45 protein-coding genes, 2 pseudogenes and 1 riboswitch (2 of these 48 only partly in view) are annotated in these 57,671 nt (G+C 71.1%); of the genes and pseudogenes, 30 read left to right on the top strand and 17 right to left on the bottom strand.

The annotated features are described in order from the left end of the window. Positions 1 to 889, top strand: partial view of a LysR family transcriptional regulator gene (locus tag DWB77_RS27345; protein WP_120724032.1) — the 3' portion only. 2 nt of this gene lie to the left of the window's left edge; the window shows 889 of its 891 coding nt (coding positions 3-891); its start codon straddles the left edge of the window (only 1 of its three bases is visible, at position 1); its stop codon occupies positions 887 to 889. A 20-nt stretch (positions 890 to 909) separates the two neighbouring features. Here the strand turns inward: DWB77_RS27345 and DWB77_RS27340 are convergent, their stop codons facing one another. Beyond that, the gene (locus DWB77_RS27340; protein WP_120724030.1) at positions 910 to 2,016 is read right to left on the bottom strand and encodes a HoxN/HupN/NixA family nickel/cobalt transporter; all 1,107 of its coding nucleotides are present in this window, start codon (positions 2,014 to 2,016) and stop codon (positions 910 to 912) included. A gap of 29 nt (positions 2,017 to 2,045) precedes the next feature. Further along, a riboswitch (cobalamin riboswitch) is annotated at positions 2,046 to 2,243 on the bottom strand. A gap of 90 nt (positions 2,244 to 2,333) precedes the next feature. Between DWB77_RS27340 and DWB77_RS27335 the strand changes: the two genes are divergently transcribed. Continuing rightward, positions 2,334 to 2,696 (top strand): metalloregulator ArsR/SmtB family transcription factor, encoded by a 363-nt coding sequence (locus DWB77_RS27335; RefSeq protein ID WP_120724028.1) that lies wholly within the window; start codon positions 2,334 to 2,336, stop codon positions 2,694 to 2,696. 190 nt (positions 2,697 to 2,886) lie between these two features. Here the strand turns inward: DWB77_RS27335 and DWB77_RS27330 are convergent, their stop codons facing one another. After that, a complete protein-coding gene (locus DWB77_RS27330; RefSeq protein WP_120724027.1) occupies positions 2,887 to 3,168 on the bottom strand; it encodes a hypothetical protein in 282 nt (93 codons plus the stop codon). Between the two features lie 117 nt (positions 3,169 to 3,285). On the opposite strand from DWB77_RS27330, the gene DWB77_RS27325 reads away from it, so the two are divergent. Continuing rightward, entirely contained in the window at positions 3,286 to 3,645 is a 360-nt protein-coding gene (locus DWB77_RS27325) for an arsenate reductase family protein (protein ID WP_120724025.1), read from the top strand. Positions 3,646 to 3,802: 157 nt separating this feature from the next. Here DWB77_RS27325 and DWB77_RS39015 read toward each other — a convergent pair whose 3' ends face one another. Beyond that, entirely contained in the window at positions 3,803 to 4,792 is a 990-nt protein-coding gene (locus DWB77_RS39015) for a hypothetical protein (protein ID WP_246033658.1), read from the bottom strand. A 464-nt stretch (positions 4,793 to 5,256) separates the two neighbouring features. On the opposite strand from DWB77_RS39015, the gene DWB77_RS27315 reads away from it, so the two are divergent. Beyond that, the gene (locus DWB77_RS27315; RefSeq protein ID WP_162952631.1) at positions 5,257 to 6,162 is read left to right on the top strand and encodes a hypothetical protein; all 906 of its coding nucleotides are present in this window, start codon (positions 5,257 to 5,259) and stop codon (positions 6,160 to 6,162) included. On the opposite strand, the gene DWB77_RS27310 is transcribed toward DWB77_RS27315, so the two are convergent. After that, positions 6,146 to 6,622 carry a hypothetical protein gene (locus tag DWB77_RS27310; RefSeq protein ID WP_120728319.1) on the bottom strand — a complete coding sequence of 159 codons (477 nt, stop codon included), beginning with the start codon at positions 6,620 to 6,622 and terminating at the stop codon, positions 6,146 to 6,148. The genes DWB77_RS27315 and DWB77_RS27310 overlap by 17 nt on opposite strands. A 59-nt stretch (positions 6,623 to 6,681) precedes the next feature. Beyond that, positions 6,682 to 8,157 carry an NF041680 family putative transposase gene (locus DWB77_RS27305; RefSeq protein ID WP_162952630.1) on the bottom strand — a complete coding sequence of 492 codons (1,476 nt, stop codon included), beginning with the start codon at positions 8,155 to 8,157 and terminating at the stop codon, positions 6,682 to 6,684. A 123-nt stretch (positions 8,158 to 8,280) separates the two neighbouring features. Here DWB77_RS27305 and DWB77_RS27300 point away from each other — a divergent pair. Further along, positions 8,281 to 11,496: pseudogene (locus tag DWB77_RS27300) on the top strand (RICIN domain-containing protein); the annotation flags it as partial. A 188-nt stretch (positions 11,497 to 11,684) separates the two neighbouring features. After that, a complete protein-coding gene (locus tag DWB77_RS27295; protein WP_120724017.1) occupies positions 11,685 to 11,951 on the top strand; it encodes a hypothetical protein in 267 nt (88 codons plus the stop codon). Here DWB77_RS27295 and DWB77_RS38005 read toward each other — a convergent pair. Beyond that, complete coding sequence (locus DWB77_RS38005; protein ID WP_162952629.1) at positions 11,941 to 12,189, bottom strand: hypothetical protein; 249 nt, start codon at positions 12,187 to 12,189, stop codon at positions 11,941 to 11,943. The genes DWB77_RS27295 and DWB77_RS38005 overlap by 11 nt on opposite strands. Before the next feature lie 412 nt (positions 12,190 to 12,601). Between DWB77_RS38005 and DWB77_RS27285 the strand changes: the two are divergent. Further along, a pseudogene (locus DWB77_RS27285) lies at positions 12,602 to 13,434 on the top strand (IS5 family transposase). A 70-nt stretch (positions 13,435 to 13,504) separates the two neighbouring features. Here the strand turns inward: DWB77_RS27285 and DWB77_RS27280 are convergent. Beyond that, positions 13,505 to 14,410, bottom strand: a complete 906-nt coding sequence (locus DWB77_RS27280) for a Gfo/Idh/MocA family protein (RefSeq protein WP_120724013.1) — start codon at positions 14,408 to 14,410, stop codon at positions 13,505 to 13,507. A gap of 348 nt (positions 14,411 to 14,758) precedes the next feature. Between DWB77_RS27280 and glnII the strand changes: the two genes are divergently transcribed. From glnII to DWB77_RS27250, 6 genes are all read left to right on the top strand, one after another. After that, positions 14,759 to 15,790, top strand: coding sequence for a glutamine synthetase (gene glnII / locus DWB77_RS27275; protein WP_120724011.1), 1,032 nt, complete (start codon positions 14,759 to 14,761; stop codon positions 15,788 to 15,790). A gap of 376 nt (positions 15,791 to 16,166) precedes the next feature. After that, positions 16,167 to 16,748: a winged helix-turn-helix domain-containing protein gene (locus tag DWB77_RS27270; RefSeq protein WP_120724009.1), complete on the top strand. Its 582-nt coding sequence runs from the start codon at positions 16,167 to 16,169 to the stop codon at positions 16,746 to 16,748. Between the two features lie 151 nt (positions 16,749 to 16,899). Then, entirely contained in the window at positions 16,900 to 18,165 is a 1,266-nt protein-coding gene (locus DWB77_RS27265; RefSeq protein WP_120724007.1) for a sensor histidine kinase, read from the top strand. After that, positions 18,150 to 18,797 (top strand): LuxR C-terminal-related transcriptional regulator, encoded by a 648-nt coding sequence (locus tag DWB77_RS27260; protein WP_120724005.1) that lies wholly within the window; start codon positions 18,150 to 18,152, stop codon positions 18,795 to 18,797. Before DWB77_RS27265 ends, DWB77_RS27260 begins: the two co-directional genes overlap by 16 nt. A gap of 158 nt (positions 18,798 to 18,955) precedes the next feature. Beyond that, positions 18,956 to 20,101, top strand: a complete 1,146-nt coding sequence (locus DWB77_RS27255; protein WP_120724003.1) for a methyltransferase — start codon at positions 18,956 to 18,958, stop codon at positions 20,099 to 20,101. 101 nt (positions 20,102 to 20,202) lie between these two features. Continuing rightward, positions 20,203 to 21,717: a DUF1996 domain-containing protein gene (locus tag DWB77_RS27250; protein ID WP_120724001.1), complete on the top strand. Its 1,515-nt coding sequence runs from the start codon at positions 20,203 to 20,205 to the stop codon at positions 21,715 to 21,717. Between the two features lie 50 nt (positions 21,718 to 21,767). Here the strand turns inward: DWB77_RS27250 and DWB77_RS27245 are convergent, their stop codons facing one another. Beyond that, the gene (locus tag DWB77_RS27245; protein WP_120723999.1) at positions 21,768 to 22,154 is read right to left on the bottom strand and encodes a hypothetical protein; all 387 of its coding nucleotides are present in this window, start codon (positions 22,152 to 22,154) and stop codon (positions 21,768 to 21,770) included. 98 nt (positions 22,155 to 22,252) lie between these two features. On the opposite strand from DWB77_RS27245, the gene DWB77_RS27240 reads away from it, so the two are divergent. The 7 genes from DWB77_RS27240 (at position 22,253) to DWB77_RS27210 (ending at position 28,974) form a co-directional block, all read left to right on the top strand. Continuing rightward, a complete protein-coding gene (locus tag DWB77_RS27240; protein ID WP_120723997.1) occupies positions 22,253 to 22,834 on the top strand; it encodes a rhomboid-like protein in 582 nt (193 codons plus the stop codon). Between the two features lie 28 nt (positions 22,835 to 22,862). Next, a complete protein-coding gene (locus tag DWB77_RS27235) occupies positions 22,863 to 23,657 on the top strand; it encodes a tyrosine-protein phosphatase (protein ID WP_120723995.1) in 795 nt (264 codons plus the stop codon). A 77-nt stretch (positions 23,658 to 23,734) separates the two neighbouring features. After that, positions 23,735 to 25,678, top strand: coding sequence for a hypothetical protein (locus DWB77_RS27230; protein WP_120723993.1), 1,944 nt, complete (start codon positions 23,735 to 23,737; stop codon positions 25,676 to 25,678). Positions 25,679 to 25,744: 66 nt separating this feature from the next. Then, the gene (locus DWB77_RS27225) at positions 25,745 to 26,632 is read left to right on the top strand and encodes a metal-dependent hydrolase (RefSeq protein WP_120723990.1); all 888 of its coding nucleotides are present in this window, start codon (positions 25,745 to 25,747) and stop codon (positions 26,630 to 26,632) included. A 1-nt stretch (position 26,633) separates the two neighbouring features. Next, entirely contained in the window at positions 26,634 to 27,698 is a 1,065-nt protein-coding gene (locus DWB77_RS27220; RefSeq protein ID WP_120723988.1) for a PDR/VanB family oxidoreductase, read from the top strand. 13 nt (positions 27,699 to 27,711) lie between these two features. Then, positions 27,712 to 28,425: a TetR/AcrR family transcriptional regulator gene (locus tag DWB77_RS27215; RefSeq protein WP_120723987.1), complete on the top strand. Its 714-nt coding sequence runs from the start codon at positions 27,712 to 27,714 to the stop codon at positions 28,423 to 28,425. 21 nt (positions 28,426 to 28,446) lie between these two features. Continuing rightward, positions 28,447 to 28,974, top strand: coding sequence for a GNAT family N-acetyltransferase (locus DWB77_RS27210; RefSeq protein ID WP_120723985.1), 528 nt, complete (start codon positions 28,447 to 28,449; stop codon positions 28,972 to 28,974). On the opposite strand, the gene DWB77_RS27205 is transcribed toward DWB77_RS27210, so the two are convergent. Further along, positions 28,931 to 30,979 (bottom strand): ATP-binding protein, encoded by a 2,049-nt coding sequence (locus tag DWB77_RS27205; RefSeq protein WP_120728317.1) that lies wholly within the window; start codon positions 30,977 to 30,979, stop codon positions 28,931 to 28,933. The genes DWB77_RS27210 and DWB77_RS27205 overlap by 44 nt on opposite strands. Before the next feature lie 90 nt (positions 30,980 to 31,069). Continuing rightward, positions 31,070 to 36,373, bottom strand: coding sequence for a pullulanase-type alpha-1,6-glucosidase (gene pulA, locus DWB77_RS27200; RefSeq protein WP_246033655.1), 5,304 nt, complete (start codon positions 36,371 to 36,373; stop codon positions 31,070 to 31,072). A gap of 440 nt (positions 36,374 to 36,813) precedes the next feature. Here pulA and DWB77_RS27190 point away from each other — a divergent pair, with 440 nt between their 5' ends. From DWB77_RS27190 to DWB77_RS27175, 4 genes are all read left to right on the top strand, one after another. Beyond that, positions 36,814 to 37,077: a hypothetical protein gene (locus tag DWB77_RS27190; protein WP_120723983.1), complete on the top strand. Its 264-nt coding sequence runs from the start codon at positions 36,814 to 36,816 to the stop codon at positions 37,075 to 37,077. After that, positions 37,058 to 37,576, top strand: coding sequence for a DUF6879 family protein (locus DWB77_RS27185; protein WP_120723981.1), 519 nt, complete (start codon positions 37,058 to 37,060; stop codon positions 37,574 to 37,576). The genes DWB77_RS27190 and DWB77_RS27185 overlap by 20 nt, the downstream gene beginning before the upstream one ends. 5 nt (positions 37,577 to 37,581) lie before the next feature. Continuing rightward, positions 37,582 to 38,430, top strand: coding sequence for a helix-turn-helix domain-containing protein (locus tag DWB77_RS27180; protein WP_120723979.1), 849 nt, complete (start codon positions 37,582 to 37,584; stop codon positions 38,428 to 38,430). A gap of 95 nt (positions 38,431 to 38,525) precedes the next feature. Continuing rightward, complete coding sequence (locus DWB77_RS27175; RefSeq protein ID WP_120723977.1) at positions 38,526 to 38,741, top strand: hypothetical protein; 216 nt, start codon at positions 38,526 to 38,528, stop codon at positions 38,739 to 38,741. A gap of 26 nt (positions 38,742 to 38,767) precedes the next feature. On the opposite strand, the gene DWB77_RS27170 is transcribed toward DWB77_RS27175, so the two are convergent. From DWB77_RS27170 to DWB77_RS27150, 5 genes are all read right to left on the bottom strand, one after another. Next, positions 38,768 to 39,817, bottom strand: coding sequence for a LacI family DNA-binding transcriptional regulator (locus DWB77_RS27170; RefSeq protein ID WP_120723975.1), 1,050 nt, complete (start codon positions 39,815 to 39,817; stop codon positions 38,768 to 38,770). Further along, positions 39,802 to 41,451: a glycoside hydrolase family 13 protein gene (locus DWB77_RS27165; protein WP_120723973.1), complete on the bottom strand. Its 1,650-nt coding sequence runs from the start codon at positions 41,449 to 41,451 to the stop codon at positions 39,802 to 39,804. Before DWB77_RS27165 ends, DWB77_RS27170 begins: the two co-directional genes overlap by 16 nt. Before the next feature lie 72 nt (positions 41,452 to 41,523). Beyond that, positions 41,524 to 42,375: a sugar ABC transporter permease gene (locus DWB77_RS27160; RefSeq protein ID WP_246033654.1), complete on the bottom strand. Its 852-nt coding sequence runs from the start codon at positions 42,373 to 42,375 to the stop codon at positions 41,524 to 41,526. A 7-nt stretch (positions 42,376 to 42,382) separates the two neighbouring features. Next, a complete protein-coding gene (locus DWB77_RS27155; protein WP_120723969.1) occupies positions 42,383 to 43,375 on the bottom strand; it encodes a carbohydrate ABC transporter permease in 993 nt (330 codons plus the stop codon). A gap of 79 nt (positions 43,376 to 43,454) precedes the next feature. After that, positions 43,455 to 44,729 (bottom strand): extracellular solute-binding protein, encoded by a 1,275-nt coding sequence (locus DWB77_RS27150; protein WP_120723968.1) that lies wholly within the window; start codon positions 44,727 to 44,729, stop codon positions 43,455 to 43,457. 296 nt (positions 44,730 to 45,025) lie between these two features. Between DWB77_RS27150 and DWB77_RS27145 the strand changes: the two genes are divergently transcribed. From DWB77_RS27145 to DWB77_RS27135, 3 genes are all read left to right on the top strand, one after another. Then, a complete protein-coding gene (locus tag DWB77_RS27145) occupies positions 45,026 to 46,630 on the top strand; it encodes a glycoside hydrolase family 13 protein (protein ID WP_120723966.1) in 1,605 nt (534 codons plus the stop codon). A 25-nt stretch (positions 46,631 to 46,655) separates the two neighbouring features. Then, positions 46,656 to 47,684 (top strand): LacI family DNA-binding transcriptional regulator, encoded by a 1,029-nt coding sequence (locus DWB77_RS27140; RefSeq protein WP_120728313.1) that lies wholly within the window; start codon positions 46,656 to 46,658, stop codon positions 47,682 to 47,684. 112 nt (positions 47,685 to 47,796) lie between these two features. Next, entirely contained in the window at positions 47,797 to 48,690 is an 894-nt protein-coding gene (locus tag DWB77_RS27135) for a phosphatase PAP2 family protein (RefSeq protein WP_120723964.1), read from the top strand. Positions 48,691 to 49,206: 516 nt separating this feature from the next. Here DWB77_RS27135 and DWB77_RS27130 read toward each other — a convergent pair. Further along, positions 49,207 to 52,200 (bottom strand): bifunctional [glutamine synthetase] adenylyltransferase/[glutamine synthetase]-adenylyl-L-tyrosine phosphorylase, encoded by a 2,994-nt coding sequence (locus DWB77_RS27130; protein WP_120723962.1) that lies wholly within the window; start codon positions 52,198 to 52,200, stop codon positions 49,207 to 49,209. 468 nt (positions 52,201 to 52,668) lie between these two features. On the opposite strand from DWB77_RS27130, the gene DWB77_RS27125 reads away from it, so the two are divergent. After that, a complete protein-coding gene (locus DWB77_RS27125) occupies positions 52,669 to 54,768 on the top strand; it encodes a PIG-L family deacetylase (RefSeq protein ID WP_120723960.1) in 2,100 nt (699 codons plus the stop codon). Positions 54,769 to 54,840: 72 nt separating this feature from the next. Here the strand turns inward: DWB77_RS27125 and DWB77_RS27120 are convergent, their stop codons facing one another. Next, complete coding sequence (locus tag DWB77_RS27120; protein ID WP_120723958.1) at positions 54,841 to 55,941, bottom strand: acyltransferase family protein; 1,101 nt, start codon at positions 55,939 to 55,941, stop codon at positions 54,841 to 54,843. 151 nt (positions 55,942 to 56,092) lie between these two features. Between DWB77_RS27120 and DWB77_RS27115 the strand changes: the two genes are divergently transcribed. Together DWB77_RS27115 and DWB77_RS27110 are read left to right on the top strand one after the other, a co-directional pair. Then, complete coding sequence (locus tag DWB77_RS27115) at positions 56,093 to 56,980, top strand: alkaline phosphatase family protein (protein WP_120723956.1); 888 nt, start codon at positions 56,093 to 56,095, stop codon at positions 56,978 to 56,980. Position 56,981: 1 nt separating this feature from the next. Then, positions 56,982 to 57,671, top strand: the 5' portion of a protein-coding gene (locus tag DWB77_RS27110; RefSeq protein ID WP_120723954.1) for an MFS transporter. 633 nt of this gene lie beyond the right edge of the window; the window shows 690 of its 1,323 coding nt (coding positions 1-690); the start codon lies at positions 56,982 to 56,984; its stop codon lies beyond the right edge, outside the window.

Raw genomic sequence — 57,671 nt, 5'->3', positions numbered from 1 at the left:
GGACTTGAGGCAGCTCGAATACTTCGTCGCGGTCGCCGAGGAGCGGAACTTCACCCGGGCCGCCGAGCGGGTGCACATCAGCCAGTCGGGCGTCAGCGCCCAAATCCGGCAGCTGGAGCGGGAGTTGGGGGCCGAGCTGTTCGACCGGTCGGCCCGCACCGCCGCGCTCACCACCGCCGGAAAGGCCGCCCTCGACCACGCCCGGGCCGCGCTCGCCGCCGCCGGGGCGGTCCGTCAGGCCGTGGGCGAGGTGACCGAGCTGATCCGGGGCCGGCTGAGCATCGGCATGGTCATCGGCTGCACCGTCACGCCGCTGTTCGACGCCCTCGCCGCGTTCCACCGGGCCCATCCCGGCGTCGAGATCTCACTTGTGGAGGACCATTCCGACCGGCTCGTCGACGGGGTGCGCGCCAGCACCCTGGACCTCGCGCTCATCGGGACGCCGACCGCCGCCCACGAGGGCCTTGACGCCCTGACGATCATCGAGGAGCGGCTCGTCGCGGCGGTCCCGGCCGAGCACCCCCTCGCCAGGCAGGACCGGGTCACCCTGCGCGATCTCTGCGCGTACCCGATCGTGTGCATGCCACCGGGGACGGGGCTGCGGGCCGTCTTCGACCGGGTCTGCGCCGCGCAGTCCCTGCACCCGACGATCGCGCTGCAAGCCGGCGCCGCGGACGCCATCGCCGACCTCGCCGCCCGCGGGCTCGGCGTCGCCGTTCTCAGCGAGTCGATGGCCGCGCACTACCGTGACCGGCTCACCGCCCGGCTCATCGACGACGCCGAGACGCCCGCCTTCCTCTCCCTCGTCTGGAAGCACTCCCCCAGTCCCGCGGTGCGTGCGTTCCTCGCGCACGGCCGGCGGGCGTTCGGCATCTCGGGCACGGCCTGACTGCGGGGCGGTGCCACGCCTCAGGCGGCGCCCGCCCACTTCTGCTCGACCTTGCCGAACCGCCAGTACGCCAGGGCCGCCCCCCACACCACCACGAACAGGCCGACGATGACGAAGCCGACGTTGTCCAGGTTCAGGGACGCCACCCAGCCGCTGACCGGGTCGGTGAGGTCCAGCTTCTTGTGCAGGACGCCGACGAGCTCGATGGTGCCGATGAAGAAGGCCACCGCGATCGAGAGGCCCGTGATGGTGAGGTTGTAGTAGACCTTGCGCACCGGGTTGGAGAACGCCCACTGGTAGGCGAAGTTCATGAACGTGCCGTCGAGGGTGTCGAACAGGCTCATCCCGGCGGCGAACAGCAGGGGCAGGCACAGGATCGCGTACCAGGGCAGCCCGGCGGCGGCGCCCGTTCCGGCCATCACCATCAGGGTGACCTCGGTCGCGGTGTCGAAGCCCAGGCCGAAGAGGAAGCCCAGCGGGAACATCTGGCCGGGCCGGGATATGGACTGGGTGAAGCGGCGCAGGATGCGGTTCATGAATCCCCGCGAGTCCAGGTGGGCTTCGAGTTCCCGCTCGTCGTACGCGCCCGACCGCATCGCGCGGAACACCTTCAGGATGCCGAAGAGCGCCACCAGGTTGAGGGCGGCGATCAGGTACAGGAAGGAACCGGAGACGGTGGTTCCGACGACGCCGAGCACCTGGTGGGTGCTGGAGTCCTCGTTCAGGAGGACGCCGGCGAGCTGCGCGCCGCCCGCCACCAGGGCGGCCAGGACGACCACGACGCTGGAGTGGCCGAGCGCGAACCAGAAGCCGACGGAGACCGGCCGCTTGCCGTCCGCCATCAGCTTGCGGGTGGTGTTGTCGATGGCCGCGATGTGGTCGGCGTCGAAGGCGTGCCGCATGCCGAGCGTGTACGCGGTGATGCCGAGGCCGACGCCGTACGTCTTGGTGCCGACGGCGTAGTGCTCGGGGGCCACGAGCAGGAACAGGACGCCGAAGGCGACGACATGGAGGGCGGCTATCACCGCGAGGAGGACGGCGGTGCGCACGGTGTCCTCGCGCCGCCAGCGGAAGGAGGGCACCACGGGGGCGCCCGTATCGGGGGACGTGCGGACGGGCAGGGTCATTCGGGTCACGCTCCAGCACCTCGTGGATCACTTCGTGAGATGCCGCGGCCGGTCTCCTGGCTGACGGGTGGGTGCCTTGGTCCCGGCCTTCCCGGGCAGGTGGATCCTGGCCAGTGGCGTCGCGAGGGGACGGCGGCTCTCCGGAACCCGGAGAACCCGATCACAGTGGCGAGGGCCGCTCCGGTTTCGCACCGGTCTTCCCGAACACCACGGCCAGGTCACCCTAGACGCTGGTCAGTTGCCCGCACAGCTGCACAGCTGTGCAGGTATCGAAGATCACACCTGTCCGGGCGCCACGGCCCTGCGAGGATGCGGGCATGCATCTCGTCCCCGCCGAACGCGCCGGCCACCGCATCATCGACGGCCACCGGGTCTGCGACGCCGTCGCGGCCATCGGTGACCCGGACCGGGTGCGCGCCTGGGCCGACCGGTTCTCGCTGCTCGCCGACGCCAACCGGCTCGCCCTGCTCCTCGCTCTGCACCGGGCGGGCCCGCTGGCCGTCTCCGATCTCGCGGTGGCGACGGGCATGCGCGACCCGGCCGTCTCCCAGGCCCTTCGACTGCTCCGGGCGGCCGGAGCGGTCGCCGGCGAGAAGGAGGGGCGGGTGGTGCGCTATCGCGTGGTCGACGAGGCGACCGCGCGGCTCCTCGACGAGTACGCGGCGAACGCGCCGGTCTGAGGCGGAAGTTGGAGCGCCTCCGGGCGCGCCGAACCCGGCCCGTCCCTGGCCAACCATGGCCACCCCACCACACCCGGCCACACCCGGCCACACCCGGCCAGCCCGCCGCACCGCCGAACCCGGCCACCCCGCCCGAATCGTCTCCTCGGTTTCCCGAGGCACGATCCGGGCGGTCAGCGCCGGTCGCGGATCAGCGGCCGTCGTAGATCAGCGCGCGCACCATGCGGCAGGTGGCCTCCGACGGGGGGTGCACCCCGATCAGCGCCGCCATGGTGCGTATCGCGCGGTCGGGCGCCTGCTCGGGGCGGTAGACGCCCGTGTCGAGCAGGGCGATGGCCAGGCGCATCGCCTTCAGACGCCGGTTGTGGGACTCGTACCACACACGCGGGCGCCCCGCGGGCAGCGGCACCTTGTGCAGGGGCTGGAGGGACAGCTGTTTCGGGGCGTGCGAGGTGAGTACGGCAGCGGTCATGGGCGTCCTCCTGGGCGGTCGGGAACCCTCACTAACTGCCTCAATTTTACTGCGGGGCACTGACAATCGGCCCTGGCCGGCAGGGCTTTGGGGATGTCTCGCAGGTACCCTTGCCGCATGGAGATCTGGATCAATCCGGCCTGCTCGAAGTGCCGCAGCGCGGTGGACCTGCTGGACGCGGAGGGCGCCGACTACACGGTGCGCCGTTACCTGGAGGACGTGCCTTCGCCCGAGGAGATCCGGGCCGTGCTCGACCGGCTCGGCCTCGAACCGTGGGACATCACCCGCACCCAGGAGGCCGCCGCCAAGGAGCTCGGCCTCAAGGACTGGCCGCGCGACGCGGACGCCCGTGAGCGCTGGGTCGCGGCGCTCGCCGAGCACCCCAAGCTGATCCAGCGCCCCATCATCACGGCGGACGACGGCACGGCCGTGGTGGGCCGCACCGACGACGCCGTACGCGACGCCCTGTCCCGCTAGGCTAGCTCCTGACGCCCTCCGCCGAGGTCCGGTCAGTGACTGGATAGCTGAGACCGTCGTCGGCTTGGAGCGGGCGCCTCGGGGCCGTGAACACAAAGAGGCCCGCGCGCGGCCCTGCGATGCAGGGCCACGGGCCTTCGCTGTACTGGTCGCGGGGTCAGCCGCCCAGGTTGCGGTGCTCCTTCGTCGGGATTGAGAAGGTCGCCGGCCGCCGACGGGGCGGCTGGGTGGCGCAGGGCGGTGACCGGTACGGCACCAGGCTCGGTGCTGGGAGCCCAGACCATCCGTCAGGTGTCGTCCCACTCGCATCCTCAGCCGTGATCGGGGTGGGGGTGCCGTAAGAAGACGCCGTGGGTGTGGACGGCGCGCGGGATGCGGGGGATGCGGACCGCCGGGTCGTCGCCGGGGTACGGATGCAGGTTCCGCCAGCCGTGGACCCTGACCATGTACGCGACGGCGGCCTCGATGATGTCGGCCCACCGCTGGTGCCGAGGACGATGAACGCGACCGGGTAGAGGTGGTCCTGGGTCCGGTCGTCGATCCCGGTGACGTACAGGCCGCGATGGGCGACGAAGCCGCTGTCGGACGCGTCGTCGCCGGGCATCCAGAGCTGTTCGACGGGGTGCGGGGTGCCGTCCTTGCTGGTCTCGATCTCGTACAAGGCCGGGGCGGTCACGCGCTCACCCCCGCGAGGGCAGCGTCCAGGAGCGCACGGCGTCGGCGTCGTACGGGTCAGCGCACAGCCGGTGGTCGCTGACGTCGAACCAAACCGCACGCTGACGCGGAACCCGGGCACGAGGGTGCTCTCCGGCCCGTCCAGCGTGGCGGTGAGACGGTCGTAGTCCTGCTGGGCGTGCCGGGTCTGGGTGTACGGGTCGAGGCGCAGCAGGGTATAGCCGTCGAGGCTGTTGTCGCGTTTGCGGGCCTCGATGTAGAGGGCGTAGTGCGCGGGGGCCATGCCGACGTCGTCGGGCAGGGGCAGGTCGGAGGCGGCGTGGGTGAGCATCGTGTAGCCGGTCTGGCAGACACCGAGGCTTGTGCTGGTCTCGCAGGGGTACCAGCCGCCGTCGGTGTAGCCGTCTGGCGGCCGTGGAAGAAGCCGCGGGCGTGCGGGGGTCTCGGGGTGGACCACGGCGACGGTGATCACTCGGAGCCGTGGTCATCGCCGACGGGTTTGCGCGCGTTCCACGACGCCGGACGTTCACGATCGAGCCAATTTGGAGTGTCGGCGATTCGCGCACCCCTCCGTTTTCTCAACGCCGCACACCACGGGCTTTTCGAAGTGGCGTCGGCAGCAGTCATCCCCTCTGGTGCCGCTCCGCCTTGGCTTGTCCCAGACAGCCCCCAGGAAGACCCTTGCCACTTACAGCATTCTTATGTCAGGTGGGCACCTCGCGCACACAGGTTCTTCACCCAACCGTGTCCGTGTACTCGGTGGCCGGGGGCCCACCATTGGGGCAGTGCTGCGTCACGGTTCTCGTGCCGCGTCTTGTTTCACGATCCCGTTTGCGTGGCGCGTCTGTGATGCGCGGTCAAGGCGTCGATCCAGAAGCCTTGGTCGGTTCCCGGTCGTCTGTCCCACCCGTGTGAACGACGACGAAGAAGGATCTCTTGAAGCACTCCAAACCTTGGTTCCGTATGCCCGGATCACGAAAGTCTCCGGTCCTGACCTCGCTGGTAACTTCCGTTATGGCGCTGGCTGTTGCCGCCGGGCTGGCCGTCCAGCCTGGGGTGCTGGACCACGATCAGAGAACGGGTACGGTTGCCGATTCCGATCCGGCGTTGCAGACAGGCAGCTCTCTTCGGCGGGACCAGTGCCTGATGGCCGGTGTGTTGCGCCTGGGCGGAGCTGCGATGACGCAGACCGCGCAGGACGGTCTCAACCAACCTCCCGACAAGCTGCACGCTTTGGCCGACATGCAGTACTGGCAACAGACACCTCTGGGGGCGGCGTTCGACAAGGACCGCGCCACGGGAGACCAGCAACTGGCGGATCTCGACACCACTTCGCGACAGACGGTCCAGATGGGCGGGCTGCCGAACCCTCCCGGAACTCACGACGTCGGTGAGGACCGCCGGACCTTCTACGACCAGATCGGTCTGACGAAGTGGATCTCTGAGCGCTGGTGGCAGGACGAAGGCGTCTTCTACGACGACCCCACACCCAAGATGGACGTGCTGACCCGCCAGGCCGTAGACAGGCTGGGCAGCCCGCGCTACCCGTCCTCCTTCTCCGATGGCGGAGACGGAAACAGCGAAGAACGCTACGCGTTCAGCTATATGCATGACTCCTCGAACTTTCTGGTCGGAGCCGGCGCGGACGACGCACGGCTCTTCCTCGCCGCGGGAGGCTTCCCGCGCACTGCACCACAGCCAGGAACGCCGGAGTACCGCATAGCAGTAGAAGACGTGAAGTCCCGATTCGTATCGTGCGCGTGGAGGGATCCACTAGATCCGAACCAGGTTCTTAACTTGTCGTTTAACGGCTCTGCCTTGCTTGTCAGTCCCATGCGTTGAAGAGGACTCCGCCCAATGTCGTGATGCCGTAGAAGCGGACCTCACGCCACTCGCCCGGCCCGAGCACTGAGGTGTCCACGTCGGATAGCGGTGTGGCAAGCAACTCGCTGCTCAGGACGTCGAAGCCGGCGTCGGTAAAGGCATGAGCCCACGGAGGCGGTGCGAGGAACTCCTCCCCGTACCAGTTCCGACGTGTCTGGGCGAAGGCGATCCAGGGGTGATGAGCGTGACACAGGACGATGCTCTCGCCTGCGCCTCCGACGACCGATGCGGTGTGGAAGGTCCGAGGGTATGGGTGTTCCTCCACCTCGCCCACTTTGCCTCCGGCGCCGCGGGCAGCGGCATACAGAGCGGTTCGGAACGCCCGCAGGTCGGTCTTCGGGAGCGGGCCCTCCTTCGGCCAGAAGAAGCCTGTCGCCCCCCGCGGCAGCACAAAGCTGGCGTTCCCGTCGTTGACCATGTCCCTCATTTTGCCTGGTGGGAGGTTCATCGGTTGTCATAAGGGCGTGAGCTGCGGGTTCACGCTGTGCGGCGAGGCTTGGTGCCCACCTTGTGATGGGCGGGACGGGTATACGCCTCGCCGGTCGCGAGGACTCTGCCCACGTCATGACGGGGGGCGGGGTGACGGTTCTTTGAGCCCGGCGGACGGCCGGGTCCAGGGCGGGACGGTTTCGGTGCACCGGTAGGAGTGCCGGTCTTCGTGCGCAGGTTCCTAAACCCCCGTCGGACGCGGGCAGGAGTAAGTCTGTTCGGCTCGGTTGGCTTCTCCCAGGGACGCCGGAGGTCGGCGGCCAGCGGGCGGGCGAGCCGGAGCTGGGCATAGGCGGCGATCACCAGCCAGGTCCACCTGTCGGCTGCTTCCGAGCTGCGAAGCCGGGGCTTGGTCCATCCGAGCGTCTGCTTGAACAGGCGGAATGTGTGCTCGATGTCGAAGCGGCGGAGGAAGGACTGCCAGCAGCGGTCCACGTCGCCCGTGGTGGCGTCGGTGCCCGACCACCACAGCCAGACCGGCTTGTTGACCCCGCCGCTGGGCAGCTTCTCCACGACCAGACGGATGACAGTGCCCTCGATGAGAGGAAGCGGGCCGTCGTGGTCGAGCCAGGCCGCCCGACGTGTCAGCCTCGGATGCAGCCGGTCCCACGCCTGCGCGGTCGCCTTCCCGTAGCGGCGAGTGTCGGTGACCGTCACGGCCTGCTCGGTGCCCCAGGTTGCCGGGTCGCCGAAGACGAACTCGCCGCCGTGCTTCGGCGGTCGCCCGCCTTGGGGATAGGACAGGGCGTACTCCTTGAGCGAGGGCGTCGGTCGGCGCATCACCCGGTCCGACCGCAGTCGGCCCAGGATCTCGACGGGCAGGTCGCCCAGCAGGTGAGCGATGCGGGGCGCGTCGTATCCGGCGTCCAGCACTACCAGGACATGGGGGTCTCCCTGCTTCCACTGGCCGGCGGCGACGAGCCGTTCGATGACCTCGCGGAGCTGGACCGTGGTCACCGCGGCGACGTCGGCGCCGGGGTCCAGGCGCACAGCGTCCAGCACCGCTGTCCAGGACGTGCGGCCGGTCTCCAGCGCGGCCACCACCGAGTAAGGCCAGCCAGGCACCATCTGATGCTTGCCCTCACCCCGGCCGAACGTGTGGCAAAAGGCCCGGTCGGCACAGGTGTTGGCGTCCGGCCGGAGCCACGGCGAGACATCCACCGCCAGCACGAGCCGACCGTCCACCGCCCTGGGCAGCGGCGCCCCGGCCAGGGCCCGACGCAGCCGGGCGACATCGATCCGTCCCTGGTTGAGTCCGCCGTACAGAGCTCCGTGACCACGGCGGTGTTCGGGAGCGAGCGCGAGATCGACCAGTGTCCGCACCGGCCCGTCCGTGCACAGCAGCGCGTCGCATAACTCGAATAATGCGTCGCCCCGCGCGGTCAGACACGCATACAGCTCCGACCGGAAGTGTGAGACTTCCGCGAACGCATCCCGCAGGACGCCCTGATGCACCAAACTCACGGCCACGGCCTTCGTGTTGATCCACTCTGTGACGGAGCACAGGATCAGACGAAGGCCGCCTGCACGTCCGCCGAACTGCGAAAACGCTGACCAAGTTCGATCCGCGTTCGACGCCGGACCATAAATGACAAGCTTAAAGACATCACCGCAACTGCCGCGTCGGAATGGCAGCAAGAGATCACCTCACAATCCCCGCAGCGCAACCAGATCCTCAACGCCAGCAAGGACGCGACTACAGCCCTGATCGCCGGTTCCAAGGCGCTGGGGACGCTGCTCGGTCACTCCGAGGTGGCCGACCACATGGCCCGCTGGCAGGACTACTGGGCCCCGGGCGGGGTTGGCTGGGTCGGTGACGCACCGGCCGTGGTTGAGGTGCATGGCGCTGCTGGCAAGTGCCTGGATGTTGAGGGCGGCCGCACGGACAACGGCGCGCCTGTGCAGTTGTGGACCTGTAACGGCACCACAGCCCAGCAATGGATCCTCTACAACGACGACCACGGCCCTCACCTCAGGAACAGCAGTTCCTACAAGTGCCTTGACGCCGCTGGCGGTAAGACCGACGACCGCACCAAGATCCAGATTTATGCCTGCAACGAAACCCCGGCACAGACGTGGCAGTACAACCTGCGCGCCACCACACCGCTGAAGAACGCGGGCGCGGGTAAGTGCCTGGACCTGAACACCTTCGACAACGGCAAGGACGCGTGGCTGTGGACGTGTAACGGCACCGCAGCCCAGCAGTTCGACATCAAGCCCACAGGTCACCACGCGACCGGCCAGCCGGTCCAGGCCGACTTCGACAAGGCCAAGTCTCTTACCGCGGGCGCCCAGGCAGGTGCCAAGCAGCAGCTCGCGAATCTGAGAGCGCAGCTCGCCGCCGCGCAGAAGGCTGCCACCTCCTCAGAGGCGGCGATGCAGACCTCCTACATGAGCGCTGATGCCGCCGGGGCGCCACGAGGCCGGGGCCTTCTGGTGGGTCAGCAGAAGGATCAGGTCACCAAGGGCACGCTGGCCGCGCTTCAGGCGATGGTGAAGGCCGGTGAAACGGCCGAGGCCGCCACCCGGGCGTCTGCGGGGGACAGTCAGACCATTGCGCAGCGCGCGCTGGCGCAGGCTGCGCAGGTGCAGACCGAGTTCCGCAAGAAGGCCGCGGAGACGGCCGAGTTGCAGGCCAAGGCCGCAGCGGATGCGGCGAAGATCCACCGCGACAACGCCAAGAAGGACAAAGAGACGGCGGAGGCAAAGCTCGCCGACACGGTGAAAGCGGAGGCCAAGGCCAAGGCAGCCGCCGCCGACGCGCACGCGAAGCGGCTGGCCGCCGAGGCCGAGTCGGCGACAGCGAAGGCGGAGAAGGAAACAGCCGTCGCCAAGCAAGCCGATGCCGCCCAGCACCGGCAGAACGCCCAGACCGAGGCGGGCAAGGCCAAGGACGCCAAGGACAAGGCCGAGGCCGCCGAATCCACCGCAGTCGAGAAGAAGAACAGCGCCGTCACCGCACGCGACAATGCCAAGGCCAAGCGAGACGACGCCTGGGACGCCCAACAGAAGTCCGACGCGGCCCGAGCCAAGGCAGACGCGAAGGATGCGTACGCCCACGCGCACGAATCCGATGACCAGGCCAAGGCGTCCAGAGCTGCGGCAGATGAAGCGGCCAGGCAAGCAGATGCCGCCGAAACCGCCGCAAGCAACGCCAGGTCGGAAGCGGACGCAGCAAGCCAGGCGGCAGCGGACGCCGATGCGGCAGCCACTCGTGCCGAGGCAGCAGCCAAGCGTGCCCGCTCCGACGCGGACGGCGCCCAGGCCGCCAAGCTCGTAGCCGATGCCGCTGTGACTACCGCGACCAGCGCCGAGGCCGATGCCGTCGCAGCGTCGCAACACGCTTCCGCCGAGGCCAGCGCGGCAGTCGCTCTCGCCGATGACGCCGAAGAGAAGGCGAAGACCGCTAAATCGGAAGCCGACGCAGCGAGCAAGGAAGTCCCCAAGGCTGTCGAGGCGGCAGCCAAAGCAGCCGGCTTCGCCCACGTCACCGCGCAGGCCGCCGAGGACGCCGGCAACGCGGCTGCTCAGGTTGCCAAGCCCGCCAACGACGCCATCCAGCTCGGCTCTCCCTACGTGACCACCGACTCGGCAGCCGGCCTTGTGGTCCTCACCGGTCAGGCGTCCAAGACGATCGCCGAGCAGCAAAAGGCCGTCGCCGACGCCCACGCCAAAAACGCCAAGGAAGAGGCCGCCGCGGCTCAAGCCCTCGCCGACCAGGCCCAGGCCGACACCAAGGAGGCCTACCAGCACGCTGCCAACGCCGCCCGCTACGCCGCCGACGCCCGCGGCTACGCCACCGAAGCCCTCGGCTATGCCTCCGACGCCGCGACCGCGGCGTCCAAAGCTGCCGACTCACTGGCCCGCACCGTTGAGTATGACCGCCAGGCCACGGAGGACGCAGCCGCCGCCAACAACGCAGCCGGCACGGCTGAGGGCTTCGCCAAGGAAGCCCGCACCGCCGCCGACCAGGCAGCTCTCGACGCGACCGCCGCCCACGCGGCAGCAGACAAGGCCACCCAGGACGCCAAGGACGCACGCGCCGCAGCCGACCGCGCCAACATGGCTGCGACCGAAGCCGAACAAGCGGCGAAAGACGCCGACAAGTTCGCCAAGGAAGCCCAGACGGCCGCCGACCAGGCTGAACAGCAGAACGCCAACAAGGGGGTATCTGGGGGATCCGGCACCGGCATTCCTGGCTTGTTCGCCGTTCCGGACGAGTCGACCGTCGAAATCGTCAGCTCCAAACAAATCGGCAAGTGCCCGGGGATGCCGGATGCCGCGTTCCTGGGCTGCGACGCGGTGTACGACCTGGTCGTCACCTACCAGGCTGACTTCTATCTGTGCACGGACGCCCAAGCCCAGGCCACGGTTAATGGTTGCCCGAAGTCGGCGTGGCAGTTCCTCCAACGAGCCACGCTGACGGGCACCAAGATCGATGGCTGGTCGCACCACTTCTCGGGCAAGGACATCGTCCGCGCGGGATGGCAAAGCCTCTTCGGTGACGTCCCCGGAGCCATCCTGTTCTCCTTCTTCGCAGCAGACCTGATGGACTGCTGGCATGGCAGCAAGAGCGCTTGTGCCCTGAGCCTCGCCTTGTATGTCCCAGTTGAAGGTCTGCTGGGCCCGATCGCACGTGCCGTCACAGCAGTAGATGCATCAGCCAAGACCGGCATCGGCTTCACTGACGCCTGGAAGGCCCTGCGCGCGCTCCCCGTGTCCGAAGAAGCGCTTGCTGGGATCGGCGCCAAGGCGCTCGACGCACTGAGCAAGGCGCGGAAGTTGTGCAACGGCATGAGCTTCCGCACTCACCTCGCCGTGGCCCGAGTGACATCGGTTGGCGCCTCTGGGTGCCCGACCGGCACCATGGTGCTCGGGATCGGTGAGCACTCGGAAGCTCTGGCCAAGGAGATCCAGGGGGGTACACCTTCAACGGCGACGCTTTCGCGGCGATAGTCGGTAGGGCCAACGGGAAGCCGATTTCCCTGTGGATGACCGAGGTATCGAACGTCCTCCGCAACAACGGCAAGGTCGCAGTCAGCCTGAAGGGTTTCGACGGAGAAACAGCGGCCGAGCAGTACGCTCTCGCGTACAAGAAGTGGCGCTCGGGTGACTGGGCGGCCACCCAGTGGGAAATGGGCCAGATCGGTCTCCAGATACAAATGGGAAACTTCGAATGGCGCAACATCACGTTCTACAGCAAAGAAGGCAAGGTAGTGGAAATACCCGAACCGAACTGGGACATGCTCAATGGATGAGGTGACGCCGGAATCGGCTGGCTCTGAAATCTTCCGATCCGACAGGCGCTTCAAGGTCTGGCAGTACGCCGTAGGACATCGTCGGCTCCTCCTCCGCAGCAGCCGGGACATGCCGCCAGCTACCCGGATCGAAATCTACTTCGCCAACGTCGACCTCATGCTCCTCCGTCCCGGCTACGACGGTCTGGTCATCCGACGGGCTGACGACGGGCAATGCGAGAAGGTCGGCCTCGAACACGGAGTGGAAGTAAAGCCCGGGCGCCTGTTCTTGCTCGGCACTGACCTACGGAGCTTCGTCGTATCGGCACCTCCACAGTGGCATGAGGACGAAGGCGCCATGGACGACCCATCGTGGTTCGGCCCACTGCGCGGAACACACTGAGAACCGGCCAGGAGCGTGTCACTTTCCGCTTGTTCTGAGGACCAAGCTCGCTCCAACAGGAAACCGGCCCCTGGCTCCATCGAAGCAAGACCTTAAGAGCAATAGCCCTTCCCCCGACTCACCCGGGTCGAGGGAAGGGCTATCGCCTGCGGCTCTACCCGGCCGAAGGTGTGGCAGTCGACCGTCAAGCGCCTAGTAATGCAACGGCTTTTCAAGGCACCTAGGGTCTGTCGTCAAATAGCGATCTTCGGTTTTGGATCCTGGTCGGGTGATACGTCGTCCTGAACTGTCCGATGCTGAGTGGGAGTTTGTCCGCCCGTTGTTGCCGGTCTCCTCGCGGGGCCGGAAGCGGCTGGACGACCGAACGGTCCTCAACGGGATCGTGTGGTAGTTCCGCACCGGGGTGGCCTGGCGGGATGTGCCCGAGCGGTACGGGTCGTGGGCCACGCTCACACCCGGTTCCGCCGGTGGGCAAAGGACGGCACCTTCGAGCGGGTGCTCCAAGCAGCGCAGGCCCAGGCGGACGCGCGTCCGGTGACATCGGCCGGCTGGTATCGGTCGACTCCACCGTCGTGCGCGCCCAACAGCATGCGGCCGGACCGCGAAAGGAGGGCTCCGCCTCCCGGCGCTCGGACGTTCGCGAGGCGGCCTGACCAGCGAGATCCATCTCGCCTGCGATGCGTTCGGCAGGCCACTCGCCTTCACCGTCACGGGCGGGAACACCAACGACTGCACCCAGTTCACCGCCGTGATGGAGGCGATACGAGTGCCCCGGCTCGGCCCGGGACGTCCCCGAGTACGGCCCGCCCATGTGCTGGGCGACAAGGGCTACAGCTCGAAGGCCATCCGGACCTGGTTGCGACACCGCGGCATCAGCCACACCATTCCCGAGCGCGCCGACCAGGTCCGCAACCGGGCCCGGCCCGGCAGCCGGGGCGGACGCCCGCCAGCCTTCGAAAGGGGCCGCTACAACCCGCGCAACGTCGTGGAACGGTGCTTCAACCGACTCAAGCAGTGGGCGGCATCGCCACCCGCTACGACAAGACCGCCGAGTCCTACCAGGCAGCCGTCACCCTCGCGTCGCTCCTGATGTGGGCGTGACACTTTGACGACAACTCCTAGGACCGACGAAGCCGTACGCGACGCCCTGCCCCGCTGGGCCCCCCGCCCGCTACGCGCGGCCGAGTTGGGCCTCGGCGTCGGCCAGCAGTTCGGTGACCCGCGCCCCGAACCGTACGTCGCAGGGGTGCGCCACCCCGGTGCGGGCCGCGTCCAGGAGGGCGTCGATCGCGGCGGCGAACGCGCCCAGCGGGCCGTCCCATTCGGGCATCACGGTGGCGCCCTCCGCCCCAAGCAGCGACACCTCCACGCCCGCGGCGGCCGGCGGTGCGGTGAAGCTCAGGTCGGCGGTGCTGGAGGCGCCCGAGGCGTGCCGCAGGATCAGGTGCGCGGTGTCGCCGGACCCGGCAGCGGCCGTCAGGCCGGTCACTTCCCCGAGCACCCCGGACAGTACGGCCAGGGCATGCGGGCCGACGTCCCAGAGCGCGCCCTTCTCGCCGCGCCAGGGCGAGGCGGCATAGGGGTTCTCCCCGGCGTCCGGCGCGAAGAGGGCCGCGTACCACTGGGCCCGCCCGGTGAACCAGCCGTCCCGGGCGGCCTGTTGGGCCACCCACGCGGCGGTCTCCGGCGCGAACCGCAGCGTGAAGAACACGACCGAGGCGACCCGGGCCCGCTCGGCGGCGGCGGCCAGCTCACGGGCGGTCGCCACGTCGGTGGCGACCGGCTTGTCCAGGAGCAGATGGCAGCCCGCGGCCGCGGCGCGGACGGCGAGGGGGGCCTGGACGTCCGGCGGCAGCGCGAAGGCGACGGCGTCGCACTGCGCGAACAGGGCGTCCGCGTCCTCGTACACCGCCACCCCGTGCTCGCGCGCGATCACGGCCGCCGCCTCGGGCCGCCGCCCCCACACCCCCACGAAGTCGACCCCGGGGTGCGCGGCGAGCGCCGGGGCGTGGGTGGCGGCGGCCCAGGGGCCGGTGCCGAGGAGGCCGATGCGGGCGGGTGCGGCGATGTCGTTCATGGCGTCCAGTCTGCCCCGGGCGCCCCGCACGGCGCGAAGGGCGGTCCGCCGCCGCGGTATACGAGCCGGACGCGGCGGGGCGCCGGGCGCCCGGGCGCGGTGCGGACGGCTCCTTGGGAGGAAGCGCCGGGGTTCGGGGCGCCGCTCTTGGAGGAACCACGGAGCCGGCGGGCCCCGGGCGGCCCTTCGCCGCGTCAGGTAACACCGGGTTCACAAACGGGCAACGGCCGGGAAATTTCGAAGTGTGAGGCTCCGGGCATACAGCAGCGCCGCAGCGTGGCAGCGCGCAGGCACCCCCAGCTCCCGCAGCTCTCACAGCTCTCGCAGCTCCCGCAAAGGATGGCTTCCGTGACGTACAAGGCCGAGTACATCTGGATCGACGGCACCGAGCCGACCGCCAAGCTCCGTTCCAAGACGAAGATCATGGCCGGGTCGCCCGTCGCCGTCGGCGAGCTGCCGATCTGGGGCTTCGACGGATCCAGCACCAACCAGGCCGAGGGCCACGCCTCGGACCGCGTCCTGAAGCCCGTCGCCTCCTACCCGGACCCGATCCGCGGCGGCGACGACATCCTCGTGCTGTGCGAGGTCCTGAACATCGACGGCACCGCCCACGAGTCCAACACGCGTGCGCTGCTGCGTCCGGTCGCGGAGCGGTTCGCGAGCCAGGAGCCGATCTTCGGCATCGAGCAGGAGTACACCTTCTTCGACGGCGCCCGCCCGCTCGGTTTCCCCGTGGGCGGCTTCCCCGCCGCGCAGGGCGGTTACTACTGCGGCGTCGGCGCGGACGAGATCTTCGGCCGCCAGATCGTCGAGAAGCACCTCGACCACTGCCTCGCCGCGGGCCTCGGCATCTCCGGCATCAACGCCGAAGTGATGCCCGGCCAGTGGGAGTTCCAGGTCGGCCCGCTCTCCCCGCTGGAGGTCTCCGACCAGCTGTGGATCGCGCGCTGGCTCCTGTACCGCACCGCCGAGGACTTCAACGTCTCGGCCACCCTCGACCCGAAGCCGGTCAAGGGCGACTGGAACGGCGCGGGCGCCCACACCAACTTCTCGACCCGGGCGATGCGCGAGGGCTACGACGCGATCATCACGGCGTGCGAGTCGCTCGGCGAGGGCTCCAAGCCGATGGACCACGTCAAGAACTACGGCGCCGGCATCGACGACCGTCTGACGGGTCTGCACGAGACGGCCCCGTGGGACCAGTACAAGTACGGCGTATCGGACCGCGGCGCCTCGGTCCGCATTCCGTGGCAGGTCGAGGTGGACCGCAAGGGCTACATCGAGGACCGCCGCCCGAACGCCAACGTCGACCCCTATGTGGTGACCCGGCTGATCGTCGACACCTGCTGCACCGGCCTGGAGAAGGCCGGCCAGGTCTGAGCCGCTCCCCCAAGTGCCGCAGGGGCGCCCGCCGTTGACCGGTGGGCGCCCCTGCGGCGTTCGGGGCCGTATCGGAGTGACTGATTCCGGTCACGCTGTGCCCCCGCCTCGTATCAGTCCGTGGGAGGGGGCTGCTGCGCCGGGCCTCTCGTCTGGTTGAATGGGGACATGACCAGCGCCCCGAGCACCTCGACAGGTCGCACCGACCTCGAGCCGTTCTGGCCGTCGCGTCAGGACCACGACTTCGACCGGGTGTGTTGCCGCGCGAGGAACGCGCCGGCCCTCTAACGCCTCGATCCCCCTCCAGGCCTTCGGCCCGCGCGCAACGACGTACGTCTCCTGCCGACGACTCTCCGCGCGAAAGAGCTGACCTCTCATGGCGAACACCCGTACCCTCCAGCCCTCCGACGCCCCCGCCCCCCTTGCCCGGGGCCGGCACCGACTGCGGGCCGTGGACCGCGACGAGGTGGCCCGGCCGGCCGCCGGCCAGATCCTCGACTTCCTTCCGCCGGGCGCCACCTGGCTGCCCGCCCCCCAGCACACCCTGCCCGCGCTGCCGGGCCGGCCCCCGATGGTCGGCTATCTGGTGCTGGTCCCGGCCGACCAGCAGCCCCCGGTGCTGGCCGCGGCGCCCGAGTCCCTGACGCCCGTGCCCGTCGAGCCCGCGGTCGGCGGTGACGCCCTGGTACGGATCGACGGCGCGCGCCGCATCGCCTCGGTGTACGGACGCCAACTCGACCTCACCTACCTGGAGTTCGAGCTCCTCGCCCACCTGGTGGCGCATCCGCACCGGGTGCACACCCGCGACCAGCTGGTGACCACGGTGTGGGGGTACGGGCACGTCGGCGACGGCCGCACCGTGGACGTCCATGTGGCCCGGCTGCGCCGCAAGATGGGCGCCGAGCACCGCGGGGCCATCCAGACCGTGCGCCGGGTGGGCTACAAGTACGCCCCCTGATCCCCGTGCCGGGCCACTTCCCCCGGCCGTACCGGCCCGTGAGGGTGTCGTCAGCTACACCCCCGCCCCGGGGGCCCGGCCCAGTGACCCGGGGTCCGGGGCTCGGCGACACTGAGGGCCGGCACGGACGGGTGAGGAAGACGGGGACACGATGAACGCGACCAGGGCACGCGAGGGACTGACGGCGGGCGTGCGGGGCCTCGCGGTGGGATCGAGCGCGCTGACCACCTCGATCGTCCTGTTCGTCCTCGCCGTGGTCTCGATCGCCGTCATCCCGCTCGGCGTCGGGGTGTTCACCACCCCGTCCGCCCTCCTCAAGGTGCGGGCGCACGCCGACACCCGGCGGAAGCTGGCCCAGAAGTGGAGCGGGGTGCGGATCGGCTCCGCCTACCGCCCGATCCCCTGCCGCCCCGGTCCGCTGGAAGAGGTCCGGCGGTGCGCGGCGCTGCTGCGTGACCCCGCTACCTGGCACGATCTGCGCTGGCTCCTGGTGGACATGACCGCGGGCGGCGTGCTCGCGCTCCTGCCGGCGACCCTGCTCGCCTACCTCGGCTACGGCTGGGTGCTCGCCCTCGGCGTGTGGCGGCCGATCGCGGACGCGGGCGGCGACTGGTTCCTGTTCATCCACATCACCAGCCAGGGCAGCGCGTTCGCGGCCGCCGCGCTCGGCACCGCGATGTTCGTGCTCGGCCTGTTCGTCAACCCGGCCCTGCTGCGCGCCCACTTCCGGCTCGTCGGGGCGGTGCTCGCCCCCTCCCGCGAGGCCGAGCTGGCCCAGCGCGTCGACCGCCTCACCGAGACCCGGCACGACGCCGTGGACACCTCGGCGGCCGAACTGCGGCGCATCGAGCGGGACTTGCACGACGGTGCCCAGGCCCGGCTCGTCGCGATGGGCATGAACCTGGGCACCATCGAGGCGCTCGTCGAGACGGACCCGGCGCAGGCCAAGAAGCTCCTCGCGATGGCCCGCGCCTCCTCCGCCGAGGCGCTGACGGAACTGCGCGACCTGGTGCGCGGCATCCATCCGCCGGTCCTCGCCGAGCGTGGACTGGCCGACGCCATCAAGGCGTTGGCGCTGCGCCTGCCGGTGCCGACGGAGGTGTCGGTGGATCTGCCGGAGCGGGCCCGCGCCGAGGCGCCGGTGGAGTCGGCGGCGTACTTCGCGGTCAGCGAGGTGCTCACCAACGCCGTCAAGCACGCGGCGGCGGACAGCATCTGGGTGGACCTGTCGTACGCGGCGGGCGCACTGCGCGTCTCGGTCGGCGACAACGGCCGGGGCGGGGCCACGTCCGGAGCGGGCGGCGGCCTGAGCGGGGTCGAGCGGCGGCTCGGTACATTCGACGGCGTGCTCGCCGTCAGCAGCCCCGCGGGCGGCCCCACTCTGGTCACCCTGGAGATCCCTTGCGCGTTGTCCTAGCCGAAGACCTGTTCCTGCTGCGCGACGGGCTCGTCAGGATGCTGGAGGCGTTCGACTTCGAGATCCTCGCCGCCGTGGAGAGCGGACCCGAACTGTCCCGGGCCCTCGCCGAGCTGGAGCCGGACGTCGCGATCGTCGACGTCCGGCTTCCGCCGTCGCACACCGACGAGGGCCTTCAGTGCGCGCTCGCCGCCCGCCGGGCCCGGCCCGGCCTGCCGGTCCTGGTCCTGTCCCAGCACGTGGAGCAGTTGTACGCGCGCGAGCTCCTGGCGGACGGCACCGGCGGCGTCGGCTATCTGCTCAAGGACCGGGTGTTCGACGCGGCGCAGTTCGTGGACGCGGTACGCCGGGTGGCGGGCGGCGGCACCGCGATGGACCCCCAGGTGATCCAGCAGCTCCTCTCCCGCAAGGCGCGGGACGAGCCGCTCGGCAGGCTCACCCCGCGCGAGCTGGAGGTGATGGAGCTGATGGCGCAGGGCCGCTCCAACGCGGCGATAGCCGAGCGGCTCGTCGTCACCGAGCGGGCCATCGCCAAGCACACCTCCAACATCTTCGCGAAGCTGGGCCTGCCGGTCTCCGACGACGACAACCGCCGGGTGCTCGCGGTGCTCGCCTACCTCGACCGCGGCTGAGGCGCGGGCGCTCCCGGCCGAGGCGGGGCGTTCCCGGCCGAGGCGCGGGCGCTCCCGGTCGAGGCGGGGGGGCTCCCCGGCCGAGGCCGCGGCCCGCTCCGGCTGCGGCGGCGGGGCCGGACGGCGGATCCGGGTTAGCCTGGCGGACAATGAACCGCATGATCACGCCTTGGGGCGAGCACGAACTGACCCGATTCCCGGAAGACCCCCGCGACCCGCTGCGGGCCTGGGACGCCGCCGACGAATATCTGCTGCGCCACCTCGCCACGATCGGGGACCTGGACCTCTCGGGGACCGTCGTCGTCACCGGCGACCGCTGGGGCGCGCTCACGACGGCGCTCGCCGAGCACCACCCCGTCCAGATCAGCGACTCGTTCCTGGCCCAGGAGGCGACCCGGGCCAATCTGACCCGGGCCGGCCTCGCGCCGGACTCGGTACGTCTGCTGTCGACCCGGGACGAGGTGCCCGAGCGCGTCGACGTGCTGCTCGTGCGGGTGCCCAAGAGCCTCGGGCTCCTGGAGGACCAGCTCCAGCGGATCGCGCCCTCGCTGCACCCGGGCACGGTCGTGGTCGGCGCCGGGATGGTCAAGGAGATCCACACCTCGACGCTGGACCTGTTCGAGCGGATCCTTGGCCCGACGAAGACCTCGCTGGCCGAGAAGAAGGCCCGGCTGATCTTCACCACCGTGGATCCGGAGCTCACCAGGCCCCGCAACCCGTGGCCGCTGACGTACTCCCTGGAGCTGGGCATCGGCCCCGCCTCCGGGCTCGCCGTCACCAACTACGCCGGGGTGTTCTGCGCCGACCGCCTCGACATCGGCACCCGCTTCCTCCTCCAGCACCTGCCCGAGCGCACGGGACCGGACCAGGTGGTGGACCTGGGCTGCGGCAACGGCATCGTGGGGACGGCCGCGGCGCTGGCCAACCCGCAGGCGCGGGTCACCTTCGTCGACGAGTCGCATCCGGCCATGGCCTCGGCCGAGGCCACCTTCCGGATGTGCGCGGGTCCCGACCGCGAGGCGGAGTTCCGGCTCGGTGACGGCCTGGCCGACTTCCCGCCGGGCAGCGCCGACCTGGTGCTCAACAACCCGCCGTTCCACACCCACCAGGCGACGACGGACCGCACCTCCTCGCGGATGTTCGCGGACGCCCGTACGGCGCTGCGCGAGGGCGGCGAGCTGTGGGTGGTCGGCAACCGCCACCTCGGCTACCACGAGAAGCTCCGCCGGATGTTCGGCCACTGCGACGTCATGGCGTCCGACCCGAAGTTCGTGGTGCTGCGCGCGGTGAAGCGGGCGCGCTGAGCCGTCGGGGCGGTGGGCCAACTCCCATGAATCTCCTGAGGCGTTGAACGCCCCACCGCTTCCTCCCGTATGGAACTGCGCGCTTCAAGCGAAGGAGTTCCATGGGACGCATCGCACGCTCACCCCGAAAACGCTCGACCCTTCCCCGCCGGATGACGCTGGCCGCGGCCGCGCTCATCCTGGGGGGAGGCGGGCTCGCCGCGGTCAATTTCTACGCGTCCGCCAGTGAGGGCGGCGGGGGCGGCCACGGGTCGTCCGGGCACGACATGGCGCAGATGCGCATGGTGTCGACCATCGACTGTCCGGACGTCGGCAATTCCCTGTCCACCGTGCCCGATTCCGCGAAATCGCGGGTCGACCGCCAGCTCGCCGACATCGATACCCAGATCACTGACGCGTATACGAAGTTCGCCGACAACAAGGACCGGATCCAGCGCGATCCCCGCCTCGCGGACACGATGGTGCTCGCCCCGCTGAAAGAGCAGCGCACCGATGCCATCGGGCGCATCGCGGACGCGACCGGGCAGAGCGACCTCAAAGCCAAGGGGCTCGCGCCCTGCACGATGCGGGCCGCCGACGACCCGTCGTCCGCCGCACAGGACGGGCAGGACGGGCAAGGCGGCCAGGACGGGCAGGATGGTCAAGGCGGCCAGGACGGCCAGGATGCCCAGGGGTCCGGGCAGGGCAACGACGGCGGCGTCCAGGCGTTCGCCGCCTCCGCCTCCGCCTCCGGTCTCTCCCGGCGCGACTTCGTCGACATCCGCTCCGTGCGCCCGAACGTCGCCACCCCGCCCGCCCGGCGCGCCGCCTCCACCGGGAGCTTCACCAGCGACTGCGGCCGCAACGAGAACGGCAAACGCAATCCCGACAACGTCATCGTCGCGCCGGGCGTGAGCAATGGCGCCCACCACATGCACGATTACGTCGGAAATCAGGCGACCGATGCCTTCTCCAGCGACGGCGACCTGGCCCGGGGAGGGACGAGCTGCCGCAATCAGGGCGACAAGTCCACCTATTACTGGCCGGTCGTACGGCTTCTCGGCCAGGGCAATGACGCGGACGCCAATGCCAAGGGCGGCGGCAAGGACAAGAACCTCGGAAAGATCCAGACCCCGGCGCAGTCGACGATCCGGTTCGTCGGCAGTCCGGTGGGCAAGGTGACCGCGATGCCCCGGTTCCTGCGGATCATCACCGGTGACGCGAAGGCGTTCACCAACGGCGACGCCAATGCCAATGCCTCGTGGAGCTGCACCGGATTCGAGAACCGTCAGCTCAAGGACAAATACCCGCTGTGCCCGCAGGGCAGCAAAGTGGTCCGTACCTTCCATTTCCAGAGTTGCTGGGACGGAAAGAACATCGACAGCGCCAATCACCGCACCCATGTCGCCTTCGCCGACAAGGCGGGTGCCTGCCCGGCCGGGTTCAAGGCGATTCCCCAGCTCGTCCAGCGCATCGTCTACGACCTGCCCGCCAAGGCCGGCGCCTTCGCGGTGGACTCGTTCCCCGAGCAGCTCCACAAGCCCGTCACCGATCACGGTGACTTCATCGACGTCTTCAGCGATCAGCTGATGAGAAAGGTGGTGGACTGCGTCAATTCGGGGCGCTCCTGCGCCTGAGCCCCCGCGCCGAGCGCGAGGAGGCATCTGCCGCCGCGCGGCCGACCCGGTCAGTGTCCGGAATGCATGGTCCCGGTCTCGACACTGCCACCGAGTCGGCCGCGCAGTGCCGTGACCACCGACTGCTCGCCCACCGCCACCCACTTGCGGCCCACCAGATAGGCGCCGCCGTAGTCCTTCGCCTCGTTGATCCACTCCCGCTGGCCGCGGTCGGTGGCGAAGGTGGCCAGCACATAACGGCCGTCCGCCGTCGTGCAGTTGGCCCGGCGCAGCTCGGTCGAGTCCGTCGAGAGGACCGGCCGGCAGTCGGCGCGGGCGGCGAGCTGCTCCAGGGTTCCGCTCGCGGTCTTCGGAGCCTGCGGTGACGACGAACCGCAGCCGGTCACCACGGCGAGCGCCACAACCACCCCAAAGACCACTCGTGCATCGTTTCGCATCACTCCATCCTGCCCCCAACTCCCGGGTAAATAAAGCGACTTGGCGACATTGCGCGAGCCGCCGCGCGACCCGGCCAGCGATGTCCGATCATGGGCGCATGCGTCCACCCACCCTCGCGCCCCTGTACGTGGGCGGCGTCCAGCTCATCGCGTACGCGAGCCGGCGGCTGCTCGACGACACGGCCCGCCGGGACCTGCTGCGCTCGTGCTCCACCAACGTGGACAACCTGGCCGCCGGCCGCCGCACGACGCTGGCCACCAGCGCCCTGCTCGTGGAGGAGCCCATGGAGCTGCCCTACGCACTGCTCCTGCTCGCGGTGCTTGGCTACGCGGAGTACGCGCACGGGGCCTGGTGGGCGGCCGGGGTGTTCGCGCTCGGCCATGTGGGAGCCAGCCTCCTGGTGTACGGAGGGCTGCGTGCGGGCCGCCCCCCGCCCGCCACCCGCTCGGCCCTGGACGTGGGGAGCAGCTACGGCTTCTACGCCGTCCTGGGGGCGCTGACCTCGGCGCTCCCCCGCGGCGCCGCGCGCACCGGTGCCCGCACGGCCCTCCTCGCGCTCACCGTCAGGCCGCTGCTGCGGGCCGGGCGCACCTTCACGGACGCGGGACACTGCGCGGCCCTGGGGCTGGGCCTCGGGGTGGCGCGGGCGGTGGACTACCGTTCGGGAGGAAACCGGTAGATTTCACCCGCTCAGGAGCCACCCGTACATGATCGCGATCCCCGCCACCACCATCGCCAATCTGCGTGATCTGGGCTCCACCCCGCTCTCCGGTGGCCGCACCGTCCGCCCGGGCCTGGTCTTCCGGGCCGGCCAGCTCGACCGCATGGACCCGGCCACCGACCCGGCGGTCGCCGCGCTCGGCCTGCGCACCATCCTGGACCTGCGCACCGACGCGGAGCGCGCCGACCACCCGGACCGGGTGTCGGCCGGGGCCCGGCTGCTGGTCGCCGACGCGCTCGCGGACACCCTTTCCGCGGCCGGCGCGCCCGCCGCGGCCCAGCTCAAGCACGTCCTGGCCGACCCGGTCCTGGCCGAGGAGCACCTGGGCGGAGGCCGGGCGCAGGCTCGGTTCGCCGACACCTACCGCGCGCTGGTCTCCACCGGCTCCGCGCGCGCCGCCTACCGCACGCTCCTGACGGAGCTCGCCGCCGACGACGCGGTGCCGCTGCTGTTCCACTGCACCGCGGGCAAGGACCGCACCGGCTGGGCGGCCACGGTGATCCTCACCCTGCTCGGCGCCGACGAGGAGACCGTCGAGCGGGAGTACCTGTCGGTCAACCCGGCGGTGCGCCAGGCCTTCGCGCCCCTGATCGAGGGGTTCGTGGCCCAGGGCGGCGACCCCGAGATCGCGCTCGCCGTCATCGGCGTGGTGCCGCAGTACCTGGCGGCCGCCCTCGACGAGGTCGCGGCGCGGCACGGCACGATGGAGAAGTACGTCCGTGAGGGGCTCGGCGTGCCGGACGAGACCGTGTCCCGGCTGCGGAGCCGGCTCATCGCGTGATCGTCTCGCACCGGCGTCAACTCCCTGACGGGGTGCGCCCGTTGGGTCCGGGGTGACCATCTCCACATTCGCTCGTTTTGCTGAACGTGGCCCCAGAGCAGGACATCCTCAACCCACCCGCCCCCTCCGTCGGCGTCGAGCAGGCCGAGGCCGCGCTCGTCGAGCACTACCCGCGACTGGTGCGGCTCGCCTACCTCGTGCTGCCGCCCTCCCTCGGGCGCAACCGCCGGGTGCTGACCGCGCACGCGATCGTGCAGCGCTCGCTGCCCCGCCGCCGTACCGGCTCCGCCGACGGCTCCGGCGGGGGGCTGATCCCGGGGGCCCGGCGCGCCGAGGCCGGTGTCGACCCGGGGTATGTGTACGTCAGGCGGCGGGTGGTGCGCCAGGCGCTGGAAGCGGGGCTTCCGCTGCGGCGCAGGGCCTGGCCCAAGCGGGCCCAGTTCCCGCCGCTGTTGCCGCAGGTCCGGGGTCTGAGGCTGTTCCCGCGCTCGGGCGGCGCCGATGAACTCGCCCTGGACCAGCACCTCTCGGCCCTGTCCGGGCCCGCTCGCGCGGCCTACGTGCTGCGCGGCCTCGAACGGCTCGACGACGACGCGGTGTGCGCGGAGCTGAACGCCGCCGGGGTGGGCCAGGCGCGCCGGGCCCTCACCGAGGCCGGCGACGCCGAGCCGCGTGCGGCGCTGCTGGAATCCGCCGAGTTCGACCCCTGCTCGCTCCAGGCGCGGCCCACCGATCTGATGCGCCGCCGCCAGCACGGCCGGGCCGCGCTCGCCGCCGTGGCCGCGCTCGTGGTGTGCGGGGCGCTCATCGGCCTGCCCGGCGACGGCTGGGGCCCGGACGGCGCGGCCGCGCCCTCCTACGCGCAGAACCCGGCGGCCCAAGCCGCGCTCGATCCCGGCCGGCTGCTGCGGGTCGAGCCCACCGCGTGGACGACCGCGACCCGTACCGACTTCTCGGTGTGGCCGGCCCGGGGCAATCTGCTCGGCGACGCGGCGCTGCTGCGCCGGGCGCTCGCCGTGTGGGCGCGGCCGGGCGAGTCCGTGCAGGTGTCGGCGACGCCCGGCACCCCCTCGGGTCCGCCGATGGGCGCGGCCCAGCTGCTGTTCGCGGGAGACGTGGACCAGGCCCGGGTGGTGCTCTTCTACGACGGGCTGCGGGTGGCCCGCTACGCCGAGCCGCACCAGGGCACGGCCGGGGCCGCGCTCGACTTCGCGCGGGTGGACGCCGCCGACGCCCCCTCCGCGAGCGCGCTGGTGGTGGGCCGCACCGACGGCAATGTGCGCTATCTGACGGCGCCCTGGGTGCACGAGGTCCTGGTGCGCGATCTGCTCGCTCCGGACGCCCCGGCGCGGGAGCTGCGCCGGGACGGGAACGGGGTGACCGGCCCGGTCAGCTCGCCCAGCCAGGCCAGCCAGTGCACGTCCTGGGACGCCCTGGAGTTCCAGGACGACAGCGGGGTGCGGCTGATGACCGACCTCGGCGAGCTGGCCCCGGCGCGGCTGACGTGGGGCCCGCCGTCGGATCCGCGTGACGTCGGCGACCGTTCGGCGCGCGAGGGCTGGGCGCGTACCGCCTGCCTGCTGCCCACCGTGCGCTCGCACGGGGTGCGTTCCGTCAACGACTGGCGCTTCGCCCAGCAGGCGCTGCCCGAGAGCAATGGCACCGGTGACTGGATCTGCACCCGGGCCGAGACCTGGCGGGGCGCGGGCAGCCGGGTGTTCGCCCAGTTCCAGGCGCCGTCCACCCGGCTCGCGCCGGGCGCGATCGTGGCCCGGGCGGAGAACTCCGCGTCCTGTGGCATCCGCGAGGCGCGGGTGCTGGCCGGGGTGTTGTGGAAGTCGCGCGGCGGGAACTGGTTCGTGCTCGCGGCGGGCAGCCCCCAGGTGGCGTCGGTGACGCTGTCCGGCGGGATGACCGGCAGCGAGAAGGGCAATCTGCTGGCGGTACGGGCCAAGGAGGGGGCGCGCGCCGAGCTCAACGGGCGGCTCGCGGACGGGAGTCCGATCAACACCCTGCGCTGAGCCCGCCTCCGAACAAGTGGGGGCGGACCCCTGTCGCTGCGGCGTACCCGTCAGTACATTGACGCCATGTCTAATACGCCGCAGCCCGCTCCGGTCGCGGAGGAGCGCATCGAGCTGAAGGCCCGGAACGTCTCGTTCGCGTGGGAGAACACCCCGCTGCACTGGATACCGGGCGACCCGTTCGCCGGCCACACCATCAATGTGCTGCATCTGCTGCTGCCGGCCGGTGAGCGCTGGTTCGTCCATGTGTACAAGCAGGTGCTGCCGCTCATCACGGACGAGCGGCTGCGCGAGGACGTCATCGGCTTCATCGGCCAGGAGGCGATGCACTCCGCCGCGCACGACGACGTACTGCCCCATCTGAAGAAGCTCGGCCTCGACCCGACGCCCTACACCGCGCAGGTGGACTGGCTCTTCGAGAAGCTCCTCGGGGACCGGACGCTGCCGCCGGGCCGGGCGCGCCGGTGGTGGCTGATGGAGCGGGTCGCCACGATCGCGGCGATCGAGCACTACACCGCGTTCCTCGGCAACTGGATCCTCAACGCCGAGAAGCTGGACCGGTGCGGCGCCGACCCCACCATGCTGGACCTGCTGCGCTGGCACGGCGCGGAGGAGGTCGAGCACCGCTCGGTGGCCTTCGAGTTGTTCACGCACCTCGACGGCGGCTATCGGCGCCGGGTGCGCACCTGGGCGACCGCCTTCACCGCGCTCGCCTTCCTGTGGCAGCGCGGAACCCGATTCTTCATGGCGAACGACCCGACGCCGACGGTCGGCCGGGCGAGCCTCGCGGCGTTCTACCGGGCGGGCCGCGCCGGGATGCTGCCGTCCACCCCCGCCATGCTCAGGGCCGTCCCGCGCTATCTGAGCCGGGACTACCACCCCTCGCAGGAGGGCAGCACGGCCCAGGCGCTGGCCTATCTCGCGTCCTCGCCCGGCGCGGGCGGGGGCCGCTGACATGCGCCGCACCACCACCCTCGCGCTGGCCACGGGCGCCGTTCTGCTCGCCCGGCGGGCGCTGCGCCGCCGCATCGACGCCTCGCCCCTGTGGCCGATGCCCGCCCTGGAGACCCCCCTGTCGGGGCGCGGCACCCGGCGTTCCACCGTCAGCCTCAGGCTGACCGTCAGCGAACGCACCGAGCCCGCCGAAGGCGTCGTACGGCTGCGTCTGGTGGCGCCGGACGGGGCCGAGCTGCCTTCCTGGGAGCCGGGCGCGCACCTCGATCTGGTGCTGCCCTCGGGCCTGGTGCGCCAGTACTCGCTCTGCGGAGACCCCGGCGACCGCACCTCGTACACCATCGCGACCCGGCTCGTCGAGGGCGGCCGGGGCGGTTCGGCGCAGGTGCACGAGCAGCTCCGGGAGGCCGTGGAGCTCTCCGTGCGCGGGCCGCGCAACCGCTTCCCGCTGGTGGCGAGCGACTCCTATGTGTTCGTGGCCGGCGGCATAGGGATCACCCCGATCCTGCCCATGCTGAAGGCGGTTGAGGCGGCCGGCGCTTCCTGGCGGCTGCTGTACGGCGGACGCTCGCGGGCCACCATGCCCTTCCTCGACGAGGTCGAGCGGTTCGGCGCCCGGGTCACCGTGGTAGCCGAGGACGAGGCGGGCCTGCCGGACCTCGCCGCCTTCCTCGCCAACTCCCCTGCCGACGCTGCCGTTTACTGCTGTGGGCCCGAGCCGCTGATGGACGCGGTCACCGCGGCACTCGGCCCCGGCCGCACCCCGCGTCTGGAGCGGTTCGCGCCCGGCGCGGCCGCGGTGGGCGCCGGGTTCGAGGTCGAGCTGCGCCGCTCGGGCCGCACCCTCGCCGTCCCGGGTGACCGCTCCCTGCTCTCCGTGCTGCGCGCGCAGGTGCCCGGCGTCTCCTACTCCTGCGAGCAGGGCTTCTGCGGAACCTGTCAACAGCGGGTCCTGGAAGGCGAGATCGACCACCGGGACGACCTGCTCACGGACACGGAACGCGACGACTCGATGCTGATCTGTGTATCGAGGTGCCTCGGCAAGAAGCTGGTGCTCGACCTGTAGGTACTCTGTTCGCATGACGACCGGGGTACGGCGCAGGATGGGCGTCGAGGAGCGCAGGCGGCAGCTGATCGGGGTCGCTCTCGAACTGTTCAGCCACCGCTCGCCCGACGAGGTGTCCATCGACGAGATAGCGGCGGCCGCGGGCATCTCACGCCCGCTGGTCTACCACTACTTCCCCGGCAAACAGAGCCTGTACGAAGCCGCGCTTCGCCGGGCCGCGGACGAGCTGGCGGCCCGTTTCCTGGAGCCCCACGAGGGCCCGCTCGGCGCTCGGCTGCTCCGGGTGATGGGGCGCTACTTCGACTTCGTCGACGACCACGGACCGGGCTTCTCCGCGCTGATGCGGGGCGGCCCGGCCGTCGGCTCCTCCACCGCCAACGCCATGATCGACGAGGTGCGTGATGCCGCGTACCACCAGATCCTCTCCCACCTCGACGTCCAACAGCCGCCCGCACGGCTCGAGTTGGTCGTACGGTCGTGGGTGTCGCTCGCCGAGTCGACGGCGCTGATCTGGCTGGACGGGCGGCGCATCCCGCGCGGCGAGCTGGAGTTGCAGCTGGTGCACGACTTCGCGGCGCTGGCCGCGGTGAGCGCCGCCTACGACCAGGAGATGGCGGCGATCGTGCTGCGCATGCTCGCGGACGAGCCGGCCGACGGCCCGTTCGGTGAGCTGGTGGACCGCCTCGGCGCCCTGCTCCCGCTGGTGCCCTCGCCGCGGCTCGGCTGAGCGCTGCGGCATGATCGTTCCATGACGTCCGACCTGACCTTCGCCCTCGCCGACGGCGGTGACCTTCCCGTCCTGACCGGCCTGTACGACGGCGCCGCCCGCTGGATGCGCGACCACGGCATCGACCAGTGGCAGCCCGGCGGCAAGGACGCCGAGCACTTCCGGCTGCGGATGAAGGAGGGCGAGGTGTGGCTGGCCCGCGCCGGGTCCGCCGTCGTCGGGGCGTACGAACTGTGGTGGCGGGACGAGCCGGCCTGGGGCGAGCAGCCGCCGGTGGCCGGCTATGTGCACCGTTTGATGGTGGACCGGGCTACCGCGCCGCGCGGCACCGGCCGGGCCCTGCTCGCCCACGCCGAGCGGCGGACCGCCGAGACCGGCCGCCCGCTGTGCCGCCTGGACTGCCGCTCGGACAACGCGGCCCTGATCCGCTACTACGGGGGCCTCGGGTACGCGGTGGTCGGTGAGCATGCGGCGAAGACGGACGGCGGGGGCAGCCCCTATGCGGTCACGCTGATGGAGAAGGCCCTCCCTTCGGGAAGCCGCCCCTGAGGGCCAGCGCGAGTCCGTCGTCCAGGCCGGTGGCCACGCCCCGGCCGAAGGCCGAGTCGTAGGCCTGATCGCCGAGCGCGGCGCGCGCCCGGCGTTCGCCCTGCCGGCGCACGGCGGTGAGCCCGGGCGCGCCCATCTGCTCCTTGCCGACCGCGCGCCAGCATTCGCGGCCGACGCCGAGCAGGAGTGCGCCGTCCTCGCCGTCGCCCTGGGAGGCGACCGCGCAGGCCAGCATGTCCAGGCCCATCGCGATGCCGAAGCTGTCGTGCAGCAGGCGTTTGCCGGCCAGCATGGCGCGGGCGTGGGCGGCGGCCTCCGCGGGCCGGTCCAGGGCGAGCGCCCCGGCGGCCAGCATGTAGTCGGCGTAGGCCCGCATCCAGTGTTCGCCGTGTGCGGCACACTCGTCGCGCAGGACCAGGGCTTCGGCGGACGCCTCGGCGTGGCGGCCGAGCGTGTTCAGCGCGTAGGTGCGGGCGAGTGCGCACAGGGCGCGGCCGGGGGTGAAGCCGGTGGTCTCGGCGAGGACGGGGTCGACGATGGCGAGGGCCCGCTCGGGCTCGCCCGGCATGAGGAAGCCGGCGCCGTAGAGGTGGGCCGAGCGCAGGCGTTCCTCGGGGTCGGCGGCCGTGCCGAAGCACTCCTCGCCGAGCCGGTGCGCCATCACGAAGTCGCCCTGGAGGAGCGCGCACATGCCGAGCGCCCACACGGCGGTGGCGCGGTGGGGGCCGGGCCCGGGGCAGCCGTCCAGGGCGCGCTGGAGGTAGCCCCTGCCCTCGCGCTGGCGGCCGCAGCAGAACCAGACGAACCAGAGCCGGCCCGCCATGTCGAGGGCGGCCTCGGGGTCGGTGGCCAGGAGGTGTTCGAGGGCGGTGCGCAGATCGGCGTGGTCGGCCTCCAGGCGGGTGTACCAGGCGAGTTGGGCCGGTCCCAGCCAGGCGGCGGACGCCTCGTGGGCGATGCGTCTGAAGCGGCGGGCGTGCCGGTCGGCGGCGCCGGGGGCCTCGCCGAGTTCGTCGAGCCAGCGCAGGCCGTACTCGCGGATGGTGTCGAGCATCCGGTGGGCGAAGCGGCCGGACGCATCCAGCCGGGTGCGGACCACCGACTTGTCGACGAGCCCGGCCAGGACCTGTTCGACGGCGCAGGCCGGCAGGGGGCCGCCCGCGCCGATGTCCTGGGCGGCGGCGAGGTCGAAGTCGCCGGCGAAGACGGAGAGCCGGGCCCACAGCAGCCGCTCCAGGGGTTCGCACAGCTCGTGGCTCCAGCCGATCGCGGTGCGCAGGGTCTGGTGGCGTGCCACCGTCGCGACCCGGGTGTCGGTGAGCACCTCGAAGCGGGAGCCGAGCCGGGTGGCGAGCTGTTCGACGGACCACGATTTGAGCCGGGCGCCCGCGAGTTCGAGCGCGAGCGGGATCCCGTCGAGGCGACAGCAGACGTCGGCGGCGGCCGCGGCGCGGGCCGGGTCCTCGAAGCTGAGGTGGGGCACGGCCTCGGCGGCGCGTTCCATGAACAGGGCCAGCGCCTCGTCCGCGACGGGCAGCGGCTCCAGGGGGAAGACCTTCTCCTGCGGTCGGCCGAGGGGCTGTCTGCTGGTGGCCAGGACGGTGAGGCCGGGCGAGGTCTGGAGCAGTTCGCCGATCAGATGCCCGCAGGCGCTGATCAGGTGTTCACAGGTGTCGAGCACCAGGAGCGGCTTCTTGTCGGCGAGCCAGGCGCAGAGCGCCTCACAGGCGGTGCGCATGGTCCGGTCGGTGAGGTCGAAGGCGTCGGCGACGGTGGCGGCGAGTAAGGTGCGGTCCCGCAGCGGCGACAGTTCCACCCACCAGACCCCGTCGGGGTGGCGCTGTGCGATCCGCCGGGCGGCCCGCAGGGCGAGCCGCGACTTTCCGACCCCGCCGGGTCCGGTGACCGTGACGAGCCGATGCTGTTCGAGGAGGCCGTCGAGGGTGGTCAGTTCGTCCGACCGACCGATGAAACTCGTGCTCTCCGCAGGAAGATTCCCCACCACGGGCACAGTGTGGACCACGGTGCGGTCCCTGACGGAACCCGCGATGGGGAACATCCGAAATGGGTCGTCGAGCGACCTGGAATGATCGGTTCAGCGTTGTTTGAAGACCGCAACGGTGCGGCCCGGGACTGTGAAGCTCCCGGAACCCTGATCGTATGTGGCCGTCTTCACCACCGGGTCGGCTCCGGCCGCCTGCCGCGGGTGCAGGGCGTACGCCGTTCCCGCGAGGGCGGCGACCCGCTGGGTCCGTGCCCCGGGGGTGGCGTTGAAGACGACGACCAGCGGGCCCAGCCGCATGGTGATCACGCCGGGGGTCTCCTCGCGCCCGGACAGCGGGAACGACAAGGCCGACTGGACCTGCTCGGCGGTGGCGAGCTTGAACGCGCCCTCACCGCCGCGGATCGCGAGGAGGTCCTGGTAGGCGGCCGAGGTCCCGTTGATCTCGGCGCAGCCCGGGGTGAGTGAGGGAGCGCTCAACAGGGGCTTGGCGTAAGGCCATTTGGCCTGGTTGTCGGCGGCCGCGGGCAGCCCGCGCCCGAACCCGTTGCCCGCCCGGCAGTCCCAGTGCACGGCGTTGAACCAGTCGCCGCTGTCGAAGGAGTTGCGGTCGAGCGACTTGGAGCGAAGCAGGTCGCTGCCGGCCTGGGACAGGGCGGGGCCCTGGGAGAGCGCGGCGGTGGCGAGCGCCAGGACCTGCATACGGGAGCGGTCCGCGGCCGAGGTGGCCGCCGGCAGCTTGTAGGCGAGCGCGTCGTAGAGGGACTCGTTGTCGTGGGCGTCGGCGTAGGCGAGCGCGTCCCCGGGGGCGGCGGCGTAGCCGGCCGGGGCGCCGTTGTAGTCGACGTCGGAGCCCTTGACCGGGTGACCCGCGCTGTCGGTGAAGGCGTACGCGGCGAGGTTGCCGCTCAGGCCCACCTTGAGGAGGTCCTGGTAGCGCAGCAGCCGGGCCTTCTGCTCGGCCGAAGTGCCGTTCGCCGTCGAGGAGTTGGGGTCGGTGAACAGGCCGGAGGCGAAGCCCTGGGCGCCCGGGTCGGCGTCGAAGGGGCCGCCGCCGCGCACCGCGTCGCGGGCCCGGTCGGAGAAGGTGGCGATGCCGGTGCCCGCCATGTTCTTCTGGGTGGCCTGGGTGAAGCGGGCGTCGTCGGCGACCTCGCCGAAGTTCCAGCCCTCGCCGTACAGGATGATCCTCTTGCCGTCGACGCCGTCCTTGGCGAGGGTCAGCGCGTCGAGCGCGGCGCGCACGGCGAGGATGTTCGCCTTGGGGTGGTGCCCCATGAGGTCGAAGCGGAAGCCGTCGACCTTGTACTGCTTGGCCCAGGTCACCACCGAGTCGACGACGAGCTTGCCCATCATGGCGTTCTCGGGCGCGGTGTTGGCGCAGCAACTGGAGTTGGCGATGCTGCCGTCGGCGAGGAGGCGCTGGTAGTAGCCGGGCACGATTCGGTCGAGGACCGAGTGGTCGGCCTGCCCGGCCGCCGCGGTGTGGTTGTAGACGACGTCCATCACGGTCCGCAGCCCGGCCTGGTTGAGCCCCTGCACCATCTGCCGGAACTCGACCGTGCGGCGCGTCCCGTCGGGGTCGCTGGCGTAGGAGCCCTCGGGGACGGTGTAGTGCAGCGGGTCGTACCCCCAGTTGTACGCGTCCTTCGCGGCCGAGCGCGCCACACAGGCCTGCTGCTCCTGCGAGTCGGGCGCGTACACCTTCAAGTCACACGCGGGGGTGGCCTGTTGGGACTTCCGTTCGGGGATTCCGGCGATGTCGAAGACGGGCAGCAGATGGACGTAGGAGGTCCCGGACTTCGCGAGTGCGGTCAGGTGCTTCATGCCGTCGGAGGCGGTGTCGGTGAAGGCGAGGTACTGGCCGGGGTGGCGCGAGGTGGGATCGGCGACGGAGAAGTCACGGACGTGCAGCTCCTGGATCCGGGCCTCCCGCAGCGGCACCGCGGCCGGCTTCTTGAGCGTGGCCCAGCCCCGGGGCGCCAGCCGGGGGTCGGCGAGGTCCACCACGAGGCTGCGCGCCGAGTCGGCGGTGAGGGCGGTGGAGTAGGGGTCGGTGGCCAGGTTGGTGACCACGCTCCGGACGCTGGGCGCCCACACGCGCACGGCGTACCGGTACGGCTTGCCCGACCAGGACGCGGGCCCGGTCACCGACCAGACGCCCGAGGCGTCGTCGCGGCGCATCGCGACCGTGCGCCCGTCGAGTTCCAGGGAGACCTTCTGCGCGGTCGGCGCCCACACCGAGAGGGTGGGGCGGCCGTGGTCGAAGACCGGGCCGAGCGAGGCCTTGACCGCGCCGGCGGCGTACAGGTCGTCGAGCACACCCTGGGTCTGGACGCCGGTCGCGGCGAGCAGCGCCCCGTTCGCGGCCCGCTGGGTGGCGATGAGCTGCCCGGTGAGGGACTCCCGGACGCGGGAGCGGTCGCGGGCGTCGACGGTGAAGGCCGGATAGTCCTTCAGATGCGGGAACTTCGCCTTCTGTACGTCGCTGAGCGCGCCCGGGGTGAGCCGCAGCCACCGGCCCTCGTCGGAGAGGGCGCCGTCCTGGACGGTGATGCCTCCGCCGGGCGCGTACACCAGCTGCTGGCTGGTCGCCCCGGTCGCCTTGACCTTCCATACGACGGTGTCGCGGTCGATCCACTGCGCTTCGGACTTCCCGAGGTCGAGCGAGACGCCCGAACCCGCCTGCGGCAGCAGGTATTTGGGCTCTCCGGCGAGCAGCCACACCTCGTTGCCGTAGGTGGCCAGGTCCAGGGACTGGTCGTCGGGCAGGTCCTTCTGATCGCCGTTGTGCAGGATGTAGCTGAGCGAGGTCGCGCCCTTGACCAGGGGCACCTCGAAGGTCACCCCGTAGGCGTCGCGGCCGCTCGGCGCCAGCGGCTTGGACCAGTCGGTGGGCGAGGCGGCGCCGGTCCAGGTGTGCAGGCCCCAGCCGTCGTAGTCGCCGTCGGCCCGCGTGTAGTGCAGCACCACCTTGGAGGTGTCCTGGGGCGGCCGGGCGCCGGTGGGCGGCTGGTCCGCCTGGCCGTCCTTGCCCTGCTCCACCCACACCTCGCCGGTGCGGCCGAGGTCGACGGTCCGCAGGGGCCCGTCGGCGCCCTCGCCCCTGGCGATCGTGTACGCGAGGGACCCGGCGCCCTGCGGGACCTTGACCCAGGCGAAGGCGCCGTAGGCGTCGCGGCCGGTGAAGGCGGCGCTCTGGCCGTCCGCCTTCAGTTGCCAGCCGTCGTAGTCGCCGGCCGGACGGCGGTAGTGCACGACGGCGTAGTCCCGTTCGACGGTGGTGGGCCTGGCGGGCGGGGGCGTCGGGCCCGCCGCCGTCGTGGCGAGCGCGCTCGCGGTGCGCCCGCGCCCGTCGACCACAACCGCCTTGTACCGCAGGGGAGTTCCGGCCGCCAGACCGGTCAGGTACTGGGTGACCCGGTACGGGGCGTGGTCGGCGGAGCCGAGCGTCTGCCACTTTCCGTTGCCGATCTGCGCGGCGAAGACGACCCGGTCGAGCGGTCCGCCGTTGACGTCGGCGGAGATCTCGACGGTGCCGGTGGCTCCGGCCGCGGGGGCCTTCACGGTGATCGACGGCTCGGCGGTGGGCACGGGCAGCGGGGCGGCGGCCTTGAGGACCAGCGAGGACAGCGCGGGCACCGTCACCTGGACGGCGCCGTCCGCCTCACTGCGCACGGACCCCGAACGACCGTACAGATAGGCGTAGTTGGCGCGGGGCGAGCCCGTGGGCAGGGTGACCGTCTTGGGCTCGGTGGCGTTGTTCACGGCCACCACGTACTCGGTGCGGGTCTTGGCATCCGTACGCGAGAAGGCGTAGACGGAGTCCTTGGCGTAGCGCTCGGTCTGGACGCCGTCGCGCAGCGCCGGGTTGGCCTTGGTCAGGCGGGACAGGTCGGCTATGGCGCGGTAGAGCGGGTGCGTGGGGTCGTAGGCGTCGACGGCGTGGGTGCGGTCGGTGCCCAGTTCGTCGTCGTCCAGGTAGTCGGGGACCTTCGAGGCGAACAGGGTCTGGCGGGCGTCCTTGTCGCCGCCGGCGCCGGTGAAGCCCTGCTCGTCGCCGTAGTAGACCACCGGGTTGCCGCGGCTGAAGAACATCAACTCATGTGCCAGGCGGTCGCGTTGGAGCAGCTCTGCCTCGCTCGCCCCCGGGTGGTCCTGCTTCAGGAAGGCGCCGATGCGGCCCATGTCGTGGTTGCCGAGGAAGGTGACCTGCTCGTAGGCGTTGGCCTTGTCGGTGGTGTAGCGGTAGTCCTGGGCGAACAGGGCGGCGAGCTTGTCGGCGGAGGCTCCCTGGGAGGCGTACTGGCGGGCCGCGTCCTGGAAGGGGAAGTCGAGGGTCGCGTCCAGGCGGCCCCGGGTGACGTACGGGGAGGTCAGGGCCGGGTCGGCGGAGTAGGTCTCGCCGAACAGGAAGAAGTCGGGCCGCCCGCGCTTCTTGGCGTACGCGTCGAGGGCGGTCGCCCACTGGGTCCAGAAGTCCAGGTCGACGTGTTTGACGGTGTCGATGCGGAAGCCGTCCACGGCGAAGTCGTGGACCCACTTCTCGTAGATGTCCTCCATGCCGGAGACGACCTCGGGCCGTTCGGTCCACAGGTCGTCGAGTCCGGAGAAGTCGCCGTACTCGGCGCTCTCGCCCGCGAACGTCGAGTCGCCCCGGTTGTGGTACATCGTGGGGTCGTTGAGCCAGGCCGGGACCTTCTTCTCCTTCACGACGGGCGTGTAGGGGAAGGAGTTGGCGTCGACCTTCCTCATACCCGCGCGGTCGTCGAAGGGACGGCCGCTGGTGTCGAGGTAGGGATAGGCGCCCTTGGGCCGGTAGCCGTACTGCCGCTCGGCGTAGTCGACGGTGTCGGCGGTGTGGTTGGTGATGACGTCGAAGAAGACCTTCATGCCCTTGGCGTGGGCCGCCGCTATCAGCCGGGTGAGGTCGGCGTTGGTGCCGAAGTGCGGGTCGACCTGGGTGAAGTCGGTGATCCAGTACCCGTGGTAGCCGGCCGAGGCGTCCTTGCCGGTGCCCTGCACGGGCTTGTTCTTGAAGATCGGGGCGAGCCAGATGGCGGTGGTGCCGAGGCCCTTGATGTAGTCGAGCCGCTGGGTGATCCCCTTGAGGTCGCCGCCCTGGTAGAAGCCCTTGTCCGTGGGGTCGTACCCGGTCTCCAGGCGCGAACCGGTAAGCCCGCCGCGGTTGTTGGAGCTGTCACCGTCGGCGAACCGGTCCGGGAGCACGAAGTAGAACTGCTCGCGCGTCGCGTCGTGCCGGGCCGGTTCGGCGGCCAGGCGCGCGTCGCTGGGCGGGGCGGGCGGCTTCGGCGCGGCGGTGGCGGCCGTGGCGGGGACGAGCGCCGCACACAGGGCGGCCGCGACGGCGACCGCCGTTCTTCGCAGGGGGATCACCGGGGGCTCCTCGGTCGTACCTTCGGGCGCTGCTGAATGTTCGTGCTGCTGAATGTTCTTGCTGCAAACTTGCAAGTCCTTCTGAGCAGGTGACCGTAGGAGGAGCGAGCGCTCAGGTCAACGGTTCGGGCGGAATCCGGCTCGGTGGATGGTGAATCTGCAAGGAATTGCGAGCGGGCAGGACGGTGGCGAGCGGGGTGCGGCGGACGATCTCGGTCAGCGCCTGGAGCGAGCCGGCCTAGACGGCGATGCGTTGCGTAACGCGGTAACCCTCATCGCCGAGCGCCCACGCTCCTCGCCTCGGCGGAGCGGGGGGTGCAGGGGCTTTCGTTTCCTCCCGCGCGCCCCAAATAAGCGCCGGTTGTACCTACTTGACGCCCAGGACCACCTGGGCGATGGTCGTGCAATCAGGCGCAACCGCATCGACAGCGGGAGAGCACATGAGGCTACGTTTCCTGGGGATCATCCCGAACACACCCGTGGACGACTCACCGACCATCTGGTTGGAGGAGGCCACCGGAGATCTGCTGATCCAGTCGTACAGGGCGACGGAGGCAGAGGTGAAGGCGTGTCAGGAGATCGGCTCCATTCCGGGTCACTCCACGGATGTTCCGGGACACGAGACGATCATCCGGCTTCCGGCAGTGATGCTGAAGTACATCCCGCGACCGGAAGGCGGCAGCGGTGAAGTACCCCGTACGTGAGGGACTGGCGAAGGCTCAGCGGTCCGCCGTGCATCTGGAGATGCGCGATCACTACACGCCGAGGGACCCCGAGTTCGCCCGCTGGCGAGCCGGACATCGGTACGACAACGACCCCGCGAAGCTGCCCGATTGGTGGTGGTCCTGGCGGGACCTGGTGAGTGAGACGACGGCACGCGGAGTCGAGATGCGTCGTGCCCGTATCGTCTCGGAGCCTGTCAGCGACTACATCCGGCATGAGCACGACATGACGTTTGCCAACATGGCGGCGGGTGAACTGGTGCGCTGGCTTCCCCGCCGCAAAGCGGCGGACATCGCCCTTCCCGGGACCGACCTTTGGATGTTCGACGGCGCGGCCGTGCTGTTCACGTTCTTCTCCGGAGACGGGGACATCGTGGACCGCGAATGGCGCACAGAGCCGTCCGTGGTGAAGCTGGTCAGCGGAGCCTTTGAAGCGGTGTGGGAGCGGGCCACTCCCCACGAGGACTACAAGCTGACCTGACCCACATGCCCGCTTCAGGATCATCGAGCGTTCAGCAGGCCCGGCGTCTCCTTGCCGACCGCCTCCGGGAGTTGGCCAGGGATGCCGGGTGGGATGGCAAGGGCCTCGCGGCCGCGTGCGGATGGCACCCGTCCAAGGTGTCCCGTATCTCGACGGCGAAGACCCAACCGAGTGCCGACGACATTCGGGTCTGGTGCCGCGCTTGCGGTGCTGAGGACCAGGCAGAGGATCTGGTTGCCTCTCTGCACGCGGTCGAAGGCATGTGGGTGGAATGGCGTCGCATGGAGCGCTCGGGGTTGCGACGGGCGCAAGAGAAGGTTCTGCCTCTGTTCGAGCGCACGCATTGGTTCCGTGCCTATTCTTCGTGGTTCGTGCCCGGCCTGCTCCAAACCCACGGATACACGGCGGACGTGTTGCGCGCCGTCCAGCGGAGGCGGGTCACCGTGGATGACGTGGCCGACGCCGTGGCCGTACGGATGGAGCGTCAACGGGTGCTGCGCGACGCGCCCCGCCGATTCGCGTTCCTGGTCGAGGAGCCCGTGTTGAGCAACGGGCTCGGCGACGCGGATACGCAAGCCGAACAACTCGACCGCCTCATCACCATAGGCGCCCTGCCCAACGTCAGCATTGGGGTTGTGCCCACCCGCCTCGGCCGCACACGGATGCCAGCGGAGGGGTTCTGGATCTTTGACACAGCACAGGTCAACGTTGAGCTCGTCTCTGGGCACCTCACGCTGACGCAGCCCAGCGAGGTGGGCATGTACGGCGACGCGTTCGCCGCGCTGGCCGATATGGCGGTCTATGGCGCGAAGGCTCGGGCGCTCATCCGCAAGGCACGCGACTCCCTCGTCTGACTTCCGCGCAACCGCGTGCAATCGGTTACGAGTTGGGGTGCTCCTGTTCCTAACGTGGTTGCCGTCGGACCACGCGAAGGGATGGCGATGCGACGATGACCGACCCACGGACCTACCCCCAACCGGCGATCGAGCTGGCCGGGTTTGTCGACGACTACCTGTACGGCTGTACTCCCGCGGCCGGATGCGGTGTCTGCACCGCACTGTCGGCGGAGTTGTCCGAGGCCCGCAAGGCCAAGCAGCACGGCAAGGCGTACGACGCGGCGGCGGAAATCCGCAACCACCCGCACCCGTCGAGGGGTGAACCGTGAGCCGAGCGCGAAGCCCGGCCCGCGCTTCAGCCCCGTGCCCGCGCCGTCGACCCCCGGACCACCAGCTCCGGCTGGAAGACGAACTCCGTTCGCTGGACGGGGGTTCCGGCGATCTCCTCCAGGAGGGCGGAGACCGCCGCCGTCGCCATCGCCTGCACCGGCTGGCGCACCGTGGTCAGGGGCGGGTCGGTGAAGGCGATGAGCTGGGAGTCGTCGAAGCCCACCACCGACACCTCGCCCGGCACGTCCAACCCGCGTTCGCGTGCCGCGCGCACCACGCCGAGCGCCATCATGTCGCTGGCGCAGACGACGCCGGTGCAGCCCTGGTCGAGCAGGGCGCCCGCCGCCACCTGGCCGCCCTCCACGCTGTACAGGGTGGGCCGGATGTAGGCCGCGGCCTCCTGTTCGCGCAGACCGAGCCGCTCGCCCAGCGCCGCCGTGAACCCCTCGGCCTTGCGGCGGGAGGGCACGTACCGCAGCGGGCCGAGCGCCAGGCCGATCCGGGTGTGGCCGAGGTCGGCGAGGTGGCCCACCGCCATGCGCATCGCCGCGTGGTCGTCCGGCGACACGAACGGGCCCCGTACCGCTTCGTTGTAGCCGTTGACCAGGACGTAGGGGACGCCCCGTTCGGCCAGGGCCCGGTAGCGGGCCGGGTCGGTGGAGGTGTCGGCGTGCAGTCCGGACAGGAACACGATGCCGTTGACGCCGCGCTCCTCCAACTGCTCGACCAGCTCGTCCTCCGTTGCCCCGCCCGGGAGTTGGGTGCACAGAACGGGGGTGTAGCCGTGCCCCGCGAGCACCTGCTCCACCGCCTGGGCGAAGGCCGGGAAGATCGGGTTGGTGAGCTCCGGGGTGAGCAGGCCGATCAGCCCCTCACTGCGCCGGCGCAGCCGGGCCGGGCGCTCCCAGCCGAGCACGTCGAGCGCCGCGAGCACCCGCTGGCGGGTGGCGTCGGCGACGCCGGGCCTGCCGTTGAGCACCCGGCTGACGGTGGCCTCGCTGACGGCGGCCTGGGCCGCTATGTCCGCGAGGCGCGGCCCGGCCGACTGCGCGGCATGGCTCACACCGTCCACCACACCGTCGTGTCACCCGGCAGCTCGAACCGGTCGCCGTCCACCGTGAAGGGGCCGCTGGCCAACAGGGCCCGGCCGGGCAGCGGCAGCGAGACCAGGCGGCCGGTCAGGTTGACCGTGCACACGAAGCCGTCGCGGGCGAAGGCGAGCACACCCTCGGGCGCGTCCAGCCACCGAACGTCGGAGCCGGCGCCGAGGCCCGGGTGGGCGCGACGGGCCGCGATGGCCCGGCGGTACAGCTCCAGGGTGGAGTCCGGGTCGCCGCTCTGCGCCTCGACGCTGAGCTTGCCCCACGACTCGGGCTGCGGGAGCCAGCTTCCGCCGCTGCCGAACCCGTACGAGCTGCCCTCGACGGTCCACGGGATCGGGACGCGGCAGCCGTCGCGGAAGCCGTCCTGGCCGGCCGCGCGGAAGAACGACGGGTCCTGGCGCACCTCGTCGGGCAGGTCGGTGACGTCGGGGAGGCCGAGCTCCTCGCCCTGGTAGACGTAGGCGGAGCCGGGCAGTGCCAGCATCAGGAGGGTGGCGGCGCGGGCCCGGCGCAGGCCGAGCTCGCGGTCGCCCGGGGTGCGCAACTGGGTGCCGAGGCCCGATGGATTGGCGAAGCGGGTCGCGTGCCGGGTGACGTCGTGGTTGGAAAGCACCCAGGTGGCGGGCGCGCCGACCGGGCGCATCGCGGCGAGCGACACGTCGATGACCTCGCGCAGCGCCGCCGCGTCCCAAGGGGCGCCCAGATACTGGAAGTTGAAGGCCTGGTGCAGTTCGTCGGGGCGTACGTAGTTGGCGGTTCGCTCGACCGTGGGGGTCCACGCCTCGGCGACGGCGATGCGCTCGCCGTCGTACTCGTCGAGGATGGTGCGCCAGGAGCGGTAGATCGCGTGCACGCCGTCCTGGTCGAAGAACGGCATCACGTCGGCGCCGAGCAGCTTGAGCTGGTCGTGGCCGCCGATGTCGGGCAGGCCCGCCGCCTTGACCAGGCCGTGGGCGACGTCGATGCGGAAGCCGTCCACGCCCATGTCGAGCCAGAAGCGCAGGATGGAGCGGAACTCGTCGGCGACCGCCGGGTGGTCCCAGTTGAGGTCGGGCTGCTCGGGGGCGAACAGGTGCAGGTACCACTGGCCGTCCGCGGTGCGGGTCCAGGCGGGGCCGCCGAAGATGGACTCCCAGTCGTTGGGCGGCAGTTCACCGCTCTCGCCCTTTCCGGGGCGGAAGTGGTAGCGGGCCCGCAGCGGCGAGCCGGGGCCTTCGGCCAGGGCGCGCTTGAACCACTCGTGCTGGTCGGAGGAGTGGTTGGGCACGAGGTCGACGATGATGCGCAGGCCCAGCTCGTGCGCGTCGCGGATCAGCGCGTCCGCGTCGTGCAGCGTGCCGAACATCGGGTCGATGGCCCGGTAGTCGGCGACGTCGTAGCCGGCGTCGGCCTGCGGGGAGGCGTAGAACGGCGAGAGCCAGACGGCGTCGACGCCCAGGTCGCGCAGGTAGGGCAGCCGGGCGCGGACGCCTTCGAGGTCGCCCATGCCGTCGCCGTTGCCGTCGGCGAAGCTGCGCGGATAGACCTGGTAGATCACGGCGTCCCGCCACCACTGCGTACCGGTCTTCGCGGTGAGGCGGTCGGGGGCGGTGAAGTGCTGGGTCATGTCGTCCTTAAGGGGGTCTGGGGGCGTGAACCCCCGAGCCTTTGCTGTCCAGGGGCCGGGCCGAAGCCCGGCTCAGCCCTTGGTGGCGCCCGCGGTCATGCCGGTGACCAGGTGCTTCTGCACCAGGTAGAAGACGGCGGAGACGGGGATCGCGATGAGGACCGCGGTGGCCGCCATATAGTTCCACTGGGCGTCGTGCTGGCTGACGAAGCTGGAAAGTCCCACGGCGAGGGTGTACTTGCCGTCGTCGAGCATGAACGTGGAGGCGAACGCCACCTCGCCCCAGGCGGTGAGGCAGGTGTAGAACGCGGCGACCGCGAGGCCCGGCCGGGCCAGCGGCAGGATGAGCCGGAAGAAGGTGCCGAACGGGGTGAGCCCGTCGATCCGGCCCGCCTCGTCGATCTCGATCGGGATGGTGTCGAAGTACCCCTTGAGCATCCACGCGCAGTACGGCACCGCGGTGGAGCAGTACACGAGGATCAGTCCGCCGTAGGTGTCGATCAGACCGAGGTCGCCGAGGATCTGGTACATCGGCACGATCAGCACGGCGATCGGGAACATCTGGGTGACGAGCAGCACCCACATCAGCTTCTTGTAGCCGGGAAAGCGCATCCGGGACACCGCGTAGCCGGTGGTCGCCGCGAACATCACGCCGATGACGCAGGTCGCGACCGCGATGAGGGCGGTGTTGCCGAGCCAGGTGAAGAACTTGGTGTGCTCGGTGACGAACGCGTAGTTGGAGAACGACATCTTGGACCAGATGCGGTCCGGGTGCAGATAGTCGTCCTTGTCCGGCCCGAGCGAGAGGAAGACCAGCCAGACGATCGGGAAGAGGGCGACGAGACTGGCGACGCTCAGTGCCAGGTGCGACAGGACGGTGGTGCGGCGCCGTCCGTGGTCCCGGGAAACGACCTTGGTAGCCATGGGGGCATCAGACCTGTTCATTGCGGGCCAGCCAGCGCCGGTAGAAGGAGGTGAAGACGATCAGGATGGACAGCAGCAGCACGCCGTAGGTGGCGGACTGGGCGAAGTCGCGGGGCTGCTGTCCGAAGCCGAGCCGGTAGGCCCAGGTGACGAGGATCTGGGCGTCGGGGGCGCCGCCGTTGCCGAACAGCAGGAAGATGATCACGAACTGGTTGAACGTCCAGATGATGCCGAGCAGCACCACGGTGGCGCTCACCGGGCGCAGCCCCGGCAGGGTGACGTGGCGGAAGCGCTGCCAGGCGCTCGCGCCGTCCATCTCGGCGGCCTCGTACAGATCGGCGGAGATCGACTGGAGCCCGCCGAGCAGCGACACCATCATGAAGGGCACGCCGACCCAGGTGTTGACGAGGATCGCGGCGAGCTGCTGGAAGTGCGGCTGCTCCAGCCATTCGGGCTGCGGCAGGTGGAGCGTGCCGAGCACGGTGTTGACGATGCCGGAGTCGCTGAGCATCAGGCGCCAGGAGAAGACGGTGACGAAGCTGGGCACCGCCCACGGCAGGATCAGCATCATGCGGTAGAAGGTGCGCCCGCGCAGCTTCTGGTTGAGCAGCAGCGCGAGGCCGAGCCCGATGACGTAGTGCAGGGTCACACAGGCGACGGTCCACACCACGGTCCAGATGAAGTGCGACCAGAACCGGTCCCAGGCGGTCGGGCCCCACAGGATGTCCGCATAGTTGTGCATCCCGACGAACTCATAGGTCGCCGCGATGTGGTTGGCGCCGATGGTGCGCGCCGAGTTGAGGCTGTTGGCGTCGGTGAGCGTGTAGTAGATGCCCTGGGCGAGCGGATAGAGCACCAGGACGCCGAGCACGACGACGATCGGCGCGACCATCGCGTACGCGTACCAGTGCTTCTGCCAGGACCGCCTGAGGCGCTCCAGCGGCCCCGGGCGCGCCGTGGCCGCGCTCTTCGGGGCCGCGCCATCGACGGCAACGGTCATCTCGACACCTTTTCCGGGAAGTTCGGCGGACGTGCGTGCCGCCGGGCCGTCCCCCGGGGGAACGGCCCGGCGGCGGGGCTCACTTGGTGAAGCCGGGGACCAGCTTGGCCATGTCCTGCTCAAGGCTCTTGGTGGCGTCGGCGACGGACTGCTTGCCGTCGGCGACCTTCGGCAGGGTGGTGTCCATCGGGGTCCACAGCGAGCCGTACTCGGGCAGCTCGGGCCGCGGCCGGGCGGCGCTCAGCACGCCCTGGAAGCCGGCGATGCCCGGGTCGGCCTTGACCTGGGCGGTGTAGGCGTCGTCACGGGTGGGCAGCGTGGAGTTCTTCAGGGCGATGGACTCCTGGCTCTTGGCCGAGGTCATGAAGTTCACGAACTTCATCGCGGCGGCCGCGTGCGCCTTGTCGGAGCCCGCGTACACGGACAGGTTGTGGCCGCCGGTCGGGGCGCCGGCCTTGCCCGCGGACCCGGCCGGGACGGTGGCGATGCCGAGGTTGGCCTTGTCCTTGAACGCGGAGCCCTTGTAGAAGTTGGTGATCTCCCACGGGCCCTGGACGATCGCGGCGACCTTGCCGTTCACGAAGGCGTCCTGAATGTGGGCGTACGCGTCGGCGGTGACGTCCGCCTTGTGCAGGCCCGGGCCGTCGAAGAGGCCCTTCCAGCTCTCAAGTGCCTTGACCGCGGGGGCACTTGCGATGGTGACCTTCTTGGCGGCGGCGTCCACCGTGTCGGTGCCCTCGCCGTACAGGAAGGGCTGCGCGTAGTACCCGGCGGTGGAGTTCCAGAAGCCGTCGACGCCGGCCTTCGCCTTGACCAGGGCGGCGTCGGCCTTCAGCTCTTCCCAGGTGGCGGGGGCCTTGGCGATGCCGGCCTGGGCGAAGAGCGCCTTGTTGTAGACCAGGGCGAGGGTGTCGGTGACCAGCGGGACACCGTAGGTCTTGCCCTCGAACTGGGCCTGCTTGACCAGGTTCGGCTGGAACTTGGCCTGGTCGGCGAGGGCCTCGGTGCCGTCGAGCGGCAGGAAGTAGCCCTTCTTCGCGAAGGCCGGCGTCCAGCCGACCTCGGCACGCAGCACGTCCGGGGCGCCCTTGGCGCCGGCGGCGGTGTCGAACTTGTTCTGCGCCTGGTCGAAGGGGACGTTGACGTACTTGACCTTGATCGTCGGGTTCGCCTTCTCGAACTCCGTGACCAGCGCCTGGTACGTGGGTGCCTCGTTCGTGGCGTTCGAGGTGTCCCACCAGGTGATGGTGACGGGGCCGTCCGCCGTGCCGCCGTCACTGTCGCCGCCACCGCAAGCCGTCGCCGCGAGAGCGAGGGTCGCCGCGAGCGCGGTGGCCGCTATGCCACGTCGCATGAGAACTCCTTCACTGGGTGCCGTTCCATCACGGCGCCGGATCGCCAGGAACGTAACAAGGATGAAAGGCGACCGAAAGACCTTGCGAAGAATTTCTGCAAGCCCGGCCGATCGTTACATCAGCGTGTCCGCACGGTTGCCGTTGTGCGCCTTGTCAAAGCCGGTATGACTGATCCATCGGCACCCGGACGGCCCCTGCAAGAGTTCCGCAAGGTCTTGCAGGACTGTTACTTTTCGGGGCCCATCGGCGTTGATCCGGTAGCTGCAAGGACGCAGGTGTGCGAGAGGGACCCCACATGACGCAGGAGCTCGCGACGGCCGCCGTCGCCCAGGTGCCCGCCCGGCCCACGACCGGCTGGTGGCGGGACGCGGTGATCTACCAGGTGTACGCGCGCTCCTTCGCGGACGGCGACGGCGACGGCATCGGCGACCTCGCCGGCATCCGGGCCCGGCTGCCCCACCTGCGCGAGCTCGGCGCGGACGCGGTCTGGCTCACCCCCTTCTACCTCTCCCCGCAGGCCGACGGCGGCTACGACGTGGCGGACTACCGGACGGTGGACCCGCTCTTCGGCTCGCTGTCCGACGCGGACGACCTGGTGCGCGAGGCCCACCGGCTCGGGCTGCGGGTCATCGTCGACGTCGTCCCCAACCACACCTCCGACCAGCACCCCTGGTTCCGGGCCGCGCTGGCCGGCGGCCCCGAGCGCGAGCGCTACCACTTCCGCCCCGGCAAGGGCGCCGACGGCGGGCTCCCGCCCAACGACTGGGAGTCGGTGTTCGGCGGACCGGCTTGGACACGCGTGCCCGACGGCGACTGGTATCTGCATCTGTTCGCCCCCGAACAGCCCGACCTGGACTGGGAACACCCGGCGGTGCGCGCCGAGTTCGACTCCGTGCTCCGCTTCTGGCTCGACCTCGGCGTGGACGGCTTCCGCATCGACGTGGCCCACGGCATGGTCAAGGCGGCGGGCCTGCCGGACATCGGCGCGAGCGAGCAGGCCAAACTCATCGGCAACCAGGTGCTGCCCTTCTTCGACCAGGACGGCGTCCACGAGATCCACCGCGCCTGGCGCGCGCTGCTCGACGGCTACGAGGGTGAGCGCATCGCGGTCGCCGAGGCCTGGGCCCCCTCCCCCGAGCGCCTGGCCCTGTACGTACGCCCCGACGAACTGCACCAGGCCTTCAACTTCCAGTTCCTCACCTGTGATTGGGACGCCGAGCAGATGCGTGCCACGGTCGACGCCTCGCTCGCCGCGACCGGCGCGGTCGGCGCCCCCACCACCTGGGTGCTCTCCAACCACGACGTCGTACGCCATGTCACCCGCTACGGCGGCGGCGACCAGGGCCTGCGCCGGGCCCGCGCCGCGGCCCTGTTCACCCTGGCGCTGCCCGGCTCCGCCTATCTCTACCAGGGGGAGGAGCTCGGCCTGCCCGAGGTGACCGAGCTGCCCGACGAGGTGCGCCAGGACCCGGCCTTCCACCGCGCGTCCGGCCAGGACGGCTTCCGCGACGGCTGCCGCGTCCCGATCCCGTGGACCGCGGACGGCCCCTCGTACGGGTTCGGCGACGGCGGAAGCTGGCTGCCGCAGCCCGCGTCCTGGCGCGGCCTCAGCGTCGCCGCCCAGTCCGGCGACCCGCACTCCACCCTGGAGCTCTACCGTTCCGCGCTCGCCCTGCGCCGTGAACTGCCGGGCCTCGGCGACGGCACGATGGCCTGGCTCCCGGCCCCCCGAGGAGTGCTCGCCTTCACGCGGCCGGGCTTCGTCTGCACCGTGAACACCCTGGACCACCCAGTCCAACTCCCGCTCCAGGGAAGGCCGTTGCTCACCAGCGCGGCCGTCGAGTTCGGCGCCGAGCACGCCCTGCTGCCGGCCGAATCCGCGGTCTGGTGGGCAATCTGACGTGCGACCGGTACAGTCCAATCCCGTGACCGCACGGCTCGCCGACATCGCAGCCCAGGCGGGGGTCAGCGAAGCCACAGTCAGCCGCGTGCTCAACGGCAAGCCCGGCGTGGCCGCGGGCACCCGTGAATCCGTGCTGGCCGCGCTCGACGTGCTGGGGTACGAACGGCCCGTACGACTGCGCCGCCGCAGCGCCGGACTGGTCGGCCTGATAACGCCGGAACTGGAAAACCCGATCTTCCCCGCCCTCGCCCAGGTCATCGGCCAGTCCCTGACCCGGCAGGGATACACCCCGGTGCTCGCCACCCAGACCCCCGGCGGCTCCACCGAGGACGAACTCACCGAGATGCTGGTGGACCGGGGCGTCTCCGGGATCATCTTCGTCTCCGGGCTGCACGCGGACACCACCGCCGACATGGAGCGCTACGAGCAGTTGCGCGCCCAGGGCGTCCCGTACGTCCTGGTCGACGGGTTCTCGCCGAAGGTGCAGGCGCCCTTCATCTCGCCCGACGACCGGGCCGCGATGCGGCTCGCGGTCACCCACCTCGCGGCGCTCGGCCACACCCGGATCGGCCTGGCGGTCGGGCCCAAGCGCTTCGTGCCGGTGCTGCGCAAGATCGAGGGGTTCACGGCCGGGATGCAGGACCGGTTCGGGCTCAGCGTCAGCGAGGCCGAGTCACTGATCCAGCACTCGCTGTACACGCTTGAGGGCGGCCAGGCGGCGGCCACCGCGCTGATCGCGCAGGGCTGCACCGCCGTGGTGTGCGCCAGCGACATGATGGCGCTCGGTGCGATCCGGGCCGCCCGCCAGGCGGGGCTCGACGTTCCGCGCGATGTCTCCGTGGTGGGCTTCGACGACTCTCCGTTGATAGCGTTCACCGATCCACCGCTGACCACGATCCGCAAGCCGGTGACGGCGATGGGCCAGGCCGCGGTCCGCGCCCTGCTCGAAGAGGTCGGCGGAACCCCCGCCCCGCACAGCGAGTTCATCTTCATGCCGGAACTGGTCGTGCGCGGTTCGACATCGGGTCTTCGACCCCGGATCCGGCCCTGACCCTCACCGACCCTCACGGGGAAACCTGGTCCTTGGGGACTACCGGGTGCGGAGCGAACCCGACCGGAGGATGATCGGCGGGGGATATGCGCATCTGGCAGACTCTCCTCCTATGGGTGACATGACCGTGAAGACTCTGGAAGGCCGGACGGCCGCTCCAACCACTGAGCCGTCGGCCTCACCCACCAGCACCGAACCGGGACGAACCGGATTCTCCGCCCGGTTGCGGGGTGTGCGCGTGCCGCGCCGCCCCCGGATCTGGTTCGAAGTGCTTCTGATCGCGGTGAGTTACTGGGTGTACTCACTGGTCCGCAACGCGGTGCCCGAGCAGAAGACGCAGGCGCTCAAGAACGCCGACTGGATCTGGAGCGTCGAGCACCACCTCGGCATCGCGGTGGAGCAGTCGGTCAACCACGCCGTGAATTCGGTGACATGGCTCATCGTCGGCATGAACTACTACTACGCCACACTGCACTTCATCGTCACCATCGGTGTTCTGGTGTGGCTGTTCCGTAGTCACCCCGGCCGTTACGCGGCGTCACGGCTCGTGCTCTTCGCGACGACGGGCGTGGCCCTGGTCGGCTACTACTTCGTGCCGCTCGCGCCGCCCCGGCTGATGAACGGCGGCGGGTTCATCGACACGGTCCTGGTGCACCACACATGGGGCTCGATGGCCTCGGGCGACCTGAAGAACATGTCGAACCAGTACGCGGCGATGCCGTCCATGCACATCGGGTGGTCGACCTGGTGCGGTCTGACGATCTTCGCGCTCGCGTCGGCGCCCTGGGCGAAGATCCTGGGGCTGCTGTACCCCACGGCCACGCTGGTGGTGATCGTCTCCACGGCGAACCACTTCTGGCTGGACGCGGTGGGGGGGCTGCTCTGCCTCACCTTCGGCTTCCTGGTCTCCCGCGCGTGGTACGGCGCGCTCCCCCACCACCTCCCGAGGCTGGTGCCCACCCGCCGCCGACCGGCCCCGCCGCCCCGCAACAACCCCCGGGGCTGAGCCCCGACCCCTACCGGAACCGTGCCGGCTCCGGGGGCCCGGCTGCGAACCCGTGCTGGCCCGGGGGGCCCGCGGCGAACCGTGCTGGCCCCAGGTCCTTCGGCCGCGGACCGTGCGTGGCTGGTCGCGCAGTTCCCCGCGCCCCTTAAGTGCTCGGCGCTGGCCTGTGCAGGCATCTTCAGCCCGTCCGGGCCCCTGCGGCGCTCGGTGCTGGCCCGTGCGGGCATCTTCAGCCCGTCCGGCGTTTGAGGACGAGCGCCGTTCAGGCGCGAACGGGGTCTGGGGCGGAGCCCCAGGGCCTTCGGCCGCGGACCGTGCGTGGCTGGTCGCGCAGTTCCCCGCGCCCCTTAAGTGCTCGGTGCTGGCCTGTGCAGGCATCTTCAGCCTGTCCGGGCCCCTGAGGCGCTCGGTGCGGGCCCGTGCGGGCATCTTCAGCCCGTCCGGCGATTGAGGACGAGCGCCGTTCAGGCGCGAACGGGGTCTGGGGCGGAGCCCCAGGGGGGCCGGCGTTGGGGGTTACAGGTGGGCGCCGTAGAAGAGCTCTTCCACGATGCCCCGCGCCCGGCGCGTAAGGCGGCGATAGTCCTCCAGCATGTCCCCGACGTGCCCCGGCTCGTACCCCAGGTAACGCCCGACCGCCGCCAGCTCCCGCCCGTCGGAGGGGAACGTGTCCCCGGCCCGGCCCCGGACCAGCATGACCCCGTTGCGCACCCGCGTAGCAAGCACCCACGCCTCGTCCAGTATCGAGGCGGCCTCGGTGTCGATGAGCCCGGCCGCGTGCGCCGCGGCCAGCGCGCTCCTGGTCCGCGTCGTACGCAGCCCCGGCAGCTCCCAGCCGTGCCGCATCTGGAGGAGCTGCACGGTCCACTCGACGTCGGAGAGGCCGCCGCGGCCCAGCTTGGTGTGGAGCGTGGGGTCGGCGCCGCGCGGCATCCGCTCGGACTCCATGCGCGCCTTGAGGCGGCGGATCTCGCGCACCGCCTCGTCGTTCAGGCCGCCCACCGGATACCGCAGCGGATCGATCAGCTCGATGAACCGGGCCCCGAGCTCCGTGTCCCCCGCCATCACCTCGGCACGCAGCAGCGCCTGGCTCTCCCAGACCAGCGACCAGCGCCGGTAGTACGCCTCGTACGACCCGAGCGTGCGGGCCATCGGCCCCGACTTGCCCTCCGGCCGCAGATCGGCGTCGATCAGCAACGGCGGCTCGGCGGTGGGCAGTTGGAGGAGCCGGCGCATCTCGGCGACGACGCGGCCCGCGGCCCGGGCGGCCTCCTGCTCGTCGACGCCCTCGCGGGGCTCGTGCACGAACAGGACGTCCGCGTCCGAGCCGTAGCTCAGCTCGTGGCCGCCGAAGCGGCCCATGCCGATGACGGTGAAGCGGGTGGGGAGCGTCTCGCCCCACTCGGCCCGCACCGCCGCGCGCAGGGCGCCCGCGATGGTGGCCGCGTTGAGATCGGTGACCGCGTTGCCGACCCGGTCCACCAGGGCGCCGGGGTCCTCCTCGGCGGGGCTGTCCTCGGTTCCGTAGGAGCCGATGAGGTCGCCCGCGGTGGTGCGGAACAGTTCGCGCCGGCGCACCCCGCGGGCGGCGGCGACCGCGCCCTCGGCGCTCTCCGCGCGGCCGACCGCGGCAAGCACCTCCTGCTCCAGATGGGCCCGGCCGCGCGGCACGAGCCCGTCCGGGTCGCCCAGGATGGCCACCGCCTCAGGGGCGCGCAGGAGCAGGTCCGGGGCGAGCCGGCCGGCCGAGAGGACCCGGGCGAGGTTCTCGGCGGCGGCGCCCTCGTCGCGCAGCAACCGCAGGTACCAGGGGGTCTTGCCGAGCGCGTCGGACACCTTGCGGAAGCCGAGGAGCCCGGCGTCCGGGTCGGCGGAGTCCGCGAACCAGCCGAGCAGGACGGGCAGCAGGGTGCGCTGGATGGCGGCCTTGCGGCTCACCCCCGAGGACAGCGCCTCCAGGTGGCGCAGGGCGGCCGCCGGATCCGCGTAGCCGAGCGCTTCGAGGCGGTGGGCGGCCGCGCGGGGGCTGAGCCGGGTCTCCCCGGGCGCGAGCTGGGCGACGGCGTCCAGGAGCGGCCGGTAGAACAGCTTCTCGTGCAGCCGGCGCACCACCGAGGCGTGCCGCTTCCACTCCTTGGTGAGGCTGACGACGGGCTCGGTGCGCAGCCCGAGCGAGCGGCCGAGGCGGCGCAGATCGGCCTCGTCCTCGGGCACGAGGTGCGTGCGGCGCAGCCGGTAGAGCTGGATGCGGTGTTCCATGGCCCGCAGGAACCGGTACGCCGCGTCCAGTTGGGCGGCGTCCGCCCGGCCCACGTAGCCGCCGGCGGCGAGCGCGGCGAGCGCGTCCAGGGTGGTGCCGCTGTGCAGGGTGGCGTCGCTGCGCCCGTGCACCAACTGGAGGAGCTGGACGGCGAATTCGACGTCGCGAAGGCCGCCGGGGCCGAGCTTCAGCTCGCGCTCCACCTGGGCGGCGGGGATGTTGTCGATGACCCGGCGCCGCATCTTCTGTACGTCGGCGACGAAGTTGTCCCGGTCGGCGGCCTGCCACACCAGGGGCGAGACGGCTTCGACGTAGGCCCGGCCGAGCTCCGGGTCGCCCGCGACGGGCCGGGCCTTGAGCAGCGCCTGGAACTCCCAGGTCTTGGCCCAGCGCTGGTAGTAGGCGAGGTGGCTGGAGAGCGTCCGCACCAGGGGGCCGTTGCGGCCCTCGGGGCGCAGGTTGGCGTCGACGGGCCAGATCACGCCCTCGACGGTGGTCTCGGAGCAGATCCGCATGAGGTGGGCGGCGAGCCGGCCCGCGGCCTGCATCGCCTTGCCCTCGTCGAAGCCGTCGGCGGGCTCGGCCACGAAGATCACGTCGACGTCGGAGACGTAGTTGAGTTCGTGGCCGCCGCACTTGCCCATCGCGATCACCGCGAGCCGGCACTGGGAGGCGTCGGCGGGGGCCTCGGCGCGGGCGATGGCGAGCGCGGCGCGCAGGGTGGCGGTGGCGAGGTCGGCGAGCTCCGCCGCGGCTTCGGCCACGTCGGTGGTTCCGCACACGTCGCGGGCGGCTATGGCCAGCAGACAGCGCCGGTAGGCGATGCGCAGGGCCACGGGGTCGGTGGCCCCGGCCAGGCCCCGCTCGAACTCGGCGACCCCGGGGTGCAGATCGGCCGCCTCGTAGGTGACCAGGGCGTGCCAGTCGTGCGGGTGGCGTGCCAGGTGGTCGCCGAGCGCCTCGGAGGCGCCGAGCACCCCGAGCAGCCGGTCCCGCAGCGGCTTCGCGGTGGCCAGGGTGTCCAGGAGGGTGCGGCGCTCGTCGGCGTCCTGTGCTTCCACGACGCGGACGAGTCCGAGGAGGGCGAGATCGGGGTCGGCGGTGGCGCCGAGCGCGTCGAGCAGCACCGGGTCGTCCCGTACGGGTCCGAGCTCGGGGGTCTCCAGGAGCTGCTCGGCGGCCGAGGGGTCGGTGAAGCCATGCCGCAGCAGCCGTGTGAAGGTACTGCTCCTGCGCCCCGGCACCGTCATCTGGCCGCCTCCACCTCGTACGTACGCCCGCCCGCCGGGCCGGGGGTCGCCCCCAGCCGGCCCACCCGATCAAGACCCGGATTCCGAGCCTAGCCCCAGTGGTGCCCCCGGGCCCTGGCGAGGTCCGGGACCTTCGACCCGAAAGAGACCCTCCCCGTACGCTGGCTCACCGTGACGAGACCCTCACCGTCGGCGAGAAGAGCGAGAGCCTGCCCCTGAACTGACCGCCGCCACGGGCCAGTTCACGACCCGTACGCCGGACTTGTGCGGATATAGCGGCAATTCGGGGTGATCAAGACCACATGATTTGCCCCGCCACCCAAATGAACCGCATTCTTGGACCTTTCGTCTTCCTAGCCGATCAGGTTCTGACCACATCTGATCGAGCACTCACGACCGGGCTCGGCGAGGACGTGCTCCCACGCACCGACCGGCCGCCCAGGCCGCCCGTACCGAAAGACCGCACCCATGAAGTCCAGGCTGCCGCTGCGCTCCGCGCTGCTCTCCCGCCGTGGCGCCGTCGCCGGCGCCACGCTCGCCGCCGTCCTCGTCTCGGGCGGTGTCTTCGCCGAACTCGCCATGTCCGACACCGAGGGCCCCGACGTCCGCGCGGGCAACGCCGTGGCCACGCCCGCGATGGCGGCCTCGGGGCCGGTGCGGCCGCTGGACGGCTCGGTCATGCAGATCATGGCCCACCCGGACGACGACCTGTTCTTCATGAACCCGGACACCGGCCAGTCGCTGCGCTCGGGCCGCCCCATCACCTCGGTGTACGTCACCGCGGGCGAGGCGGACGGCGTGAACTCGCCGCCGCTGAAGAAGGGCGCCCCGAGGCCCCCCTCCGACCGGGCCGCGTACGCCGAGGCCCGCCAGAACGGCATACGCGGGGCGTACGCGCAGATGGCGACCGGCGACCGGTCGGGCACTTGGTCCCGTGCCTCGCTGCCCACCGCCGGCGGCGGCACCGCCGAGGTGGACACCCTGGAGGGCCACCCCGGCGTCCGTCTGGTGTGGCTGCAACTGCGCGAGTCCGAGACGATCCTCGGCGACCAGCCGCACAGCCTGCGCGGCCTGTGGAACGGCCAGACCGCCTCGCTCGTCTCGCAGCTCGCCTTCGGCACCCCGGCCCGCCCCTTCAGCTACACCAAGGACCAGGTCGTCAAGACGCTGGCGGGGCTGATGGAGACGTTCCGCCCGACCCATGTGCGCACCCTCGACCCGACGCCGGGCCGGGACGGCAAGCCGCAGAAGATCATCGACCACCAGGACCACATCTTCAGCGCCCGCTTCGCCCAGGCCGCCCTCAAGGAGTACGCCGACTCCCCGGGCCACCCGGACTTCAGCGTCCAGACCTACTACGGCTACAACACCAGCCACCTGCCGCACACCTTCGCCAAGCCGGCCACCGACGCCAAGGCCGACATCGTCAAGACGTACGCCTGGACGAACGCGAAGGACAACTACTGCGCCAGCGCGGCCGGTTGCGGCGACCGCAAGGTCGCGCCCCATCCGCACGGCAACAACTGGGCCGAGTCGGTCCGCTACAGCCGCACCAACTCCACGTCCTGGCTCCAGAGCGCCAAGGACGGCAGCCTGTGGGCGTTCGGCGTGCTCAACCAGCGGCTCGCCGCCTGGCACAAGGCGCCCGGCGCCGACGGCAGCTGGGGCAGGCCCCTGGTGCTGCCCGGCGAGGGCCTGGATCCCGGGGTGAGCTCCGTGCGCCTGGCCGACGGCCGGCTCGCGGTGTTCGGCACCCGTACCCTCTTCGGCGCTGACCTCGGCGACTACCGCCGTGAGGTGGTGGCCACCGTGCAGACGGCGTCCGGCGGGTTCGCCCCCTGGCGTTCGCTCGGCGCGCCGGTGCGGAGCGGCAGCGACGGTGTCTTCGACATGTCCACGCCTTCGGCCGCGGTGGACGGCTCGGGCCGGCTCACCGTGTTCCTGCGCGGCGGCGACCGCCGGCTGTACAGCACGAGCGGAACGCCGGACGGCGGCTGGACCCCGTGGGCCGGTCTCGGCGGCGCCGACCTGATCGGCGACCCGGTGGCGGCCACCGACGGCGCGGGCCGCGTCCATGTCTTCTCCAGCACCCCGCGGACGATGTCGACCTGGGCACAGCCGGAGCCCGGCGCCCCGATGCCCACGAGTGCCACGGCCACCGGACTCCCGCCGAACACGACGGGCGTGTCCGCCCGCCCGGACGGCGACGGGGTGCGCGTCTACTACCGCCAGGCCGACTCGGGCAACGTCCGCTGCGTCCTGTTCGACGGCGTGACGCCGTCCGCCCCCGCCGACCTCGGCGACACCTCCGGCTACGGCATGGTCGGCGTGGCGGGCCCGCTCGTCACGGGCCGCACCGCCTCCGGCGCGCTCGCCGCCCTGGAGCCGGACGCGGTGGCCCCGGCCTGGAAGGCGGACACCGGCATCCTGTTCACCGGCGCGCCCTCCGCGGTACAGAACGGCGACAGCGCGGTGGCCGCCGCGATCGGCCTGGACGGCCGCCTGTACTGGACCCACACCGCGAACGGCAACGGCCCGGCCGCTCCTTGGAGGGCCGCCGCGAACTGACGGTCGCGCACCGGCCACCGCGAACCTGCCGCGGGCGCTCGGCGACCGAACCCCGCCGGGGCCGGCCCCCCCTCAGCGCGCGAGCGACTTCTCGCGCTCGGCGGCGGCCGGTACGGGCGCGGGCGCGGCCACCTCCACCGGAGGGACCAGCCACCGGGGAAGGCGCGGCTCCACCAGGGGCCGCAGCGCCGCCCGCACCGGTGGCGTCGAGAGCAGCACGACCACCGCGACCGCGGCGGCGCTGAGCACCAGCGTTCCCGGCAGCCCCGCCTGCCGTAGCACCCGGAAGGCGCCGTAGTACTCGGCGACGCGGAGCACGATCCCGTGCAGCAGATACGGGTAGAGGGTGACCGCGCCCAGGGCGGTGATCCAGGTCCTGCTGCCCGGCACCAGCGCCAGGAACGACGCCACAAGCAGCACGGACACGGCGAACAGCGCCACCCTGAGCAGCAGGTACTGCCCGAGCGAGACGTGCAGGAGCGTGTTGTCGGCATCGCTGGAGAGCCAGTCGTCGTTCGGGTCCGGGGAGAGCCGGCAGGCGAGCGCGAAGGCGCCGGCGAAGACGGGTACGGCCGCGCAGCGGGCCGTGCGGGTGCGCAGTCTGGCGAAGTGCTCGGGACGCAGCCGCAGGCCCAGGACGAAGAACGGCAGGAACATCAGGACCCGGGGCATCGCCATGTCGCCGGTGATCCGGGTCGTGCCCGCGGCCAGGGAGATGACGAGCGAGATGGGCACCGCGTAGCGCAGCGCGTTCCAGATCGGGGTGGTGAGCCGCCACACGAACAGGGCGAGCAGGAACCAGCACAGATAGGTGGGCGCGACCGGGGTGATCTCCAGGTCCGAGCCGCGGCACCAGTGGTACACGAAACTGTAGATGGTCTCGAAGATCAGGTACGGCAGCAGCACCCCGGTGAGCAGCCGGCGGATCTGGTCGGGCCGGCCGGTGAAGCTGCGGGAGAAGTAGCCGCAGAGCAGGATGAAGGCCGGCATGTGGAAGCCGTAGACCAGGTTGTGCATGGCTCTGAGAACCGGCGTCTGCGGCGTGATCACCTGCTCCCAGCTGTGGCCGAGCGCCACCAGGACGATCAGCAGGAACTTGGCGTTGTCGAAGAACGGGCTGCGATCAAGGGTTCGGGGGCTGCCGGGACCGGGAGGGTGGGTGGCGCTGGTCATTCACCCCAACGTAGGGGACGGTGGGCGGATCCCGCAGCCGCCACCGCCGAGGGCACGGGACGTTCCCCGGGTCTTCACCCACTTCCACCTTCCCGGTTGACATGAACACCCCTACTCTCTGGGCATTCCGTCCCCCACCCCGGAGGTAGCCGTGTTCGGCGAGCCCAGACCGCGCCGCACCCGCACCGCCCTGCTGTCCGCCCTAGGCCTCGCGGCCGCGTCCGCGGGCCTGTGGGCCGGCCTCGGCCAGGCGTCCGCCGCCCAGGCCACCACGACCGTGCCCACCCCCGACCACGTCGTGGTCGTGGTCTTCGAGAACCACGCCTACAACCAGGTCATCGGCAGTTCCAGCGCCCCGTACATCAACTCGCTGAAGTCGGGCGGCGCCAGCCTCCCGGCCTCGTACGCCGAGACCCACCCCAGCCAGCCGAACTACTACGCGCTGTTCTCCGGCTCGACGCAGGGCGTCACCGACGACAGCTGTGTGACCCCCGGCTTCTCCTCCGCGCCCAACCTCGCCTCCGAGCTGATCGCGGCGGGCAAGACGTGGGCGAGCTACAACGAGACGCTGCCCAGCCAGGGCTCCACCACCTGCACCAGCGGCAAGTACGCGCAGAAGCACAACCCGTGGTTCGGCTTCTCGAACGTGCCCACCTCGTCGGCGTACACCTTCGCCCAGTTCCCCAGCGACTACAGCAAGCTGCCGCAGGTCTCGTTCGTCACGCCGAACCTGTGCAGCGACATGCACGACTGCTCGGTGTCCACCGGCGACACCTGGCTGAAGAACAACCTGGGCGCGTACGCGACCTGGGCCAAGACCCACAACAGCCTGCTCGTCGTCACCTTCGACGAGGACAACAGGCTCTCCGGCAACAAGATCCCCACCGTCCTGTACGGCCAGCAGGTGACGCCGGGCTCCTCGTCCCCGGCGACGTACAACCACTACAACCTGCTGCGCACCCTCGAGGACATGTACGGCACCGCGCACGCCGGGCAGGCCGCCAACTCCAGCGACATCACGGGGATCTGGGCCAACTGACGTGTACGTAGCGGACAGTCGCGGCACCCCCGCCGCTCCCGCGGACGCCGCCCGGCCCGGTGCCGGGCGGCGCTCGGCCATCGCCCCCACCGTGTTCGCGCTGGGCACCGTCAGCCTCATCACGGACGTCTCCTCGGAGATGGTCACCGCCGTCCTGCCGCTGTACCTGGTGACGGGCCTCGGCCTGTCCCCGCTCGGCTTCGGTCTGCTCGACGGCGTGTACAACGGCTTCAGCGCGCTCGTCCGCCTCGTCGGCGGCCATCTCGCCGACCGGGGCGGCCGCCACAAAACGGTCGCCGTGCTCGGCTACGGCCTCTCCGCACTGTGCAAACCCCTTCTGTTGGTGGCGAGTTCGCTTCCGCTGATCGGCGCCGTGCTCGCCGCCGACCGCACCGGCAAGGGGCTGCGCACCGCCCCGCGCGACGCCCTGATCTCCCTCGCCTCCGATCCCCGGTCACGCGGGCGGGCCTTCGGCGTGCACCGGGCGATGGACACGGCGGGCGCACTGCTCGGCCCGCTCACCGCCTTCCTGATCCTGCGTCAGGCGGCGGACGGTTACGACGCGGTGTTCACGGTCAGCTTCTGCGTGGCCGCCGTCGGCGTCCTGGTCCTGCTCCTGTTCGTCCCCTCCCGGACCCCCGCGACCGCGCTCCCCCAGGACGCTCCGCGCGCCTCCCTCAAGGCGGCCCTG

This window comes from Streptomyces hundungensis (assembly GCF_003627815.1).
Lineage (GTDB): Bacteria > Actinomycetota > Actinomycetes > Streptomycetales > Streptomycetaceae > Streptomyces > Streptomyces hundungensis_A.
Note: the sequence above shows the minus strand (reverse complement) of the source record. Positions and strands in the feature narration are given on the sequence as shown.

Coding starts and splice junctions, on each gene's coding strand:
- DWB77_RS27340 (WP_120724030.1), bottom strand. CDS start 2,016: ATGACCCTGCCCGTCCGCACGTCCCCCGATACGGGCGCCCCCGTGGTG.
- DWB77_RS27335 (WP_120724028.1), top strand. CDS start 2,334: ATGCATCTCGTCCCCGCCGAACGCGCCGGCCACCGCATCATCGACGGC.
- DWB77_RS27330 (WP_120724027.1), bottom strand. CDS start 3,168: ATGACCGCTGCCGTACTCACCTCGCACGCCCCGAAACAGCTGTCCCTC.
- DWB77_RS27325 (WP_120724025.1), top strand. CDS start 3,286: ATGGAGATCTGGATCAATCCGGCCTGCTCGAAGTGCCGCAGCGCGGTG.
- DWB77_RS27310 (WP_120728319.1), bottom strand. CDS start 6,622: ATGGTCAACGACGGGAACGCCAGCTTTGTGCTGCCGCGGGGGGCGACA.
- DWB77_RS27295 (WP_120724017.1), top strand. CDS start 11,685: ATGACCGAGGTATCGAACGTCCTCCGCAACAACGGCAAGGTCGCAGTC.
- DWB77_RS27280 (WP_120724013.1), bottom strand. CDS start 14,410: ATGAACGACATCGCCGCACCCGCCCGCATCGGCCTCCTCGGCACCGGC.
- DWB77_RS27270 (WP_120724009.1), top strand. CDS start 16,167: ATGGCGAACACCCGTACCCTCCAGCCCTCCGACGCCCCCGCCCCCCTT.
- DWB77_RS27265 (WP_120724007.1), top strand. CDS start 16,900: ATGAACGCGACCAGGGCACGCGAGGGACTGACGGCGGGCGTGCGGGGC.
- DWB77_RS27255 (WP_120724003.1), top strand. CDS start 18,956: ATGATCACGCCTTGGGGCGAGCACGAACTGACCCGATTCCCGGAAGAC.
- DWB77_RS27250 (WP_120724001.1), top strand. CDS start 20,203: ATGGGACGCATCGCACGCTCACCCCGAAAACGCTCGACCCTTCCCCGC.
- DWB77_RS27245 (WP_120723999.1), bottom strand. CDS start 22,154: ATGCGAAACGATGCACGAGTGGTCTTTGGGGTGGTTGTGGCGCTCGCC.
- DWB77_RS27240 (WP_120723997.1), top strand. CDS start 22,253: ATGCGTCCACCCACCCTCGCGCCCCTGTACGTGGGCGGCGTCCAGCTC.
- DWB77_RS27235 (WP_120723995.1), top strand. CDS start 22,863: ATGATCGCGATCCCCGCCACCACCATCGCCAATCTGCGTGATCTGGGC.
- DWB77_RS27225 (WP_120723990.1), top strand. CDS start 25,745: ATGTCTAATACGCCGCAGCCCGCTCCGGTCGCGGAGGAGCGCATCGAG.
- DWB77_RS27220 (WP_120723988.1), top strand. CDS start 26,634: ATGCGCCGCACCACCACCCTCGCGCTGGCCACGGGCGCCGTTCTGCTC.
- DWB77_RS27215 (WP_120723987.1), top strand. CDS start 27,712: ATGACGACCGGGGTACGGCGCAGGATGGGCGTCGAGGAGCGCAGGCGG.
- DWB77_RS27210 (WP_120723985.1), top strand. CDS start 28,447: ATGACGTCCGACCTGACCTTCGCCCTCGCCGACGGCGGTGACCTTCCC.
- DWB77_RS27190 (WP_120723983.1), top strand. CDS start 36,814: ATGAGGCTACGTTTCCTGGGGATCATCCCGAACACACCCGTGGACGAC.
- DWB77_RS27180 (WP_120723979.1), top strand. CDS start 37,582: ATGCCCGCTTCAGGATCATCGAGCGTTCAGCAGGCCCGGCGTCTCCTT.
- DWB77_RS27175 (WP_120723977.1), top strand. CDS start 38,526: ATGACCGACCCACGGACCTACCCCCAACCGGCGATCGAGCTGGCCGGG.
- DWB77_RS27165 (WP_120723973.1), bottom strand. CDS start 41,451: ATGACCCAGCACTTCACCGCCCCCGACCGCCTCACCGCGAAGACCGGT.
- DWB77_RS27160 (WP_246033654.1), bottom strand. CDS start 42,375: ATGGCTACCAAGGTCGTTTCCCGGGACCACGGACGGCGCCGCACCACC.
- DWB77_RS27155 (WP_120723969.1), bottom strand. CDS start 43,375: ATGACCGTTGCCGTCGATGGCGCGGCCCCGAAGAGCGCGGCCACGGCG.
- DWB77_RS27150 (WP_120723968.1), bottom strand. CDS start 44,729: ATGCGACGTGGCATAGCGGCCACCGCGCTCGCGGCGACCCTCGCTCTC.
- DWB77_RS27145 (WP_120723966.1), top strand. CDS start 45,026: ATGACGCAGGAGCTCGCGACGGCCGCCGTCGCCCAGGTGCCCGCCCGG.
- DWB77_RS27135 (WP_120723964.1), top strand. CDS start 47,797: ATGGGTGACATGACCGTGAAGACTCTGGAAGGCCGGACGGCCGCTCCA.
- DWB77_RS27130 (WP_120723962.1), bottom strand. CDS start 52,200: ATGACGGTGCCGGGGCGCAGGAGCAGTACCTTCACACGGCTGCTGCGG.
- DWB77_RS27125 (WP_120723960.1), top strand. CDS start 52,669: ATGAAGTCCAGGCTGCCGCTGCGCTCCGCGCTGCTCTCCCGCCGTGGC.
- DWB77_RS27120 (WP_120723958.1), bottom strand. CDS start 55,941: ATGACCAGCGCCACCCACCCTCCCGGTCCCGGCAGCCCCCGAACCCTT.